The sequence below is a fragment of the Gemmobacter aquaticus genome (assembly GCF_007859075.1).
GTDB lineage: Bacteria > Pseudomonadota > Alphaproteobacteria > Rhodobacterales > Rhodobacteraceae > Gemmobacter > Gemmobacter aquaticus.
Map to the genome: position 1 here is coordinate 939,284 of NZ_VOAK01000011.1, position 54,915 is coordinate 994,198.

The following is a 54,915-nucleotide window of genomic DNA, read 5'->3' on the forward strand; positions in this document are numbered from 1 at the left end:
ATGCGCGCGGTGAAAGTTGCCAAGCCCGATATGGACGATGCCGGGTTTCAGGTTGGCGCGGTCGTAGCGAGGGGATTGAACGCTCATGTCATGCCATCCAGTTGCCGCCGTCGACCCCAAAGGTCTGGGCGCAGATGTAATCGGCCTCAGGCGTGGCGAGGAAAATCGCCATGCCGGTCAGGTCTTGTGCGGTGCCCATTCGGCCATAGGGGACTGCGCTACCCACGATCTTTTTCTTCTCACCCGGCGCGCGGCCTTCGTACTTGGCGAAGAGGCTGTCGACATGGTCCCAGTGTTCGCCGTCGACCACACCTGGGGCGATGGCGTTTACGTTGATGCGGTGCGGGATCAGGTTCAGCCCGGCGCTTTGTGTCAGGCTGATGACGGCGGCCTTCGAGGCGCAATAGATCGCAACGAGGCTTTCGCCTCGACGTCCGGCCTGGCTTGCCATGTTGATGATCTTGCCGCCCTCGCCGCGCGCGATCATGTGCCGCGCCGCCGCCTGCATGCAGAAGAGCGTTCCCGCCACGTTGACCGAGAAGATGCGGTCATAATCGGCGCGGCTGATCTCGGCGATCGGCTGCGCCGTGAACAGGGCCGCGTTGTTGATCAGGATGTCGAGCTTGCCCATCTTGGCCACGGCATCGGCAAATCCTGCCTCGATACTGGCCTGATCGGTCACATCCATCTGCACGGCCACGGCCTGGGGGCCGAGGCTGGTGGCAGCTGCCTGAACGGCTGCTGCGTTGATGTCGGCCAGCGCGACGGTCGCGCCTTCGGCGATATATGCGCGGGCGAACTCCAGCCCGATGCCGCGCGCGGCCCCCGTGATCAGGGCTGTCTTGCCTTGCAACCGCATCAGAGCGCCATCCCGTTAGCGTCAAAGCGGTAGAGTTTGCCCGACTGCGGACCAAGCGTGACCTGATCCCCGTGGTGCAGGTTCATCTCGCCTGAAACGCGCACCGTCAGATCGCCCACGCCCGGCACATTCACCTTGAGGAAGGTGTCCGAGCCCAGATGCTCGGCCAGACCAACCACGCCGGTCCATGGACCGTCGGCCTGAACCTCGACATGTTCGGGGCGCACGCCCAACGTATCGCAGTTGTGCTTCTTGGCCTCGGCCCCGGTGATGAAGTTCATCTTGGGGCTGCCGATAAAGCCCGCGACAAACAGGTTGCGGGGGCTGCGATACAGCTCTAGCGGACTGCCGACCTGCTCGATGCGGCCCGCGTTCAGCACGACGATCTTGTCGGCCATCGTCATCGCCTCGACCTGGTCATGGGTCACATAGACCATCGTCGTCTTCAGCGTCTGGTGCAGTTCGCTGATTTCCTGACGCATCGTCACCCGCAGCGCGGCGTCAAGGTTCGAAAGCGGCTCGTCAAACAGGAAGGCTGCAGGCTCTCGGACGATCGCGCGGCCAATCGCCACCCGCTGCCGCTGGCCCCCCGAAAGCTGGCCGGGGCGCCGGTCGAGGTAGTTCGACAGGTTCAGGATGCGCGCGGCATTTTCAACCTTGCGATCCTGCTCGGCCTGGCTGAGCTTGGCCATCTTCAGCGGGAAAGCGATGTTCTTGCGAACGCTCATATGGGGGTAGAGCGCGTAGCTTTGAAACACCATCGCAAGGCCACGCTCGGCGGGGGCTGCGTCGGTTGCGTCCTTGCCGTCGATCAGGATCTTGCCCGAGGAGATATCCTCAAGCCCGGCGATCAGGCGCAGCAGGGTGGATTTGCCGCAGCCCGAGGGGCCGACGAAGACCACGAACTCTCCGTCATTGATCTGCAGATCAAGCGGCGGGATCACGTTCACGTCGCCGAAGGATTTGGTGACGGCGGAAAGGGAAATCTGTCCCATGGGTTACCTCACTTCACCGCGCCGAATGTCAGGCCGCGGACGAGTTGCTTCTGGCTGAACCAGCCAAGGATCAGGATCGGCGCAATGGCCATGGTCGAGGCCGCCGAGAGTTTCGCGTAGAACAACCCTTCCGGGCTGGAGTAGCTGGCGATGAACTGCGTGAGCGGTGCCGCATTGGAGGTCGTCAGCTGCAGCGTCCAGAACGCCTCGTTCCAGGCGAGGATGATGTTCAGAAGCAGCGTCGATGCGATGCCCGGAACTGCCATCGGGGTCAGGATGTAGAGGATTTCCGAGCGCAGGTTGGCGCCGTCCATCCGCGCGGCCTCAAGGATCTCGCCAGGGATTTCCTTGAAGTAGGTGTAGAGCATCCAGATCACGATCGGCAGGTTGATCAGGGTCAGCACCACGACCAGCCCGATGCGGGTATCCAAGAGCCCGAAATCGCGGAACAGCAGATACATCGGCACCAGAACGCCTACGGCGGGCATCATCTTGGTCGACAGCATCCACATCAGCAGGTCCTTGGTGCGCTTGCCCGGCACAAAGGCCATGGCCCAGGCGGCGGGGATCGCGATGACCAGTGCAAGGATGGTCGAGCCAACCGACAGCACCACCGAGTTCCAGAAGTGCAGCAGGTAATTCGACCGTTCCTGCACCTCGTGATAGCTCTCAAACGTCCAGCCCGAGGTCAGCACACCCAAGGGCGTGCGGATCGCGTCGCCCTCGGTCTTGAAGCTAAGGATGAAGATCCACAGGATCGGGAAGAAGATCAGGAAGCCGACGGTCCATGCGGCAACTGTGACGACGGCTTGCCGTGCGGGGGTTGATTTGCGGGACATGTCAGCTCTCCAGGTTCTTGCCGATCATGCGCATCAGAAAGACCGCGACGATGTTGGCGAGGATGACGGCGATGATGCCGCCCGCCGATCCACCACCCACGTCAAAGTTCAGAAGTGACTGGGCATAGACGAGGAAGGGCAGGTTGGTCGACGCCGTGCCGGGGCCGCCATTGGTGGTCACGAGGATTTCGGCAAAGACCGACAGAAGGAAAATGGTCTGGATTAGGATGACCACGGTGATCGACCGCGTCAGGTGCGGCAGCGTCAGGTAGATGAACCTGTTCAGCCAGTTGGCGCCGTCCATTTCGGCCGCCTCCATCTGCTCGCGGTCAAGGCTTTGCAGCGCGGTCAGCAGGATCAGGGTGGCAAAGGGCAGCCAGCTCCATGCGACGATCAGGATGATCGAGGCAAGCGGCGCGTGGGACAGAAAGTCGAACGGCTGAAAACCGAGGGACTTGGAGATATGCGCGAAAATTCCGTTCACGGGGTTCATGAACATGTTCTTCCACACCAGTGCCGATACAGTCGGCATGACGAAGAAGGGGGCGATCACCATGACCCGCACGATGCCCTGGCCGCGGAACGGCTGATCCAGCAAAAGCGCCAGCGCGATACCGCCGAAGACGGTGATCAGAAGCACACCGGCCACCAGAAGCAGCGTATTGACCAGCGCGGATTTGAAGGCGGGTTGGGTGATGAAGTAGTAATAGTTGTCGAACCCGGCCCAGCTCTCCATTCCCGGCATCAGCAGGTTGTAGCGGAGAAAGCTGAAGTAGATGGTCATTCCAAGCGGCACGATCATCCACAAGAACAGGAGGATCACCGCCGGAGAGACCATGAGGCGCGCAGCCGTCCGTGAGTGTTCGGTTGCCATGGCGTTTCCTGAATGTCGGGGAGTGGAAAGGGGGTGGCGGGGCCAGAGAGAGGCCGGCCCCGCCGGGGAGGAGCAGTTACTTGATGTATCCTGCCCGGGTCATTTCCTGGGTCACAGCGGCCTGCGCCTGTGCCAGGGCCTCGTCAGCGGTGCTGGAACCGGCAAGCGCTGCCGAGAAGAGCTGGCCCACCATCGTGCCAATGCCCTGGAATTCCGGGATCGCCACGAACTGCACGCCAACGTAGGGCACCGGATCAACGGTCGGCTTCGTCGGGTCAGCCGAGTTGATGCTGTCGATCGTCATCTTGGCGAACGGGATCTTGGCGTATTCCGGGTTCTCGTAGAGCGAGGTACGGGTGCCCGGAGGCACGTTGGCCCAGCCTTCTTTCTCGGCTACCAGCGCCAGGTACTCTTTCGAAGTGGCCCAGGCGACAAAAGCCTTGGCGGCCTCTTCCTTCTGGGTGCCTGCGGGGATCGCGAGGTTCCAGGCCCAGAGCCAGTTGCCGCGCTTGCCGAGGCCCTTGTCGGGTGCGAGCGCGAAGCCCACCTTGTCAGCCACGGTCGAGTCCTTGCCGGTCACGAAGGATGCAGCAACGGTTGCATCGATCCACATGCCGCATTTGCCCTGCTGGAACAGCGCGAGGTTCTCGTTGAACCCGTTGCTCGAGGCGCCGGGCGGGCCGTAGTTGTTCATCAGGTCGAGGTAGAAGTTCAGCGTGTCCTTCCAGGGCTGCTGATCGAACTGGGGTTTCCAGTCCATGTCGAACCACTTGGCGCCGAACGAGTTGGACATGGCCGACAGGAATGCCATGTTCTCGCCCCAGCCAGCCTTGCCACGCAGGCAGATGCCGTAGACCTCGTTCGACTTGTCGGTCATTGCGGCGGCAGCTTCCTTGATGAAGTCCCAGGTGGGCGCTTCGGGCATGGTCAGGCCCGCTTTCTCCATCAGGTCGGTGCGATACATCACCATCGAGCTTTCGCCGTAGAAGGGCGCCGCCACCAGGTTGCCGTCGACGGTCAGGCCGCCGCGGATCGCGGGCAGCAGGTCGTCCACGTCATATTCGGCGGGCAGGTCGTTCAGGCTGACAAGCCAGCCCTGCTTGCCCCAGATCGGCGCCTCGTAGGTGCCGATCGTCATCACGTCAAACTGGCCGCCCTTGGTGGCGATATCGGTCGTCACCTTCTGGCGCAGCACGTTTTCTTCCAGCGTCACCCACTCGACCTTGATGTCGGGGTGCTTGGCGTTGAACGCGTCCATCAGACCCTGCATGCGGATCATGTCGCCGTTGTTCACGGTCGCCACGGTGATGGTGGTTTCGGCCAGCGCAGCGCCCGCCAGGGTGAGCGCAACGGTCGCGCCAAGAATGGCGCGGTAAGTCATGGTCATCAGTGATCCTCCCTCAATGCGTGAGCAAATCATCGCATAGCGGGTAAATGCTCACATAAGGGGGTGAGTCGTCAAGTCCTTGGATTCGCCGCACCTGCAAAGGTCAACGGGCGGAAAGAAGGGCCTCGGCGGTGGGCATGTCGGTCACCAAGCCATTGAGGATGCGCGATTTCATGGCGCCACAAATCGCCGGAACCTTGGTCGCACCAGCAGCGATTCCGATAGAGGGGCGATCGAGCCCCGGCTCGACCCGCACCCCGCCGGTCCGGGTGTTGATGCCGAAATCGAGGTACTGGCCGTCCGAATCAAAGACCCAGCCGGCCACCTCGCCGGCAGCACCGGCCGCCCGCATCTGGTGCAACTCGCCCGCCGTGACGAACCCGTCCTTCAAAAGCGGGGCGTCTTCGGACATCTGACCCACACCCACAAAGATCACATCGCAGGCCCGTGCCAGTTCCAGCACGCGCTGCACGGGGGCGAGGGCATGGAAGGCCGCGCGCTCTTCGGTAGTGGTGGAAACCACTGGCACCAGCATCGGGTAGTGCGGCGCGCGGATCTTGTCCGAAATCCGCATGACCACATCGAAGAACGAGGCCGAACCATCCGGTGCGATATTGCCGATCAGCGAGACAAGCCGGTGCTGTGGCGCCTCCAGCGGATCGATTGCCTCGACCAGACCGCGCAGGGCACGGCCAGTCCCGAGGCCGATGACCAGCGGGTCGGGCATCCGGAGAAAGCGCTCAAGCTCTCCTGCCGCCGCAGCGGCAATGCCCAGCACAGGGTCCACACCCTCACCAAGCCCCGGCACCACACGGCAGCGTGTCAGGCCATAGCGGTCGCGCAGCGCGCGCTCCATGTCCATGCAGGCGCCAATCCGGTGATTGAGGCGCACCTGAATCAGCCCATCCGCCATCGCCCGGCTGACCAGACGCTGGGCACGCTGGCGACTGACGCCCATCTCGGCGGCGATCTGGTCCTGCGTCATGCCACCGACGTAGTAGAGCCACCCCGCACGGGCGGCCTCATCCTGGACGGTGGGTTCGGGGTCGGGCTTGGAGGCGGGGGGGCGGCTCATTTCGGGCCTCGGAAATCGGGGTGAAGATCAAGAAAACAGGTAAAGTCGTCGAACACCAGATGTGGCGTAGCATCCGGCGGTTGGGTCAGTTGCCGTCCGGCCATGTGGCTGCCGCCAGTAAAGCGCCAGACCGTCATTCCCGCCGCAAGGCCTGCGCGAATTCCGGTCAGGCTGTCCTCGATCACCAGACAGCGCGCGGGGTCCGCCCCACATTCGCGCGCGGCGTGCAGGAACAGGTCGGGCGCGGGCTTTCCATTCGCGACCATTGAGGCGGTAAACAACCTTGGGCCCACCAGATCGCCCAGACCTGTCAGGCGCAGCGACATTTCAGCCCGCGGCGGGCTTGACGAGGTGGCGACGCAATGCGGCAGGGCGAGCCCGTCGATGACCCCCCGGATGCCCGGCATTACCTTCAGATCGGTCTCAAAGGCCGAGAGCAGGCGGGCGCGGTAGTGGTCTTCGAATTCGGGCGGCAGATCCAGCCCGAATTGGTCGCGGATCGTTTGCATCACGGTCGGATAGCTGCGCCCGAGAAAGTTGCGCGAGACATAGTCCAGATCCACATCCACGCCGCGCTCGGCCAGTTCGGCAATAAGCATCGAGAGCGAAATGATCTCGCTGTCGATCAGAACACCGTCGCAATCAAAGATCACGAGGTCGAAGGCAAGGGGGGCCTGAGTATCCATCGCCTTGGTGTAGCGGCAAGAGCGGGCGGAAAACAACAGTGTTGCGGGGCACGACCTGCGGGATTAGGGGGAGGTGACAGGTGCCACCGGTTGTCGGCGCGCGACCTTTGATGCGAGGTATGGCAGATGGCCGATCAGGATGACGACTACGTCTATGACGAGGCAACGGGCGAATGGCGCCCTGCGTCCGAAGTTGCGGCCGCCAACCGGCGCGTCGTTCGCGACAGTGCCGGGAACGAGCTTGCCGACGGCGACGCGGTGACGCTTGTCAAAGACCTGAAGGTCAAGGGCACCAGTCAGACGCTGAAACAGGGCACGGTGATCCGTTCGATCCGCCTGACCGACAATGAAGAAGAGATCGATTGCCGCCATGACACGATCAAGGGGCTGGTCCTGCGGACGGAATTCGTGCGCAAACGCTGAGGGGTTCGTCAGAACCCCTCGTTTCCGCCGCCGTCCTGCCAGGGGCGGACAAGGTTGCCAAAGCGGGTGAATCGGCCCTCGAACGACAGTTCCACATGGCCGATCGGCCCGTGACGCTGCTTGCCGATGATGACCTCGGCCTTGCCATGGACCTGTTCCATGATCGCCTGCCAGGCGGCCATCTTCTCAAGCTCATGGTCACCGGGCTTTTCGCGTTCCTTGTAGTATTCGTCGCGATAGACGAACAGCACCACGTCGGCGTCCTGTTCGATCGAGCCGGATTCGCGCAGGTCTGACAGCTGCGGGCGCTTGTCCTCGCGGCTCTCCACGGTCCGTGAAAGCTGCGACAGTGCGATCACCGGGATGTTCAGCTCCTTGGCGATGGCCTTCAAGCCCTGGGTGATCTCGGACACTTCCTGTACCCGGTTCGTCTCACCCCGGCCGGTGCCCTTCAGAAGCTGCAGGTAGTCAACCATCAGAACATCAAGCCCGTGGGTACGCTTGAGGCGACGCGCACGCGCGGCCACCTGGCTGATCGGCAGGGCGGGCGTATCGTCAATGTAGAGCGGGCAGCTTTCCAGCGACTTCGCCGCCTCGACAAAGCGGCGGAACTCGGTCTCGGTCATGTCACCACGGCGGATCTGTTCCGAGGGCACTTCCGACGCTTCAGAGAGGATCCGCGCGGCCAGCTGTTCAGCGCTCATCTCGAGGCTGAAGAAGCCCACACAGCCCCCTTCGACCGCGCCCTCATGCCCGTCGGGCAGGCGCCCACGGCGATAGGCCTTGGCGATGTTGAAGGCAATGTTGGTCGCAAGCGAGGTCTTGCCCATCGAGGGGCGCCCCGCAAGGATGATCAGGTCAGATGGGTGCAGACCCCCCATCTTCTTGTCGAGGTCGATCAGCCCGGTCGAGATGCCGGCAAGACCGCCGCCGCGCTGATAGGCGGCATTGGCGCTGTTCACGGCCTCGGTCACCGCCTTCAGGAACGACTGGAAGCCGCGCTCGGCCACGCCCTGTTCGCCCAGCTTGTACAGGCGCTGCTCGGCCTCGGTGATCTGCTCGCGCGGCTCGGAGGCCACGTCGATCTTGGCAGCCTTGGCCGAGATGTCGCGCCCGAGCCCGATCAACTCGCGCCGCACTGCAAGATCATAGATCATCTGCGCATAGTCGCGTGCGGCAAAGGCGCTGATGGCCGCGCCTGCAAGACGCACCAGATAGGCGGCGCCGCCCAGTTCTTTCAGGCCCGCATCATCCTCGAGAAACGCCTTGAGCGTGACAGGCGAGGCCAGCGCATTTTTCTGGATACGCGCGGCCGCAATTTCGAAAATGCGGGCATGGACCGGATCGAAGAAGTGCTCGGCCTTCACCAGTGCCGCGATGCGGTCATAGGTGTCGTTGTTGGTCAGGATCGCGCCCAGAAGCTGCTGCTCGGCCTCGATATTGTGCGGCAGCGCATCCGTCTCGGGCGCCGCCGGCAGATCGGTGCGGATCTTTGCGACTTCGTTCATGGCCTGTCTTGTCCCCCGCCGGTTCTCGCCGCCCCTGCGGCCCCCGGTTCTGGTCGTTGTCTTTATCCTGATGATGCCCGTGTGGGCAATCGTGGCAAGTCTGTGATCAACCCTGTGGACAACTCTTTGGCCGGTCCCGACTGTGGGGCGGTTTCGGAAGATACCACAAGATATGGCGGTTCCGGCCGATATTGATACCACGATCCGCGATTCGGCGCAGGTGTTATCCACGGCCCATCCACAGGGCAATCCACATTGCCGCAGGGGCACGCGCGGAAATCCGCGCGCGCGGTTCAGGCCTTGGTGCGGGCAGCTTGCCAGGCACGCGGATCGTTCAGGAACTCTTCAACTCCGGCCAGCGTTTCGGCATCGAAAGAGCCTTGCGCGCGGGCCTCGGCCAGCATGTCCCACCAGGTGCACAGATGGAGGAGCTTGACCCCATGCTCGGCAAGCCGCGCCTCGGTTTCCTTGAAGATGCCGTAGTAGAAGATCACAGCCGTATGACCGCAGGTCGCGCCGGTTTCGCGGATCGCATCGACGAAGCTGAGCTTCGATCCGCCATCGGTGGTGAGATCCTCGACCAGCAAGACGCGCTGTCCCTCGGTCATGGCACCTTCAATCCGGGCATTGCGGCCATAGCCTTTGGGCTTCTTGCGCACATAGGTCATCGGCAGGCCCAGCCGTTCTGCCACCAGCGCGGCAAAGGGGATGCCCGCCGTCTCACCGCCTGCGATGTTGTCGAAAGCTTCGAACCCGGCCTCGCGCATGATCGTCACCGCAAGAAAATCCATCAGCGTCGAGCGGATGCGCGGGTAAGAGATCAGCTTGCGGCAGTCGATATAGGTGGGCGAGGGCAGGCCTGATGCCAGCGTGAAGGGTTCGCGCGCGTTGAAATGCACAGCACCGATCTCCAGAAAGGCGCGGGCTGTCAGGCGGGCGATTTCCTCTTTGGTCGGGAACGAGGTCGGGATCATCGGGTCTGTCCTTCCGTGTTGCGGCTTCCTCTTGGTCCAAATACCCCCGCCGGAGGCAGCAACGGCCGATGCTGGCCGCTCCGCGGGGGTATTTTTGCCAAGAGGAATTCAGCTTTCCACTGCCCAGTGCAGCGGGAAGCCGGGGTTGAAGACGGTGACCGGGCCGGCCCCGGTCAGGATTTTCTCGGGGTAGGCGACCGGCGCGGCCTGTTTGACCAGACGGATCGTGCCTTCATTCGGCGGCAGGCGATAGAAGGCAGGTCCGTTCAGCGAGGTGAACCCCTCAAGCCGGTCGAGCGCGCCTTCCTCTTCGAACACATGGGCAAGGCAGGACATGGTATTGGTGGCGGTGAAGCACCCGGCACAGCCGCAGGCGTGTTCCTTCAGCGCATCGACATGCGGCGCGCTATCGGTGCCAAGGAAGTAGCAGGCCGCGCCGCTGGTTGCCGCCGCGCGCAGGGCGAGGCGGTGCTTTTCGCGCTTCGCAACCGGCAGGCAGTAGTAGTGCGGCTTGATCCCGCCAACCAGAATGTGGTTGCGGTTGATGATCAGGTGATGGGTGGTGATCGTCGCCGCCAGATCTGGCCCACCGTCACTGGCGTAGGCCACACCCTCTTCGGTGGTGATGTGTTCCATGACGACGCGCAGGCCCGGCGTTGCGCGGCGCAGCGGATCGAGGACGGTGTCGATGAAGACGGCCTCACGGTCAAAGATGTCAACCTCATGGGTTGTCACTTCGCCATGCACGCAGAGTGGCAGGCCGATCTCGGCCATCGTCTCCAGCACGCCCCGCACGCGGTCAAAATCGCGCACACCGGAATGGCTGTTGGTCGTGGCGCCTGCGGGATAAAGCTTCACGGCCCGCACCAGCCCGCTTTCCGCCGCCGCGCGCACATCGGCGGGGTCGGTTGTCTCAGTCAGGTAGAGCGTCATCAGCGGCTGAAACGCCATGCCTTCGGGCAGCGCCGCCAGAATACGGTCGCGATAGGCGGCCGCCTGATCGCCCGTTACAACCGGGGGAACCAGGTTCGGCATGATGATCGCGCGCCCGAAATGGCGTGCGGTCTCGGGCAATACACCTTGCAGCATCGCGCCGTCGCGCAGATGCAGGTGCCAGTCGTCGGGGCGGCGAAGCGTAAGGCTTTGGGTCATGGCCCCGCGCTAGCGCAACGGGCAGGAATTTTCCAGAGGATTCGCGGCAGAATCAGGCCACACCTGACGAGGATTGTGCCTCGCGTTCAAGGCGCGCCAGCGCCGCACGCAGGCCGGGTGTCAGCGCAGATGGATCCACCGTGCCGAACAGCTCGCGTGCCGCGCGCAGGCGGCCCGTCACCTCAAGGTCGGCCACCAGCCCGTCCACATAGGTCGGGCTGTGGCGTCGTGCCCGCCAGCCACGATGAAACACCTCGGGCGTGAGCCGCCCGTCGCCAGCGGCAAGCAGAAGATCAGGCATCAGTCCAATCTGGATCAGCGCGGGTTCGACCGCATCGCCCAGATAACGGGTGCGCAAAGCCGAAACGTGCGGGCCGCGAAACAGCGCCGCGTGCATGGCATCTTCCGGCAGATAGGGGTCGTGAAGGACGAAGACACGCTCGGCCGCCTCGATCATATCGGGGGCATAGCCATAGCGATCGTTGAAGTTCAGGCGCCGCGCCACAAGGTCGCGCCGGTCCCATCCGGCAACCGAAGGGTCAAGCGTCGCACGCGGTGAGACCGCGACCACCGTCGATCCGGGTGCCGCCACGGAGAAGGCGCAGGCCGCGTAGCCGCCCATGCCCGCCCCGTAAAAGACCACGCGGTCGAAATCGTCAAAGAACGCCTCGTCCACCAGCCGGTCGAAATAGCGATAGAGCGACTGTTCGCGAAACCAGGTCTCGCCCTCGGCAATGATGGCCAGATGCGACCATCCGCGCAGTTCGGCCACCGTCAGGGCAAAGGGCATCTGCCGTGGCCTGGCCCGCGTGGCCTGCAGCGTGTCGAACGAGACAATCAGCGTGGGGGATTCATCTGCAAAGAACGCATGATGCCGGCCCCCGATGGGCTCATAGTACCCTTCTTCGGCGCAAATCTCGTCCAGCCGGTCAAACCAGTCCGCATCGTCAGCGGCCTGTGACGCGTCATAGCGTGACGAGGGGGGCGTCGGGTTGGGGGGCATCTTACTTTCGGGGCCGCGCGGGCTGCTGCGTAAAGGGCAATGTGGCGCGCGTGGCGCAGGCAGACAAGGGGACTCTCAGGCGCCGGCGGAAACAATTCCGCGGCATTATTTCTGTGAAGTTACGGCATGTTGCCAGACGAGGCGGGCATCCTCGGGGGTGAGCACACGCGTCGGTTGACAAAGCAGCAGCCTGCTGAACAAGGCGCGCCAGCGCTCTTCGCGCATGAGCTGTGTGAACCTTTCATGACGCCACCTGACGGCTTTCTGATGCAACTCTGACAGGATCGGATCGGCCAGAAGCTCGTGTCTAATTGCGCTGCTGTCGAGGGCCGAGATCGAGCGATCCTCGACCGCGCAGAAGTTGCGCTCGATCCAGTAGCCCGCGTCAAAATCACCCTCGGCCCGGTTGGCGCGGCCCCGGTCGCATTTGACGATGAACCCCTCCATCGAGCCGAGCGCGTAGTGGTTCAGCTGCACAAGCGCGCCATTGTCGCGCCCGTAGTCCGAGAATACGCGCGATGTGCGGAAGGCATCCCCCAAGGGCCGGCCCGATCCGTCGAACCATTGCGCGCCATCCAGCCGGGCGCGGTCAGGCGAGCGTGGGCGGTGGACACCTAGCTTGCGATAGGTGCCATCATTGCGGAACAGTGTCTTGAACATGACCGCGCGCCACGGCCACCAGAGGACCGCAGGTGCCGCCTGCACGAATGTCTCGGTCACCGGGTGATCCGACATCTGCACGACGCCTGCGTTGCCGAACATGCGCCAGGTCAGCGTGATGGCGGTCGCATCCGGCAGGGCGTGCAGCAAGGCGCCGACAGTATGATCGCCCGCGTGGATGTTGACGAATTCATCAACGTCCAGAAACAGCAGCCAGTCGGCCCCACGTACCAGCGGGTGGCGGTCTGCGGTCTTGAGCGCTGCCCATTGCGGCCCCTCGCGCCATGGCCCCGGATTGCGCAGATGGGTAACCCAGCCAAGGTCCTGCAAGCGGTCCAGCATCAGATCGGTGCCGTCCTCGCAATCGTTGGAGAAGACCAGAAAATCGGTGAACCCGGCCTTTCGGTGATGGGCGAGCCATTCCAGCAGGACGGCGCCCTCATTCTTCACCGATGTGATCGCCAGCACCTTCATGGCGTCCCGTCCCTTTGCCAGATCCTTGCGTCGGGGTAGCATGCTGCAACAGGCGCGCATAGTCGCGCCGCGACCTGTGCTAAAGTCGCAAATCCCGACGCGCCGCTTGACCCGTGCCGTATTGCCCGGCCAGATGAGGGGAAACCGGTCAGGGGGGCCAGATGGACCTGCCGCATTCCATAGACGATGTCGAACGCCTGCTGGCGGGACAGGGCTATGTCACATCCCGTGCGCTGGCGACGGTTGTGTTCCTGTCGCTTCGCCTTGGCCGCCCCCTGTTTCTGGAAGGCGAGGCCGGGGTGGGCAAGACCGAGATCGCCAAGGTCATTGCCGCCGCACTTGGTCGCCGCCTGATCCGGCTGCAATGCTACGAGGGGCTGGATGCAGCCTCGGCTGTTGCCGAATGGAACTTTGCGGCGCAGATGGTTGCGATCCGCACGGCCGAGGCCTCGGGTGGTGCTGACCGTGACGCCCTGAAATCCGAGCTTTTCACCGAGGACTATCTGATCGAGCGTCCCCTGCTGGCGGCCATGCGCCCGCAGCCCGGCGGGGCACCCGTCCTGCTGATTGACGAGCTTGATCGCACGGATGAACCCTTTGAGGCCTACCTGCTTGAGGCGCTTTCGGATTTTCAGGTGACAATCCCCGAACTCGGCACCATCCGCGCGCCAGAGCCTCCCATCGTCATCCTGACCTCGAACCGCACGCGCGAGGTGCATGACGCGCTGAAGCGGCGATGCCTCTATCACTGGGTTGACTACCCCGATGCCGCGCGCGAGCAGGCGATCCTCGCCGCCCGCTGTCCCGAGGCGCAAGAGACCCTTTCGCGCGAGGTCGTGGCCTTTGTACAGCGCCTTCGCACCGAGGATCTGTTCAAGAAGCCCGGCGTGGCCGAAACCATCGACTGGGCGAAATGCCTGCTGGCGCTGGATGTGATCAGCCTGACGCCCGAGGTCATCGCCGACACGCTGGGCGCCATCCTGAAGTATCAGGACGACATCCAGAAGATCCAGGGCGCCGAGGCGCGTCGTCTGCTCGATGATGTCCGCAAGGAACTCGCCCCGGCATGACCCTTCATTCTGGCCCAATCACCGCAGAGGAGGCGCGGGGGGCGTAAGGTCCACCGCTGCGCAGCAATGGCGACATATGCCGACCTCTCACTTCCTGATGACGGCAAGCTCTCTCGCAACATCCTGTGGTTCGCGCGGGCGCTACGTAAAGCCGGCCTGCCCATCGGCCCCGGCCGGGTGATCGAGGCGATCCGCGCAGTTGAGGCCGTTGGGTTCACCGAAAGGCGCGATTTTTACTGGACCTTGCACGCCTGCTTTGTCAGCCGCCCCGAGCATCGCACCGTGTTCCAGCAGGTGTTCCGCCTCTACTGGCGCGACCCGCGCTATATGGAACACATGATGAGCCTGATGCTGCCCGCCATCCGTGGTGTGCAGGAAGAGCGCCCCGCCGAGGCCGCGGAAAAGCGTGCGGCCGAAGCTCTGCTCGATGGCGCGAACCGTGATGTGCCCGATAGCGAAGGCCCGGGGTCCGAGGAGATGGTCGAGATTGACGCCTCGGCCACCATGGCGCGCGAAGAACGCCTGCGTTCACTCGATTTCGAGCAGATGTCGCTCGCCGAGGTGGCCGAGGCCAAGCGGATGCTGGCGCGCCTGAGCTTGCCGGTGGCCCCCTTGCCGTCGCGGCGCATGGTGGGCGCATCGCTTGGCCGGTCGATCGATGCCCGCCGAACGTTGCGGGCGGCGATGCGGCAGGGGGGCGAGATCACCCGGCTCGCCTGGCGAGAGCCCGCGACGCGCTGGCCGAACCTTGTGGTGCTCTGCGATATTTCGGGGTCGATGTCGCAGTACAGCCGCATGGTGCTGCACTTTCTGCACGCGGTGGCGAACCGCAAGGGACAGGGCTGGGCGCGGGTGCATGGCTTTACCTTCGGCACACGGCTGACCAACATCACCCGGCACCTGCGACACCGCGACGTGGATGCGGCGCTGAAATCGGCGGGGGCCGAGGCGCAGGACTGGTCAGGCGGCACACGGATCGGAGCCTGCCTGCACAGCTTCAATCGCGACTGGTCACGCCGGGTGCTGGGGCAGGGCGCTGTGGTCCTGCTGATCACCGACGGGCTTGACCGGGACGACAGCGGCCAGCTGGCGCGCGAGATGGAGCGACTGCACCTGTCGGCCCGACGGCTCATCTGGCTCAATCCTCTGCTGCGCTGGCAGGGGTTCGCGCCCAAAGCCACGGGGATCCGCGCCATGCTGCCCCATGTCGATGCGTTTCGCGCAGGCCATTCCGTCGCCTCGCTCGAGGCGCTTGCGCGCGCGATTTCGGATTCGTCCGATGACGGAGAGCGCGCGCGGATGTTGCGAGAGATGTCGCGCATGTGATGTGCGTCAATGCACTGAGGCTGTTCATTAAAACGGATTGTGTGCGGTTGGGGCGTGACGCAGATTTCGCATGTGCAGCACAAGCTGCGATGATCTGACAAAAATCTGGAGATTGCTCGTGATCCGCCTTTCAACCCTGTCCCTGCTTGGCGCCCTTGCCGCCGTTCCCGCCTTTGCCGCGCCCGAGGCCTATGTGCTGGATTCGTCGCACAGCCAGATCGTGTTTGACTACAACCACCTTGGCTTCTCGACCGGCTTTGGCATGTTCTCGGGTTTCGAGGGCAAGATCCAGTTCGATCAAGCCGAACCCGCAAATTCCTCGGTTGAAGTGTCGTTCCCGGTGAAGACAATGCTGACCGGCTGGCAGGAGCGCTTCGATCACTTCATGTCGAAGGACTTCTTCGATGCGACGGACGATGAGATGGTGACCTTCAAGTCGACCGCGATCGAGGTGACGGGCGAAAAGACCGCCAAGATCACCGGCGATCTGACGCTGAACGATGTAACCAAGCCTGTGGTGCTGGATGCCGTACTCAATCAGGCCGGCGAGCACCCGATGGTGAAAAAGCCCTGGGCCGGGTTTTCGGCGACCACGGTTCTGAAGCGTTCGGACTTCAACCTTGGCCAGTTCGCGCCCTTCATCTCGGACGAGGTGAACGTCAATATCTCCATCGAGGCGATGAAGGCCGAATAACGCCGGCGCATTTGCCTGAATGACAGAAGGCCGGGGACAATCCCCGGCCTTCTTGTTTGCAGGGGCCGGGGTCTGATGGCCCCGGCCTTGCTTGTGTCACTGGGCACGCTTTGCGGTTAGTTCAACCGTGACGCCGACGTTGAAGCCGACAGTTGCCTCGTCGCCATAGCTTGCCCCGATGCCAAAGGCGCGACGATCAAGGGTGGTGCTGCCGGTCATTGTCGCGATATCGCCGTCAATCGCCAGCGTGAAGGGCAGGCTTACGGGCTGGGTCTGGCCGCGCAGGGCAAGTGTTCCCCTTGCCTCATACCCCGAGGCGGCGGGCAGGATATCGGCCTCGAAGATCGCGGTGGCGTGGTTGGCCGTATCGAAGAAATCGGCGCCCTTCGCCTGTTCGGTCACGGATCCCAGCGACAGGCTGGTGGTGTCGATGGTGACCTTTACTTTGCCGTGGCTGCCGTTGGTGGGCTGTTCGTCGAACTGGATATCCGCCTGCCAGTTGGCAAAGCTGCCACCGACATCCGCCCCCATCTGGAGCACGCTAAAGCCAAGCGTGCCAGTCTGAACCTGCCAGTTTCCGGCGGAAGACGCAGAAGGTGCGGCGGTTCGCGCGGGCACGGTGGCGTTCTCGGGCGAAACGGGCGCAAGGGTCAGCGCAACAGACGCACCGGCCGCATAGATGGCCACGGCGATCAGCGCGGGGGCTACCGGGTGAGGGCCTGGGCGTCCTACCGACCGGCCCGACACCATCCGGGCCAACGTGCCGTCGCGGTCAATGATTGCGTGCTTCAGCGCGCCCAGCACATGCAGCAGGATAGAGCCGATCAGCAGCTTCGACGACAGCAGATGAATAAGGCTCGCTGCCTGGGCTACCGTTTCTGATTTGGGAACAAATGGCAGATCCTGCCCAAAGGGCCACAGGATCGGGGCAAAGCCCTCGACTGCGGCGTGATGAACCCAACCAGACAGCGGCATCACCAGCATGGCGATATAGAGCGACCAGTGGATCAGCTCGGCCAGCAGTGTTTCGGCCTTGCGTTCGGGGTGGATGGGGGCAGGCTTGGGTTGGGTCAGCGCCCAGACGATGCGGACAAGCGCCACAAGGAATGCGGCCATCCCGATGGTCTTGTGGATGGAAAACACCTCGGCCTTTGCAGCGAGTGCTTCAGAACTGTCATGCGGCAAGCCCTCGGCATAGAGGCCGAGGCCGATGGCCGAAAGGATCAGCAGCGCGGTCAGCCAGTGCAGGCTGCGCGCCACCTGGCCAAAGCTGGTTGCCGTATTGGTCGCGGACATAAGGTGGACTCCATTCTCGAACTGGGCACAGCCTATCAACCCTGTGCGAGTTTGGGCAGGCAAGCCCCTGCACAGCCGCTGTGCGGTAGCGCTGGTTCTACGAAAAAACCGGCCCGCCAAAGCGAGCCGGTTCATATGCTTCGCGGTTCTATATCAGATCAGATAGAGGTTCCAGGCGAAGGTCCCGCCTTCAAACGTCGCGATGGCGACGCCTGCGCCGCTGCCATTGCCATCCGCGTCGAAATAGAGGGTGCGCGAGGCCTGATCATAGACCCAGTGATCGCTGGCATCCTTGGCCGTGTTCATCGCACAATCCGCCATGGAAATCTTGCCCGTAGCCGAGCCGTAGCCAAAGGCCGAGCCTTCGAACTCTAACCGGTCTACCGTGGCGCTGAAGCCGCTGATCGTATCACCGCCATGCGCGCGTGCGACGAAGCGGAAGGTGTCGGCGCCACCACCACCTGCGAGGAAGTCTGCCCCGCCGCCGCCGATCAGGGTATCGGCGCCAGTGCCACCGATGAGGGTGTCCGCCGCAGCGGCACCGTCCAGCAGATCGTTTCCTGACGCGCCTTCCAGCCGGTCTATACCATTTCCGCCACGCAGGGTGTCGTGGTTGTATCCGCCCAGAAGGGTGTCGTTACCTGCGCCACCAACAAGCTGATCATCGCCATTTCCGCCGAGCACACGGTCGTTGCCGGCATCCCCTCGCAAAATGTCATTGTCGGCGAGGCCCGAAAGGGTGTCGTCGCCGGTGCCACCGAGGACGCTGTCCGCGCCGGCATCGCCATTCAGCACGTCGTTTCCGTCGCCACCGAGGATGCTATCGTTGCCCGCGCCACCCGAAAGCGTGTCGTCGCCAGCGTCGCCAGAGAGCGTATCATCCCCGAGATTGCCGGAAAGCCGGTTAGCTTCGGCATCGCCGGTCAGGCTGTCATTGCCACTGCCGCCGATCAGAGCCTCGATCCCATCCATCGTGATGGAACCGGTTCCGATCGTCTGCGCGCCGGATTCGGCCAGTGACAGAATGAGATCAATGTCCCCTGAAAAGATAAAGGTATCAACGCCGCTGCCACCAAAGATGACATCGTTGCCGCCGCTCGCAACCAAGGTGTCGTTGCCCGCGCCACCCGAAAGCTCATCGTCGCCAAGGCCACCATCTAGCATGTTGTCGTTGGCATCGCCGGTCAGGGTGTCATTTCCGGCAGCGCCCACCAGAGCTTCGATATCCGTCAGGGTGACATAGCCGTCGCTGACAGCCTGTGCGCCGCTAACGGCCAGCGACAAAACCAGCGCGTCATTGCCGCTGAATACCGCCTTGTCGAAGCCCGTACCGCCGTTCAGCACGTCATTTCCGCCGCCGCCCATCAGGGTGTCATTCCCGCGGCCGGCGAGAATGGTGTCATCGCCCAGTCCGCCGTTGACGGAATCATGGTTGGTCACGGTCTCTGAGGTGTCAGAGAACAGGTCGTTCCCTTCGCCCAGATCAACGCTGCCGTTCAGCGTACCGGAGTTGATGAAGGAGTCGTCATTGTAGCCAAGGTTCACCGCACCATTGATGGTGCCACTGTTGGTGACCACATCCTTGCTGCCCCCGCCGCCGATGCCGGTTTCGCCGGTAATCGTGCCGGAATTCTCAATCTCGACCGTGCCGAAGCCGTAGGCGACCTCAAGCCCATATACGAGGCCGGTAATGCTGCCGCTGTTGGTGATAGAGGTGGTCCCGGTCTCGAAATTGACCATGGGGGCGCTGATATAGATCCCGGCGTTGGAGCCCCAAAGGGTGCCGGCATTGTCCACCGTGGAGTTCAGGCCGTCGATGATGACGGCGTTGCTCAGCGGGTTCACTGGATTTGCCGTACTTGGCCCCGCGGTTACGACCCCCGTCGCGCTGATGATGACATGGGAAGTGCCTTGCACCCCAAGCAGTTTGACGCCGTCATCGTCTGCGATGACGGTACCGTGGACCGTGATCGTATGCGCGCCCTCAGGCTCATAAGAGTCAATCGCGTTCGATGTTTGAGAGCGAACGGTGACACCTTCTGGAACGATCAGATCGTAGTTGATGCCTTCGTACTGGGAGGGGTTGAGGTTATATGCCTCACCAACGACATCTCTATTTTCGGCAACAATAGTGGGCATTACTCAACTTCTCCGCAGATTGTTTACAGATAATAAACAATTGAATTATATCGAAAAAGGATTCCGGGCGTCACCCCCCACGTTCTGCAATTCTGGCAGGATTTGGGCGCAAAGGTGGCAATTTCTTCATGTGCAGAGAGGCTTACCAGCACATGAACTTTTTGCGCGCGATTGATGCTTTCACGTCAGGGTTGCGCGCAGGCTTGGCGCGGCGCGCCTGGCGTGAGAATCACCCCGACGATTGCGCGACCGGGCACTTCCGGCTAATCGGATGGAAACGACGTTGGAGGAAGCATGACCCGCGCATTCGTATTTCCCGGCCAGGGCGCCCAGACCATCGGCATGGGCAAGGCGCTCGCCGAGGCCTATCCGGCAGCCCGGGCGGTGTTCGAGGAAGTGGATGAGGCGCTTGGCGAAAAGCTTTCGGCGCTGATCTGGGACGGCGATATCGCCGAGTTGACGCTGACACAGAACGCGCAGCCCGCGCTGATGGCAACCTCGATCGCCGCGCTGCGGGCACTCGAGACCGAGGGGCTGGGAATTGAGAACGCCTCTTTTGTTGCAGGCCACAGCCTTGGCGAATATTCTGCGCTCTGTGCGGCAGGCGCGCTGAAGCTGGACGATACGGCGCGGCTGCTGCGCATTCGCGGGCAGGCCATGCAAGAGGCTGTGCCGGTTGGGGTCGGTGCGATGGCAGCCCTGCTTGGGCTCGATTTCCAGGCGGCGACCGAGGTTGCCGCCGAGGCGGCGCAGGGCGAGGTCTGCCAGGCGGCCAACGACAATGACCCGGCGCAAGTCGTCGTCTCTGGCCACAAGGCGGCGGTGGAGCGCGCGCTGGAGATCGCCAAGGCGCGCGGCGCCAAGCGTGCACTCTTGCTGCCGGTGAGCGCGCCTTTCCATTGCGCGCTGATGCAGCCCGCGGCACATGTGATGGCCGAGGCGCTGGCTGCGGTGAATATCGAAAACCCCGTGGTGCCCGTTGTCGTGAACGTGCGCGCCGAGGCGGTGATGGAGGCCGACCGGATTCGTGATCTTCTGGTGGCGCAGGTGACGGGGTCCGTGCGCTGGCGCGAATCCGTCTTGTGGATGGAACAGGCTGGCGTGACCGAGTTCTGGGAGATCGGGGCGGGCAAGGCGCTGTCGGGCATGATCAAGCGCATTGCGAAAGAGGCCTCGACCCGCGCCATCGGCACGCCAGAGGACATACTGGCTGCGAAGGGTTGAAGCGTTGAGGGGGGCTGTCTGCCCCCCACGGCCTGCGGCCGTCCCCCCGAGGATATTTTTGAAAAGAAGAAGGCCCTTTGGGCTGTCGAAAGAAGGAAGTGCCATGTTTGATCTTACGGGCAAGAACGCGCTGGTGACTGGCGCCTCTGGCGGGATCGGGGGCGAGATCGCCCGTGCGCTGCACAAGGCGGGGGCGGTGGTCACTCTGTCGGGAACGCGGATTGCTCCGCTTGAGGCGCTGGCGGCCGAACTGGGCGAGCGTGCGCATGTGGCGACCTGCGATCTGTCGGATGCGGCAAGCGTCGAGGCGCTGCCGAAACTGGCCGCCGAGAAGATGGGATCGGTGGATGTGCTGGTGAATAACGCGGGCATCACGCGCGACAACCTGTTCATGCGCATGTCGGATGATGAATGGCAGTCGGTCATCGATGTGAACCTGACCTCTACCTTCCGTCTGTGCCGGGGTGTCTTGCGTGGCATGATGAAGGCCCGCTGGGGCCGGATCGTGAACATCAGCTCGGTGGTCGGAGCCACGGGCAATCCGGGACAGGGCAACTATGCCGCTTCCAAGGCGGGCATGGTGGGTATGTCGAAATCGCTGGCCGCTGAAGTGGCGAGCCGGGGAATCACCGTGAACTGCGTGGCTCCCGGTTTCATCACCACCGCGATGACCGACAAGCTGAACGATGAGCAGAAAGCGCGCATCCTGACGCAGGTGCCGGCGGGCCGGATGGGCGATGCGGGCGAGATCGCTGCAGCCGTTCTGTACCTTGCGAGCCCCGAGGCAGGCTATGTCACCGGCACCACGCTGCATGTGAATGGCGGCATGGCGATGATCTGAGCCGGCCGCGGCTTTGGAAAGCGTTTGCCAAGGCAAAGTCCGCTTGCTATAGCCGCGAACGGAACCACCGAAGTCGAAAGGCTTTGGGCCCTGCCATTGGCGGGTCATAACAGCCGAGGGGCCAACCCGAGGCAGGGACACCAGACCGGGGGCCACCCCGCAACGATGAGGAAGTGACATGAGCGACATCGCAGATCGCGTGAAGAAGATCGTCGTCGAGCATCTCGGCGTCGAAGAGGACAAGGTGACCGAGAGCGCCTCGTTCATCGACGATCTGGGCGCTGACAGCCTTGATACCGTCGAGCTGGTGATGGCTTTCGAAGAAGAGTTCGGTATCGAGATCCCGGACGACGCTGCCGAAACCATCCAGACCTTCGGTGACGCGGTCAAGTTCATCTCGGGCGCTGTGTGATCCTGTTGTGATCGCACCCTCCCTTGAGGGAATCGTGAAGGGCCTCCGGTTTTCGGGGGCCTTTTGCTTTTCAGGCGGTTGGATGCCGGCAAGGTGGCCGGGATTGTTGCCTAAGCGGCACCCACCGTATATCTAGCTTCGGGATTATCTGGCCCTTGGGGGCGGTTGCAGGAAGGAAGAACGGATGCGTCGCGTAGTTGTCACGGGTCTGGGCATGGTCACTCCGCTGGCATGTGGGGTGGAGGAAACCTGGAGCCGCCTGATCGCCGGCCAGTCGGGGGCAGGGCCGATCACACGCTTTGACACCACCAATGTCGTGACGAAGTACGCCTGCGAGATCCCGTTTGGCGACGGCAGCGACGGTACCTTCAACCCGGATGACTGGATGGAGGCAAAAGAGCGCCGCAAGGTCGACGACTTCATCCTCTACGGGATGGCCGCAGCGGTGCAGGCCGTGAAGGACGCGGGCTGGGAGCCCGAGGACGAGGAAAGCCGCCTGCGCACCGGTGTCATGATCGGTTCGGGCATCGGCGGGTTGTCCACGATTGCCGAGACGGCGGTTCTGATCAAGGAAAAGGGCCCCAAGCGGGTTTCGCCCTTCTTCATTCCCGGCTCACTCATCAACCTGGTCTCGGGTCAGGTCAGCATCCGCTTTGGCTTCAAGGGGCCGAACCATGCGGTTGTGACGGCCTGTTCGACTGGTGCGCATGCGATTGGCGATGCGGCGCGGTTGATCATGCTGGGCGATGCGGATGTGATGGTTGCAGGTGGCGCAGAGGCCCCGATCAGCGAGATCGGCATTGCGGGCTTCAATGCCTGCAAGGCGCTGTCCACCAAGCGCGCGGACGAGCCGCAGAAGGCCAGCCGCCCCTATGACAATGACCGCGATGGTTTCGTGATGGGCGAGGGCGCCGGGATTGTCGTGCTGGAGGAATACGAACACGCCAAGGCGCGCGGTGCGAAGATCTATGCCGAGGTACTGGGGTATGGCCTGTCGGGCGACGCCTATCACATTACTGCTCCATCCGAGGATGGCGACGGGGGCTATCGCAGCATGCAGGCCGCTTTGAAGCGCGCAGGTATCACGCCCGATCAGGTGGATTACATCAACGCGCATGGCACCTCGACGATGGCGGACACGATCGAGCTTGGCGCGGTCGAGCGTCTGATGGGGGATGCGGCAGCCAAGGCGACCATGTCCTCCACCAAGTCGAGCATCGGCCACCTGCTGGGTGCGGCTGGCGCGGTTGAGGCGATCTTCTGCGTTCTGGCAATTCGCGATCAGGTGGCGCCGCCCACGATCAACCTTGATAATCCGGCAATCGAGCCGAAGCTCGATCTGGCCCCGAACAAGGCCGTGAAGCGCAAGATCGACGTGGCGCTGTCGAATTCGTTTGGCTTCGGGGGCACCAACGCAAGCCTTGTTCTTGGCAAGGTGCGCGGCTGATGTGGCGCTCGGTCGCCTCGAACGCGTTGACGCTGTTCATCGTGCTGCTGATTGCTGCCGCCGGGCTGCTGGCATGGGGGCGTCATCAGTACTCGGGCCCCGGACCTTTGTCGGCGGCCGTTTGCGTCAAGGTGGATCGGGGCGCTACGCTCAGTCAGGTTAGCCAGAACCTTGCCGCGAAGGGCGCGATCTCGGACGCCCGCATATTCCGCATCGGTGCGGATTATTCAGGCAAGGCCAAGGGGCTGAAATATGGGTCTTACCTTGTGCCTGCAGGCGCATCGATGGCCGAGATCGTCGATCTGCTGACGGCAGGCGGCGCCTCGACCTGCGGACGTGAGGTGAACTATCGCATTGGTGTTGCCAAGGCAGAGATCGTTTTGCGCGAGACCGATCCGGCGACCAACTCGCTGGTCGAAGTGGTGAAGTTCGATCCGGCCGGAGAGGTGCCTGCTGTCTATACCGAGGCGAAAGAGGCTGGCGATCTGCGCTGGCAGATTACCTTGGCCGAGGGCGTGACAAGCTGGCAGGTGGTCAATGCGCTGAAGCAGGCGGACTTCCTGTCAGGCGAGGTTGCCGAGGTGCCCGCAGAGGGCAGTCTTGCGCCTGACGCCTACGATGTGGATGCCAACGAGGATCGCGGCTCGCTGCTGGCCAAGATGCAAGCCAAGCAGAAGGCGATCATCGAAGAGTTGTGGCCGCTGCGCGCTGAAGGTCTGCCCTATGACACGCCGGAAGAGGCGATGGTCATGGCATCCATTGTCGAGAAGGAAACCGGCATTGCGGCGGAGCGCCCGATGGTGGCGAGCGTCTTCGTCAACCGGTTGCGCGAGGGGATGAAGCTGCAAACCGACCCGACGGTGATCTATGGCATCACCAAGGGCGAGGGTGTGCTGGGACGCGGTCTGCGCGCCAGTGAACTGCGTCGCGCGACGCCCTACAACACCTATCTGATCGAGGGCCTGCCACCCGGGCCGATTGCGAACCCGGGCCGGCTGTCGATCGAGGCGACATTGCATCCTGCGTCGAGCGATTACCTCTACTTCGTTGCGGATGGCACGGGCGGGCACGTCTTTGCCAAGACGCTTGCCGAGCACAACCAGAATGTTGCGAAGTGGCGAGAGATAGAGGCGCAGCAGCGCGAACAGCAAAACGCCCCTGAAGGCGGCGGGAACTGAGATACGGGGGGCCACTGGCCCCCCGATCCGTTTCTGGGTGTTGCGCGGACTGTCTTTGTGCGTTCGTTCTGTTAGTATATTGAAAATAATAAACTATTTGACTTTTGGCATCGCTGCGTGTAGTGGTGGGCCATGCTAGAAGAAAATGATGAGCGACGGACCCAGGGGGCACCTGGGACCGTCGCTTTTTTCGTTTCACTCGTGCGGAGGCATGAGAGGCAGCAACGGGATGGGAATGAAACCGCAAGGTGGGGACGACGGGCCTGAGGCTTTGCTGAAGGCGTCTGAGGAACTTTACAGGGATGTGGCTCTGGAACTGGCCGCGGCAACGGAACGGCTGCGGCAAGGAGACTTGGGAGAGGTCAAGGCCGCTGTGCAGGCGGCAAAGGACCTTCGTGTCGCATTCCAGTTGGTGATGGATGAAAGGACCAGAGTTGACAAACTCCGCAAACAGGTTGCCGGGGCTGGCGGCGGCGCCGGAGAGTTGGACTTCGCCGCAGCCCGGGCTGAGATCGGGCGCCGCCTGGCTTGCCTGCGCGCCGCAGGACCAGGTGGATGAGTTTCTGGCCTCGCTGAGCAATGAGGCGCTGCTGGCGCTGCCGTGGCTGTTCGAGTTTTGGGCGCTGCCGCATCAGTTGCCGCCCGATGGCGCTTGGCGGAGCTGGGTCATCATGGGTGGTCGGGGTGCTGGCAAGACGCGTGCCGGTGCAGAATGGGTGCGGACACAAGTTGAGGGCGCGCGGCCGGGGAATCCCGGTCGCGCCGGGCGGGTGGCGCTGGTCGGGGAAACCATCGATCAGGTGCGTGAGGTGATGATCTTCGGCGAAAGCGGGATCCTCGCCTGTTCACCCCCTGACCGCCGCCCGGTGTGGGAGGCGACCCGGAAGCGTCTGGTCTGGCCCAATGGTGCCGTGGCGCAGGTGTTTTCCGCGCACGAACCCGAAAGCCTGCGTGGTCCGCAGTTCGATGCGGCCTGGGTCGATGAGTTGGCGAAATGGAAGAAGGCCGAGGAAACCTGGGACCAGTTGCAGTTCGCGCTGCGTCTGGGACCAAACCCGCAGCAGGTTGTGACGACAACGCCGCGGAATGTCGCGGTGCTGAAGGCTATTCTGAACAACCCCTCGACCGTGGTGACCCATGCCCCGACCGATGCCAACCGGGCGCATCTGGCGGCCTCGTTCCTTGAAGAGGTGAAGGCGCGCTATGGCGGCACGCGGCTTGGGCTGCAGGAACTGGATGGAGCGCTGCTGGAGGATGCTGAAGGCGCGCTTTGGACCAGCGCTATGCTTGAGCGCGGGCGGGTCGACGAAGTGCCAACGCTCAGTCGCATCGTGGTGGCGGTTGATCCTCCGGTCACGGGGCATGCCGGGTCGGATGAATGCGGAATCGTTGTCGTTGGCGCGGTGACGGATGGACCGGTGCAGGATTGGCGGGCCTATGTGCTTGAAGATGCGAGCGTGCAGGGCACCTCGCCTGATGGCTGGGCCCGCGCCGCAATAGAGGCGATGCAGCGCCATGGCGCCGACCGGCTGGTGGCCGAAGTCAATCAGGGCGGCGATCTGGTGCAGGCGGTGATCCGTCAGGTCGATCCGCTGGTGAGCTTCAAGGCGGTGCGTGCCAGTCGCGGCAAGTCCGCGCGGGCAGAGCCGGTGGCGGCGCTGTACGAGCAGGGCCGGGTGCATCATCTGCGCGGGATGGGACGGCTTGAGGACCAGATGTGCCGGATGACGGCGCTTGGCTATGAAGGGCGTGGCTCGCCCGACCGGGTGGATGCGCTGGTCTGGGCGCTGACTGCGCTGATGGTGGACCCGGCACAAGCCGTGCAGCGTCCGCAGGTACGGCGGCTGTAGGGTCGGGCCTGCCGGCCCGATGCCTTCGGCGAGGGTATTTGGGCCAAGAGGAATACAGGAGTTTCCCGGATTTGGGCGGCGCTTCGGGCGCGGCACGGGACAGGTTTGCCTGAGGCAAGGAGAACAGGATGATCTTCGAATTTCTGCGGCGCGCCGAAAAGGCGGTGCCTGAACAGAAGGCCTCGGCCACGGGGCGGGTGGTGGCATTTGGCACCTCGGGCCGTGTCGCCTGGAGCCCGCGCGACGGGGTGAGCCTTGTGAAGAACGGGTTTCAGGGGAATCCGGTTGGCTTTCGGGTGGTCAAACTGATCGCTGAGGCCGCGGCGGCGCTGCCTCTGGTCCTGCAGGATGCCGGACGGCGCTATGAGGCGCATCCGGTGCTTGATCTGATCCGCAGGCCCAATCCCGCGCAGGGTCGGGCCGATCTGTTCGAGGCGCTTTATGCGCAGCTTCTGCTGAGCGGGAACGGATATCTGGAGGCTGTGCCCGGGGGAGGTCGTTTGCCTGCGGAGTTGCACGTACTTCGCAGTGACCGGATGAGCCTTGTGCCCGGCGCGGATGGCTGGCCGGTGGCCTATGACTATACGGTTGGCGGGCGCAAGCACAGGTTTGACATGACCGGGCCGATGCCGCCGATCTGCCATATCCGCAGTTTCCACCCGCAGGACGACCATTACGGCTTGTCGCCCATGCAGGCGGCGGCTGTGGCGGTGGATGTCCATACCAGCGCCTCGGCCTGGTCGAAGGCGCTGCTGGACAATGCAGCACGCCCGTCCGGGGCCATCGTCTATCGTGGTGCCGATGGGGCAGGATCGCTGACGCCCGATCAATACGACCGCCTGGTGGGTGAGCTGGAGGCCAACCATCAGGGCGCCCGCAATGCCGGGCGGCCGATGCTGCTGGAAGGGGGGCTCGACTGGAAGCCGATGGGTTTTTCCCCCAGCGATATGGAGTTCCACGAGACGAAACTTTCCGCCGCGCGCGAGATTGCGATCGCCTTTGGGGTGCCGCCGATGCTGATCGGTATTCCGGGCGATGCGACTTATGCCAACTATCAGGAGGCGAACCGTGCGTTCTACCGGCTGACGGTGCTTCCGCTGGTTTCGAAGGTGACGGCAGCTGTGTCGCACTGGCTGGAGCATTTCACGGATGAGGCGGTCGAGCTGCGTCCGGATCTGGATCAGGTGCCCGCACTGGCGGTTGAGCGCGATCAACAATGGGCGCGCGTCGGGGCTGCCGATTTTCTGACCCAGGCCGAGAAGCGCGCGCTGCTTGGTCTGCCCCCGCTGGCGGAGGGCGAATGACCAAGCCGGGCGAAGGTGGATCACGCTTTCTCTACGACAGCTTTGATGCCGCGCACGCGCGCATCGATGCCAATGAACGCGTGGCCGAAGAGCGCTGGCACGCGCTGGAATACCGGCTGGGCCGGATCGATGACGCGCTGGAGCGCTTGGAAAAACGCATCTGGCTGGGGGTTTACGGCGTCGCGGCCTTTCTGCTGGCGCAGGGGGCTGAGGCGCTGCTGAAAGCGGCGATGAGGTAGACAATGGGCTATATCAGCGGGTTTGGCGCGCCAGAGCGCAAGTTCATGGCCATGACGCCAGAAGCAGAGAACACTTTGACCGTGCATGACGGTCGGGTGATCGAGGGCTACGCGAGCCTGTTCGGAAAGCCCGATCAAGGGGGCGATGTGGTGGTGCGCGGCGCCTATGCCGGATCACTTGAGCGGCTCAGGGCCGCGGGCCGCAGGGTCAAGATGCTGTGGCAGCACGATCCGACGCAGCCCATCGGCATCTGGGACGAGGTGCGCGAGGATGCGACGGGCCTTTGGGTCAAGGGACGCATCCTGGCCGAGGTCGAAAAGGGGCGCGAGGCGGCGGCGCTTTTGCAGGCTGGTGCCATTGACGGTCTGTCGATCGGCTACCGCACCGTGAAATCAGAACGCGATGGGCGGGGGCGCAGGCTTCTGACCGAGCTGGAGTTGTGGGAGGTGTCGCTGGTGACCTTTCCCATGCTTCCCGAGGCGCGGGTGGCGGCGAAGGGGGATGCCCTCGATGACACCTGGCGATCACTGGCGCAGATCTTCGACGACGCGCGCCGCACCTTGGCCGAACGCTGAGGCGGCCTTTCACTGAAACCGTTTGGGGGAATGACGATGACCGAGACAACGGCTCGGGGCGGTGGCGATATGCCTGATGCCCAGGACCAGAGGCAGAATCCGTGGGCGGAAGTCAAATCCGCTGTGGCCGGATTCCTGAATGAGTTCAAGCTTTTTCAGGGCGAAGTGAAGTCTGCGTTGCAACAACAGGAAGAGCGACTGACCATGCTGAATGCCAAGACGATGACCCATGGCCGCCCGGCGCTGTCGACCCGCGCCGAGGTCGAAGTGCCCCATGTGAAGGCGTTCGACGCCTATATCCGCACCGGCGATGACGATGCGCTGCGCGGGCTGTCGCTGGAAGGCAAAGCCATGTCGACGGCCGTGGCGGCAGACGGCGGCTATCTGGTCGACCCCCGCACCTCGGATACGATCCGTTCGATGCTGGTCTCGACTGCCAGCCTGCGGGCGCTGGCAAACGTGGTGCAGGTCGACGGGCCGTCGTTTGATGTGCTGATCGACCGCACCGAGGTTGGCTCGGGTTGGTCGACCGAGACCGCCAGTCAGACCGAGACCTCGACCCCTGCGGTCGAGCGGATCTCGATCAAGTTGCATGAGCTGTCGGCGATGCCAAAGGCCAGCCAGCGTCTGCTTGATGACAGTGCCTTTGACGTCGAGGGCTGGCTGGCTGGCAAGATCGCAACCCGGTTCATCCGTGCGGAATCGGCGGCTTTCATCTCAGGCGACGGAATCGATAAACCCAAGGGTATCCTGTTGCCGGCAAAGGTTGCGAATGACGCCTGGACCTGGGGCAGCCTTGGCTATGTGCCGACGGGCGCCACGGCAGATTTCGCCACGACCAATTCGGCTGACTGCATCATCTCGCTGGTCTATGCGCTTGGCGCCGAGTACCGGGCGAATGGCGCCTTCATCATGAACTCTAAGACCGCGGGCGCGGTGCGCAAGATGAAGGATGCTGACGGCCGCTTCATGTGGTCCGACGGCCTGGCGGCGGGTGAGCCCGCACGGCTTCTGGGCTATCCGGTGCTGATCTGCGAGGACATGCCCGATATCGCGGCCAATGCCTATCCGATCGCGTTTGGCGACTTTGGCGCTGGCTATACCATCGCCGAGCGTCCGGACCTGCGCGTGCTGCGCGATCCCTTCTCGGCCAAACCGCATGTGCTGTTCTACGCCAGCAAGCGTGTGGGCGGCGACATCACCGACTATGCAGCGATCAAGCTTCTGAAGATCGCAGTGTCCTGACGGGCTGAGCGGATGGTCCGGGCGCCACCTGCCCGGACCTGACGGACGCGCGCATGATCTGCGCCTTCTAGCCTCCCCCTCCGTCCGAGTGGCGCGGGTCGCGCGCGCGTCCGGCCTTGACTGGGGGATACGATCCTTTCGGGAGCCGATAATGATGTTGATCGAGCAGACAACAGTGCCAACGACCGCCCTGCCGCTGCAGGCCTTTAAGGATCACCTGCGATTGGGCACTGGCTTTGGGTCAGAGACCCTGCAGGATGGCTTGCTGGAGAGTCACCTGCGCGCCGCGATCGCGACGATCGAGGGGCGGATCGGCAAGGCACTTCTTACCCGCCGCTATAAACTGGTACTGGGTGACTGGCGCGATCCCGCAGGGCAGGCGCTGCCGGTCGCGCCGGTATCGGCGATTGTCGGTGTTGCGCTGGTCGACGCGCAGGGCACTGCAACAGCCGTGTCGTCCGCGCGCTATCGGCTGCGGGTCGACCGTCACCGGCCGCGCCTGGTGCCAGTGGGCAGCCTTCTGCCCTCGGTCCCATCCGAGGGGCAAGTCGAAGTGGAGTTTGAGGCTGGTTTCGGCGCGGGCTGGTCGGCCGTTCCGGCGGATCTTGCACAGGCCGTTCTGCTTCTCGCCGCCCAAGCCTATGAGCACCGCCACGACGGGCCGTCGCAGGCGCTCCCGCCTTCGGTGCAAACACTGATTGAGGGGTGGCGCAATGTGCGGGTTCTGGGTGGGGGTGCGGCATGATCGCGCCAAACCTGTCCCGTGCGCTGGTGCTTGAGGTCTGCGAGCAGGCACCCGATGGCGCCGGTGGTTTCACGACCCTCTGGCGTTCACTGGGCACACTCTGGGCCGAGGTACGGCCGGGATCCGGGCGCGAGGTCGCAGGGGTCGAGGTGACGCTTTCGACCGTTGCGATGCGGATCACGGTACGTGCTGCGCCTCAGGGCACTTCGGCGCGGCCCTGCGCCGGACAGCGGTTCCGCGAGGGAGATCGGCTGTTTGCCATTCTCGCGGTGGTAGAGGCCGATGCTGCGTGTCGCTACCTGACCTGCCACGTCCGAGAGGAGATCCCGGCATGAGCTACGGTTCCGCAGCCGCATTGCAGCAGGCCGTCTATCAGCGACTGGTTGACCATTTGCGCGATGTGCCGGTGCATGACGCCCTGCCACCGGGCGCGGGTGGCGGCAGTTTCGTCCTGCTGGGGCCCGAGGAAGCGACGAACGCGGGCGATGCGACAGGCGCAGGTGCGACGCACCGCTTTGTCGTCAGCGTGATTTCCGACGCCTCAGGCTTTCTGCAGGCAAAAGAGATTGCCGTCGCCGTTTCAGACGCGCTGGTCGATGCCCCGTTGATCTTGAGCCGCGGCCGACTTGTGGCCCTGCGCTTCATCAAGGCGCAGGCCCGGCGCGTCGATCAGGGCGGGGCGCGGCGGATCGATCTGCGCTTTGCCGCGCGGATCGAGGGCTAAGCAACAACCCATCGAGAACACTGGCGTCGAAGCCTGACCCTCGGCGCCCCGCATGGAAAAGATCGGAGAAATTCATGGCTGTGCAAAGCGGCAAGGACCTGCTGGTCAAGATCGACATCAACGGAAGCCGACAGTTCGAGACGGTGGCGGGGCTGCGCGCCTCACGCATCAGCTTCAACGCGGAAACGGTCGATGTGACCAGCCTTGAAAGCGCGGGCGGATGGCGCGAGTTGCTGGCGGGCGCGGGAATGCGCTCGGCCTCAATCTCGGGCTCGGGCGTGTTTCGCGACGCGGACACCGATGAGCGGGCGCGGCAGATCTTCTTTGACGGCGAAATGCCCGAGTTTCAGGTGGTGATACCCGACTTCGGGATCGTCGAGGGGCCGTTCCAGATCACCTCGATCGAATACGCCGGAAGCTACAATGGCGAGGCGACCTATGAGCTGACGCTCGCCTCGGCCGGGGCGCTGACCTTCACGGCGCTGTGATGGTGAACCCCTGGGCCGGAGAGGTGGCCGTTGTCATTGACGGTCAGCGCCATGTGGCAAAGCTCACACTGGGCGCGCTGGCAGAACTTGAGGCCGCGTTGGATGCAGGTGGTTTGATCGACCTGATCGAGCGGTTCGAGGGCGGCAGGTTCGGTGCGCGCGATGTGCTGGCGGTACTGGTTGCGGGGCTGCGCGGCGGCGGATGGCAAGGCGGCGCGGCTGAACTGCGTGCGGCCGAGGTCTCCGGTGGTGCAGTCGGGGCGGCGCGAGTTGCGGCCGAGCTTTTAGCCCGCGCCTTTGCCCCGCCAGATGCATCATGAACGCGCCCCGCAGGTTCGACTGGGCGGGCCTGATGCGGGCAGGGCTTCATGGCCTGCACCTCGGCCCAGAGGCCTTTTGGCGCCTGACGCCCATGGAGTTGCGGATCATGCTGGGCGTTGATGCCGCCCAGCCACCGCTGACGCGCGCGCGCCTGAATGAACTGGCGCGCGCCTATCCAGATATGAATACCGAGGATGGACATGGCGGAGACGGACACGTTTGAAGACCAGATCGCAGCGCTTGAGGCGACCTTTACTGGCGCGACGGATGTGGCCGCGACCTTTGAGGGAGAGTTGTCGCGGCTGCGCGAGAGCATGGTCTATACCGGGCGCGAGGTTGATCAACTCGCCTCGGGCCTCGGGCGCGGGCTGAGGGGTGCCTTTGACGATGTGGTGTTCGATGGCGCGCGCCTGTCTGATGCGCTGCGATCTGTCATGCAGTCGGTCATCGGTTCGGTCTATGCGATGGCGATGAGGCCTGCGCAGGATGCGGTGGGCGGTGTGCTGGCCAAGGGTCTGAACACGGCGATGAGCGCCTTCATGCCCTTTGCACAGGGGGGCCCTTTCTCGGCCGGTCGTGTCGTCCCGTTCGCGCAGGGTGGGGTTGTCTCTAGCCCGGTCAGCTTTCCGATGCGGGGTGCCACGGGCCTGATGGGTGAGGCGGGCCCCGAAGCGATCATGCCACTTGCGCGCGGTGCCGACGGCAGGTTGGGGGTGCAGGCCGCAGGTGCCGCCCGTCCGGTCACTGTCGTCATGAATATCTCGACGCCCGATGTGCAGGGGTTCCAACGCAGCCAGTCGCAGATCGCGGCGCAGGCCGGCCGCGTCATCGCGCGCGGCCAGCGCAACCGGTAAGGAGCGAAAGATGGGTTTTCACGAAGTGCGGTTCCCGGCTGCCCTGAGTTTCGGCTCGGTTGGCGGACCAGAGCGCAAGACCGAGATCGTCGCCCTCGTCAACGGCTATGAAGAGCGCAACACCCCGTGGGAGCATTCTCGCAGGCACTATGATGCGGGCCTTGGCCTGCGTTCGCTGGAGGATGTCGAGGCGCTGGTCGCGTTTTTCGAGGCGCGGCGTGGCCAATTGCACGGCTTTCGCTGGAAAGACTGGTCCGACTGGAAGTCAGCCGGGGCACTGGCCGAAATTACCGCATTTGACCAGACCCTCGGGGCCGGTGATGGCAAGACAACCCGGTTTCAGTTGACAAAAACCTATCGGTCAGGCGCGCAAAGCTATGTCCGGCCGATCCGCAAACCGGTCGAGGGTACTGTCCGGCTCGCCGTCGACCGCGATGTGAAGGTGCCGGGGCAAGAGTTTCAGGTGAACCACAGCACGGGCGAGATCACGTTCGAGAGCGCTCCGCCAAAGGGTGCCGTCATTCATGCCGGGTTCGAGTTCGACGTGCCGGTGCGCTTCGATACCGACCGCATCCTTGTCTCCATCGCTTCGTTCCAGGCGGGTGAGGTGCCGGACGTGCCCGTCGTCGAGGTGCGCATCTGATGTCGAAATCTGCCTTTCTTAGCCATCTCGCGACAGGGTCAACCACCGTCTGCCATGCCTGGGCGGTCATCCGGCGCGATGGAGTGCGGCTTGGTTTCACTGACCATGATCGAAGTTTTTCTTTCGATGACATCGAGTTCCGGGCCGACACTGGCATGACGGCGCGTGTCTTGCAGCAATCCACCGGGCTGTCGGTCGACAACACCGAGGCGATGGGCATGCTGAACGACGCCGCGATTGCCGACGATGACATTCTTGCCGGTCGCTTTGATCGGGCCGCAGTCAAGGTGTGGCTGGTGAACTGGGCCAACGTGAACCAGCGTATGCTGCGCTTTGCGGGAACGATTGGCGAAATCACCCGCTCGGCGGGAATGTTCAATGCCGAACTGCGTGGTTTGGCCGAGCCGCTGAACCAGCCGCAGGGGCGGATTTACCAGCGCGCCTGTTCGGCCGTTCTGGGCGATGCTCTGTGTCGGTTCCGGTTGAACGCAGAAGGGTATTCGGCGGTCCGCGTGATCAGGTCAATTGCCGAGGCGCGCGTTATCCGCTTGGCCGATCTGGGAGATTTTGACGATCGATGGTTTGAACGTGGCCGACTGATCGTGCAGGACGGCGTTGCGCATGGTCTGACCGGCGTCATCAAGGCCGACCGCAGGCTTGGCGGTGGCGCGCGCGAGATCGAGTTGTGGCAGGCGTTGTCCGTCGGCCCGAAGGAAGGGGATACCATCCGCATTGAGGCAGGTTGCGACAAGCGCGCCTCAACGTGCCGAGACAAGTTCAACAATTTCATGAACTTCAGCGGCTTTCCTCACATCCCCGGCGAAGACTGGATGACATCCTACCCGACCACGGGTACCGGTAATGACGGGGGAAGTTTGCTGAAATGACCCCCGAAGAACGCATCGTGGCCGAGGCACGATCCTGGGTAGGTACCCCCTATCAGCACCAATGTTCAACCAGAGGCGCCGGGACCGACTGCCTTGGCCTTGTGCGCGGGGTCTGGCGCGCGGTGATTGGTGCTGAACCTGAAGTCGTGCCGCCCTATACCCCGGACTGGGCCGAGCCTGCGGCGCAAGAGGTGTTGCTGGCAGCGGCGCTACGGTGTCTCTGCCCAAAGCCTGTGGGTGCATCGGCGCCGGGGGATGTGCTGCTCTTTCGGATGAATGACCGGGCCATTGCCAAGCACCTTGGCATCCAGAGCAGCCTGAACCCTGCGCGCTTCATCCATGCCTACACTGGGCATGGCGTCATCGAGAGCTCGCTTTCGCTGCCGTGGGAACGGCGCATCGCGGCGCGTTTTGCATTTCCGAAGGGAGCCTTTTGAATGGCAACGCTAGTGCTGTCAGCCGCAGGGGCGGCGATCGGGGCCGGGTTTGGTGGCACGGTGCTTGGCCTCTCGGGCGCCGTGATCGGGCGGGCGATCGGGGCCACTCTGGGGCGCGCCATCGACCAGCGGATTCTGGGCGGTGGGTCCGAGGCGGTCGAGATCGGGCGCGTGGAACGCTTTCGCCTGATGGGCGCGTCCGAGGGGGGCGCCGTGGCCGAAGTCTTCGGCCGGATGCGCGTTGCGGGCCAGGTCATCTGGGCCACCCGATTTCTTGAGAATAGCGCGACCAGCAGCAGCGGTGGCAAGGGTGCACCGGGGCGGCGGGCGACGACCTATTCCTATTCGGTCAGCCTCGCCATTGCGCTTTGCATTGGCGAGATCAACGGCATCGGGCGTATCTGGGCCGATGGAGCCGAGATTGCACCGGGTGATCTGAACCTGCGCCTTTATACCGGGACTGACAGCCAGCTGCCGGACCCCAAGATCGAGGCTGTCGAGGGGGTCGATCAGGCGCCCGCCTATCGCGGCATCGCCTATGTGGTGATCGAGGATCTGGATCTGGGGCGCTTTGGCAACCGCGTCCCGCAGTTCTCATTCGAGGTGGTACGCGAGGCCCAAGGCGCACTTGCAGACAAGGTCACCAATCTTCAGCAAACGATCCGCGGTGTCGCCCTGATCCCCGGAACGAGTGAATATGCGCTGGCTACAACCAAGGTGCATTATGGCGGCCAATGGACGGAACAGCGCGTCGCGAACACCAGTTCCGCCCGTGGTGTTACGGACTTTGCCGCCTCGCTTGATCAGTTGAGGGTCGAACTGCCGAATTGCCGCTCGGTCTCGGTGGTGGTTTCGTGGTTCGGGAACGAATTGCGCGCGGGGCGTTGCCAGATCCGCCCCAAGGTTGAGCAGAGCTATGAGGAAGGTGAAGGGCTCTCTTGGCGCGCGGGCGGTATTTCACGGCCCTATGCCCAGACCGTTCCGCAGGTCGACGGTGCGCCGGTTTATGGTGGAACGCCTGCCGATGACGCGGTGATCGAGGGCATCCGGGCGCTGCGTGATGCAGGTCGGGACGTCATGTTCTATCCCTTCATTCTGATGGAGCAACTGGCCGACAACGGGCTAGCCGATCCGTGGACCGGTGCAGCCGATCAGCCTGTTCTGCCTTGGCGTGGGCGGATCACGCTGGATCAGGCGCCGGGCCGTGAGGGCAGCAGCGACGGCACCCACGCGGCCGTGGCTGAGGTCGAGGCATTTTTCGGGACTGCCCAGCCTAGCGATTTCTCTGTTGAGGGGGACGCGATCCGCTACTCGGGGTCTGACGAGTGGGGATATCGACGCTTCATCCTGCACTACGCCCATCTCTGCGCGCTGGCAGGGGGGGTCGAGGCGTTTTGCATCGGGTCAGAACTGGTCTCGCTGACACAGATCCGGGGCCCCGAGCACAGCTTTCCGGCGGTCAACGCGCTGCGGGCACTTGCGACCGATGTGCGCGCCATCCTCGGCCCGCAAACGCGGATTTCCTATGCTGCGGACTGGTCAGAATACTTTGGCTACCACAAGGATGGGAATGTCTACTTCCATCTCGATCCGCTGTGGGCTGATCCAAACATCGACTTCATCGGCATCGACAATTACATGCCCCTGTCCGATTGGCGCGACGGCGAGCGCCATCAGGATGCCGCGTGGGGATCGATCTACAACCTCGAATATCTGAAGGCCAATGTGGCGGGTGGCGAAGGGTACGACTGGTACTACGACAGCGACGAAGGTGCGGCCGCACAATACCGCAAGCCCATCACGGACGGCGCCCATGGCGAGCCTTGGGTGTTTCGTTACAAGGACATTCGCGGCTGGTGGTCGAACCTGCACCACAATCGTATCAATGGAACCCGGCAAGCCGAGCCAACTGACTGGGTGACACGTTCAAAGCCCATCTGGTTTACCGAGTACGGCTGCGCGGCCATCGACAAGGGGGCGAACCAGCCTAACAAGTTCCTCGATCCTAAGTCCTCGGAATCAACCTTGCCGCGTTTTTCGGATGGCCGCCGAGACGACCTCATGCAAATGCAATATCTGATCGCGATGCATGACTACTGGACTGACGCGGCGAACAATCCGGTCTCGCCGGTCTACGAGAAGCCCATGGTCGATTGGGCGCATGCCCACGCCTGGGCATGGGACGCGCGTCCGTTTCCTGTATTCCCCGGCCGGGCCGACCTCTGGAGCGATGGTGGCAACTATGCGCGCGGCCACTGGCTGACCGGGCGTGCAAGCAGCCAGCCTCTTGCCGCCGTGGTGTCCGAACTTTGCGAGCGGGCGGGTGTCACCACGATAGATGTGAGCGGTCTGCATGGCGTGGTGCGCGGCTATATCGCCGAGCAGATCGGCACCCCGCGCGCTGCCCTGCAAAGCCTGATGCTATCGCATGGGTTCGATGCAATCGACCGCGACGGGGTTTTGCGGTTTCGCATGCGCAGCGGAACGCGCGATCAGGTGATCGATGGCGAGGCCCTTGCCCGAACGGCGGAACTTGATGCGCCCGTACAGTTTACCCGGCAGTCAGAAGCTGAGCTGGTCGGGCAGGTGGTTGTCGGCCATTTCGACGCCGAGGCCGATTTCGAGATGCGCCAGTCCGAGGCGCGCTTCCCCGACGACGCCGTGATGGGCATTTCGCAGACAGACCTGCCGCTGACCTTGACCCCGTCGGAAGGCGCAGCCATCGCCGAGCGTTGGCTGGCAGAGTCGCGGATCAGTCGTGATACCGCGCGCTTTGCCCTGCCGCGATCGATGGCGCATCTGGGCGCGGGCGATGTGGTGGAGCTTTCCGGGCAACGCTGGCGCATCGACCGGGTTGAACAGGCCGAGGCACTGCTTGTCGATGCCGTCAGGACCGAGGCCGCAGTCTATGTGCCTGCAGTCTACACCGAGGACCCGCCCGAGGTGCGCAGTGTGCCGCCGCAGTTTCCGGTGATGCCGGTGTTCATGGACTTGCCGCTCCTTGCCGAGGACGATGCGCCGCATGCCCCTTATCTTGCGGTGTCCGCCCGACCGTGGCGTGGTCCGGTTGTGGTCTGGTCGGCGGATTTTGATTTCGGCTATGCGCCGAACGTGACGGCCTATGCCCCCGCGACAGTTGGCATTACCGAGACTGCGCTGGCGGCGGCGGCTGCGGGTCGCTGGGACAGATCGAGCCGGCTGCGTTTGCGCTTGCGCTCGGGCGTGTTGAGCTCACGTTCGGAGCCGACGGTTCTGAATGGCGCCAATGCCGTGGCAATCGGCAATCCGGAAACCGGGCAGTGGGAAGTGTTGCAATTCGCAAAGGCCGAGCTTGTGGCGCACCGGACCTATGAGGTTTCGATGTTGCTGCGCGGCCAATTGGGAACCGATGGGGCAATGCCCGCAATCTGGCCCGAAGGCAGCGTCGTCGTTCTGCTGGACCGATCGCTCTTGCAGGTGCAGATACCAAGTTCGGCACGCGGGTTGACGCGCAACTATCGGTTGGCGCCTGCCAATGTCAGTATCACCGACGCCGAGTCGCAGCATTTTGAACTGGCCTTCGATGGCAATGGCCTGCGCCCCTATGCACCTGTGCATCTGCGTGCAGCACCTTCAGGTGGCGGAGTTCAGATAACCTGGATTCGCCGCACGCGGATCGACGGCGACAGTTGGGCCTCGACCGAAGTTCCGCTCGGCGAAGAGGTGGAGAACTATCTCGTAAAGGTCCGGCAGGGTCAAAAGGTTCTTCAAAGCGTGACCGTCAGCGACCCGCAATGGCACTACAGTGCCGCCGAAATGGAGGACGATGGCGCAAGTGGCGATGTGGTGATCGAGGTTTCGCAGGTTTCCGCCCGCTTTGGTCCCGGCCCGGCAGCCCGGCTGGAACTGGCCTTGTAAGCGGGGTGGCTGTTCCAGACATTCGCGCTATAATACGAGGTAACGACGCAACGGAGCGAGCCATGGCCGAGATCAAACAGAAAGTCGCCGCGATTGACCCTGTCTGGTCGCGCGTCTGCGAAGAGGCAATCGCGGCCATTGCCGCCGAGCCATTGCTTGGCGGCTTGGTACACTCCAGCCTGCTGCATCACCCGACAATGGAGCGTGCGCTGGCCTACCGCTTTTCGCTGAAGCTTGCGAGCGGCGAGATGAGTGAACAAATCCTGCGCGAGATCGCCGATGAGGCCTATTCCTCTGACCCTTCACTGGGTCAGGCCGCGCGGGCCGATGTCATGGCGGTGTTCGATCGTGACCCTGCATGCCACCGGTTCCTGCAGCCGATCCTGTTCTTCAAGGGCTATCAGGCGGTGCAGGCCTATCGCGTCGGCCACTGGCTGTGGCGGCAAGGTCGGCAGGACATGGCGTATTTCGTGCAAATGCGCGTGTCCGAGGTGTTTGGCGTCGATATCCACCCGGCGGCCCGTGTGGGTAAGGGCATCATGATCGACCACGCCCATTCCATCGTGATCGGTGAAACAGCTGTCGTGGGTGACAACGTCTCGATGCTGCATTCGGTCACGCTTGGCGGCACCGGCAAGGAAGATGGCGACCGCCATCCCAAGATCGGCGACGGCGTGTTGATCGGGGCAGGGGCCAAGGTTCTGGGTAACATCCGCATCGGACACTGCTCACGCATCGCGGCAGGATCGGTCGTGCTGCACGACGTGCCGCCCAAGACCACTGTCGCCGGTGTTCCGGCCAAGGTGGTCGGAGAGGCAGGGTGTTCGCAGCCCTCGATGAGCATGGACCAGATACTGAAGAACTGCGACTGCTGAACGGGCGCGCCAGTTTTAGATATCTCGTCTCCAAACTTAGCGCTGATTAGTGGACCATAGTCGATGTAACAGGGGGCGGGACCGACACTGAAAGCCTTAATACTGCTCCTGAGGATGATCTTGTATGTCCTCGCAGGGTTCGGACTATGGTACCTGTACATTCAAACACAATGGGACCGTTGCCTCGATCAGGGTGGGCGTTGGATCCACTCGGCTCATGAGTGTGACCGAAGCGACGAATAGCCTAACAGACAAACAAAAAAGCCCCGGAGTTTCCTCCGGGGCTTTCTGTTGTTGCGCCGTTCAGGCGAGCATGGTCATCGGGTTTTCAAGGTTCTCGATGATCGCCTTCAGGAACTCGGCCCCAAGTGCGCCATCGATCACCCGGTGATCCACCGACAGGGTCATCGACATCACGGTGGCCACGACAATCTCGCCTGCCTTGTTGACGACGGGCTTCTTCACACCCGCACCAACGGCGAGGATCGATGCCTGCGGCGGGTTGATCACCGCGTCGAAGTTGTCGATCCCCATCATCCCGAGGTTCGAAATCGCAAAGCTGCCGCCCTGATATTCATGCGGGGCAAGTTTCTTCGACTTTGCACGACCGGCGAGGTCCTTCATCTCGGCCGACAGTGCCGAGAGCGACTTCTTGTCGGCATCGCGCAGCACTGGCGTGAACAGCCCGCCCTCAATGGCCACAGCCACAGCCACGTCCGACGGCTTCATCTTCAGCACCCGGTCACCCGCCCAGACGGCATTGCAGTCGGGAACCTTTTGCAGGGCCAGCGCACAGGCCTTGATGATGAAATCGTTGACCGAGAGCTTCACGCCGCGACCTTCGAGCGATTTGTTCAGCTGCTCGCGGAAGGCCATCAGCGTATCCAGTTGCACCTCGCGCCGGAGGTAGAAGTGCGGGATGGTCTGCTTGGCCTCGGTCAGACGTGCGGCGATCGTGCGGCGCATGCCATCGAGGGTGATCTCCTGGTACTCGCGGTCGGCATAAAGCTTCTTGACCGCATCCGCGGACGGCGCCGACGGGGCAGCAGCCGCAGCGGGGGCAGCAGCCGGAGCGGCAGCCGCCGCCGCGGGCGCAGCCTTGGGCGCGGCAACCGCGCCCTCGACATCCGCCTTCACGATCCGGCCATGGGGGCCAGATCCCTTGACCGCCGTCAGATCGAGGCCCTTTTCGGCGGCGATCCGGCGGGCGAGCGGCGAGGCGAAGACCCGTGCGCCACCAGCGGCAACCGGGGCCGCCGGGGCTGGGGCTGCCGACGCCGCAGCGGGTGCCGCCACCGCAGCCGGGGCTGCCGGGGCAGCGGGCGCGGCAGCAGGGGTCGCCGCCGCCGCCGAGGCATCCTCGCCATCTTCCAGAAGGACCGCGATCGGGGTGTTCACTTTCACCCCGGCGGTGCCCTCAGCCACAAGGATCTTGCCGATCACGCCTTCATCGACGGCCTCGAACTCCATCGTGGCCTTGTCGGTTTCGATCTCGGCGAGGACCTGACCGGATTTCACCTCGTCGCCTTCCTTCACCAGCCATTTGGCCAGCGTGCCTTCCTCCATCGTGGGCGAAAGAGCGGGCATCAGTACTTGAATTGCCATGTCCTGGACCCTCAGCGATAGCAGACGGATTTCACGGCATCGACCACTTCGGCGGTCGTCACCAGCGCAAGTTTCTCAAGGTTGGCCGCATAGGGCATCGGCACGTCCTTGCCGCACAGGTTGATCACGGGGGCGTCCAGATAGTCGAAGGCGCGTTCCATGATCACTGCCGACAGATGGTTGCCGATGGACCCCACCGGGAAGCCCTCTTCCACCGTCACGCAGCGGTTGGTCTTCATCACGCTGGCCAGCACGGTGTCATAGTCGATGGGCCGCAGCGTGCGCAGGTCGATGACCTCGGCGCTGATTCCATCGGCAGCCAGTTTGTCGGCAGCCTCCAGTGCATAGGTCATGCCGATGCCGAAGCTGATGATGGTCACATCCGTGCCCTCGCGCCAGACACGGGCCTTGCCGAAGGGGATGGTGAAATCGGCCAGGTCCGGCACCTCGAACGAGCGTCCATAAAGGATCTCGTTTTCAAGGAAGATCACGGGGTTCGGGTCGCGGATTGCCTGTTTCAGCAGGCCTTTGGCGTCGGCTGCCGAATAGGGCATCACCACCTTCAGGCCCGGCAGCGCGGCGTACCATGCGGCATAGTCCTGGCTGTGCTGTGCGCCCACGCGGGCGGCGGCGCCATTGGGGCCACGGAACACGATCGGGCAACCCAGCTGGCCGCCGGACATGTAATTGGTCTTGGCGGCCGAGTTCACGATGTGGTCAATCGCCTGCATCGCGAAGTTGAAGGTCATGAACTCCACAATCGGGTTCAGACCACCCCAGGCCGCACCAACCGCGATACCGGCAAAGCCGTGCTCGGTGATCGGCGTGTCGATGACGCGCTTGGGGCCGAACTCGTCTAGCAGACCTTGGCTGATCTTGTAGGCGCCTTGATATTCGCCAACTTCCTCACCCATGAGGAAGACATTGCCATTGCCGCGCATTTCCTCGGCCATGGCCTCGCGCAGGGCTTCCCGCACGGTCATCGTCTTCATCGGCGTGCCTTCGGCCCAATCGGGCGAGGCCTTGGAGACAACAGCGACCGGCGCCGCAGGGGCGGCAGCCGCCGCAACCGGTGCAGGCGCGGCAGCCGCCGCAGGGGCAGGGGCCGCGGCAGCGGGGGCCGCATCGGCGCTTTCGCCTTCCTCGACCAGAACGGCGATGGGGGTGTTCACCTTCACGCCCGCCGAGCCTTCGGCGACGAGGATCTTGCCGACGATGCCTTCATCGACGGCCTCGAACTCCATCGTGGCCTTGTCCGTTTCGATCTCGGCGATGATCTGGCCGGATTTGACGGTGTCGCCTTCCTTCACCAGCCATTTGGCCAGCGTGCCTTCCTCCATGGTCGGCGAAAGCGCGGGCATAAGTACCTGAGTTGCCATGTCTTTCCCCTCCCTTAGGCGTAAATGTCGGTCCAAAGCTCGCTCAGCGCGGGCTCGGGGCTTTCTTTCGAGAACTCGGCGGCCTCATTCACGATGGCCTTGATCTCGCGGTCGATGGCCTTCAGATCCTCGTCCGAGGCGAGGCCACCTTGCGTCAGCAGGTCGCGGATATGCTCGATGCAGTCCTTCTCGGTCTTGATCTTCTCGACCTCTTCGCGCGTCCGGTATTTGGCCGGGTCGGACATCGAGTGACCGCGATAGCGGTAGGTCATCATCTCAAGGATATACGGACCCTTGCCTGCGCGGCAGTGCGCGATGGCCTTTTCGGCGGCGGCCTTCACGGCCAGAACATCCATGCCGTCAACCTGCTCGCCCGGAATGCCATAGGCGAGGCCACGGCCATAGAGCGTAGCCGACTTGGTGGCGCGCTTCATGCTGGTGCCCATGGCATACTGGTTGTTCTCGATGACAAAGATCACCGGAAGGCCCCAGAGTTCCGCCATGTTGTAGGTCTCATAGACCTGACCCTGGTTGGCCGCACCGTCGCCGAAATAGGTGAAGGTGACGTTGTCGTTGCCCTTGTACCAGTCAGAGAAGGCAAGGCCCGCGCCAAGCGGAACCTGCGCGCCGACGATACCGTGGCCGCCGTAGAAATGCTTCTCGCGGCTGAACATGTGCATCGAGCCGCCTTTGCCCTTGGAATAGCCGCCGATGCGCCCGGTCAGTTCCGCCATCACCCCCTTGGGGTCCATGCCGCAGGCCAGCATATGGCCGTGGTCACGGTACGAGGTCAGGCGCTTGTCGCCGTCCTTCGTCGCGGCCTCAAGCCCCACGACGACCGCTTCCTGCCCGATGTAAAGGTGGCAGAAACCGCCGATCAGACCCATGCCGTAAAGCTGGCCTGCCTTCTCCTCGAACCGTCGGATCAGCAGCATCTCGCGGTAATACTTGAGAAGTTCCTCTTTCGAGACATTGGGTCTCTCCGGCGCCTTCCTGGTGGCCATGCGGCTCCCTCCCGTGGTGCAGATAGTTCAGCGTTAAACTATCGGCACTTTATCGGAGAAATAAGGGCTGACGCAAGGAAAACTCTCGCCGCAGCGCGGCAAGGTCTATGGGGTCGAGTTACAGGAGTTGCCGCCGTGATCCGAGGGCAGGCGTCTCGTGAAGTATCAGCGGATCACAATCTCATCGGCGCGGATATAGCCCAGCACTTCGCGCACCTGTTCATCCAGCAGATCGAGGTCGAGATAGGCGTCTGACAGCCGATAGGTGCGATTGTTCAGTTCTTCGAGTTCAGCCTTCAGCCGGTCGCGTTCAGCAACAAGTTGCGCTGCCTCTGCCTTGATTTGCACGCGGCGAAAGACGCCAAAGTCGCCCTGAACGGCAGCAAATGCGAAGTAGAACCCAAGCACAAGGGCAAGGGCAAAGATCATCAGACTGGCAATCGAAAAGCGTTGGGTCTTCATGCTCGGCTCAAACCTCACCCCTCATCCGCGGGGGCGTTGGAACGGACTATGCCATGCAGGAAGATGCTTGGGAATTCGCAATATTTCTAGGCGCCACGATTTTTCGCGCCCTGTTGCGAAAGGTAAAGGGGCAGCGCCATGCGCCGCCCCTTCGATCTGGATCAGGCCTTGCCCTTGTAGATGTCGACCAGCTTGCCAAGCATCGCCAGGGCATCCTCGCGCGAGCGCTGGAAGCTGTTGCGCCCGATGATGGAGCCGTTGCCGCCGCCGGCGAGAATCGCCCGCGCATCGTCGTAAACCGCATCTGCGCCTTTGGCTGCGCCGCCCGAGAAGACGATGATCCGGCGGCCATTGAAGCTGGCCTGGACGCAGTGCTTCACCCGCGCAGCAAGGGTCGAGATGTCGATCTCTTGCTTTTCGTAGACCTTCTTGGCCTCGGGCTGCATCAGATGGTCGGTCGACAGTTTGATCTTGATGATATGCGCACCCAGCAGGGCCGCGATATGGGCGGCATAGGCTGCCACGTCGACGGCCGTCTCTCCATCCTTGGTCACCGCCTCACCGCGCGGATAGGACCAGATCACCGTGGCGATCCCCTTGGAGGCCGCTTCCTTGCGCATCTCCACGATCTCTTCGAACATGTCGAGCGCGCAGTCCGAGCCCGGATAGATCGTAAAGCCGATGGCCGCGCAGCCAAGGCGCAGCGCGTCATCGACGCTGGCGGTGATGGCCTGATTCTTGCCGGCGGTCTCGCTCATCAGGCTGTTGGCGCTGTTGACCTTCAGGATCGTGGGGATCTGGCCGGCATAGGTATCGGCGCCAGCCTCCAGCGGGCCAAGCGGTGCAGCATAGGCGGAAAGACCTGCGTCAATCGCGAGTTGATAGTGATAGTGCGGGTCATAGCCGGCCGGATTCGGCGCAAAGCTGCGCGCGGGGCCATGTTCGAAACCCTGATCGACCGGCAGGATGATCATCTTGCCAGTGCCGCCCAGCTTGCCCTCCATGAGCATACGGCAGAGGTTGCCCTTCACCCCCGCATTCTCACCTTCGTAATAGCTCAGGATTTTCTGCACCTGCTTGGTGGCGCGCATGAGGAATGCTCCTTTGTCAAACTGTCGGTTCGGGTCCGGCCTGTTCGGAGGCCGCGCCATACTGGCGTGAACCAGTGATGCCCTAGCCAAAGTGCCGGGATCACGCAACTTTGATAGCGCTAACGTGCAGGGTTGGAAACAATCTGTCCCTTACCGTACGGCAGGCGGCATGGACATTGGATGTTCACTGTCACCGCGCTGCTTCTGCTTGCCGTTTTCCATCGTGTTGAAACGTAATGCGGATTGCGCCGTTACAAGCGGGCAGCCATTGTCCTGTCGAATTGTGCGGGGCTGGCGCTGGCCTGCTGTATGTGACCGGGGATTTAAGGATGACCATTTCTGCGACGACCAAGTTCATTCGTCAGGGGCTTGAACTTGATCGGTATGACGGCGCTCTGGCTGGTGACATCGTCAAGCAGGGCGACAAGGGTTTGCTGATCGACTTTGGGGGCAACAAACTGCGTCTTCTGGGCGACTTTGACTATCGCAACGGCGAAGCGACCGGCACGATCGACACGATCCGGCTGGAGGTGATGAACACGATCGACGGTGTGGCCGTCCGCCGCCCGGTCTTCACGATCCGTGAGCTTGGCTATGACGCGCAGGATCTGCTCGACCTGCTTCAGGAGAGCACCGGTGCCGAACTCTTCGCGACGATCTTTTCCGGGGACGACTGGATCGCAGGGTCCAGATGGCGTGACCGGATCGATGGCTTCGACGGAGATGACCGGCTCTTCGGCGGCGCCTTTGCCGACAGTCTCTTCGGTGGTCGGGGAAATGACCGTCTGTTCGGCGCGGATGATGGGGATGTCCTGCGGGGCGACGCGGGCCGTGACCTGCTGGAGGGCGACGGCGACAACGACGGGTTGCTGGGCGGTACAGGCGCCGATCAGCTGCGCGGCGAGACCGGCGATGACACCCTGCGCGGCGATGCGGGCCACGATCTTCTGGTCGGGGGCAAGGGTAACGACACCCTGATCGGCGGTGCGGGCAACGACTCGTTGCGCGGGATGGAGGGCGAAGACGTCTTCGTCTTCCGCCCGGGGTTTGGTCAGGACCGAATCCACCTCTTCACGACCGAGGATTCGCTTGTTCTGGACGACAGCTTTTTCGCAGGCGGTCGGACGGCGGAAGATATTGTCGCCGACTTTGGACAAGTGCTTGAGGGCGGCATCCTGATCGACTTTGGCGCCAACGATATTTTCGTGGGCGATATTGCCGATCCAGCCCAGCTTGCGAACCGCATCCGGTCCTACAGCGAATTCTTTGGCGCCTGATCAGGCGGCCTGCACAGGCAGACAATCGGAAACCCGCGCAAGATTGCGCGGGTTTCGTTTTCTCCTGTCACCCCATCAGGGCTGCAACGCCCGGAAGTTCCTTGCCTTCCATCCACTCGAGGAAAGCGCCGCCGGCGGTAGAGATGAAGCTGAAGCTGTCTGCGGCATTGGCCTTGTTCAGTGCTGCAACCGTATCACCGCCTCCGGCAACGGAGACCAGCCCGCCAGCCTTGGTCAGCTCTGCCGCACGGCGTGCGGCGGCGTTGGTCGCGGCATCGAAGGGTTCGATCTCGAACGCGCCCAGCGGGCCGTTCCAGATCAGGGTCTTGGCCTCACCAAAGACCTTTGCGATCTCGGCCACCGTGGCCGGACCCGCATCGAGGATCATGGCATCGGCCGGACAGGCATCCGCCGCGACCGTCTCATTGGCGGCCCCTGCCTTGAATTCACGTGCGACCACAACATCGATGGGCAAGTGAATGCGGCAGCCTGCAGCCTCGGCCTTGGCAAGGATTTCACGCGCGGTATCGGCCATGTCGCGTTCGGCAAGGCTCTTGCCCACCTCGATGCCCTTGGCGACGAGGAAGGTGTTGGCCATACCCCCGCCGATCACCAGATGATCGACCTTGCCGACCAGATTGCCCAGAAGGTCGAGCTTCGTGGATACCTTGGCGCCGCCGACGACCGCCACCACCGGGCGCAGCGGGGTGCCGAGTGCTGCCTCCAGCGCCTTCAGCTCTGCTTCCATCAGCCGGCCTGCCGCTGCGGGCAGCAGATGCGCGATACCGGCGGTCGAGGCATGGGCGCGGTGCGCGGCCGAGAAGGCGTCATTCACATAGACATCGCCCAGATCTGCCATCTGTTGCGCCAGACCGGCGTCGTTCTTTTCCTCGCCCGGATGGAAGCGGGTGTTCTCAAGCAATACAACTTCGCCGACGCCGGCCGAGGCGATCGCCGCCCTTGCGACCTCACCCACGCAATCCGCACCAAACACCACCTTGCGGCCAAGCGCCGTCTCCAGTGCCGGGGCGACGCGTGAAAGGCTCATCTCTGGCACGACCTTGCCCTTTGGCCGGTCGAAATGCGCCAGAAGCACAGGTTTGCCGCCCTTGGACAGAATGTCATTGACGGTCGGCACGATCTTCTCGATCCGTGTCGCATCGGTAACAACGCCGTTTTCCATCGGTACGTTGATGTCCACCCGGGTCAGAACGACCTTCCCGTTCAGATCCATGTCGTCAAGCGTCTTCCAGGCCATCCGGTCCTCCTCGCATCTGTTGCCCCTGTTTCGGCCGAAGTTCCTCTGACGTCAACCATATCGAGGCAACGGAAAGTTGGCGCCCAGGCGTCAGCCTTCTTCTTTTCCCAAATATCCTCGGGGGGTGAGGCGCGGCACGCGCCGAGGGGGGCAGACAGCACCCCTTTCGGAGCCACAGGTTTCCGGGCTATTCATCGGGGATGGCGCGGCTGATCCTTCTGAACAAACCTTATGATATGCTTTGTCAGTTCACCGACAAGGGCACGGTCGGGACCGCGCGCCGGACGCTCTCGGACGTGTTGCCGGTCAAGGGTGTCTATCCGGCAGGCAGGCTTGACCGTGACAGCGAAGGGCTGGTGCTGCTGACGGACGACGGGCGCCTGCAGGCCCGCATCGCGGACCCTGCGCACAAGATGGCCAAGACCTACCTGGTGCAGGTCGAAGGCGTGCCTGACGCCGCCGCTTTGGCGCGGCTGCGGGCGGGGGTCACCTTGAACGACGGACCGACTCGCCCGGCCGAGGTGCGCGCGGTGCCCGCGCCGGATTGGCTCTGGCCGCGCGACCCGCCGATCCGCGTGCGCCAGTCCGTGCCCGACAGCTGGGTCGAACTTACGATCCGCGAGGGGCGCAACCGTCAGGTCCGCCGCATGACAGCCGCCGTGGGGTATCCCACCTTGCGCCTGATCCGCCTGCGGGTGGGAGAGTGGTCGCTGGATGGCCTGTCGCCCGGCGCGTGGCGGGATGCGCCCTTGCCTGATGACCCCCTGCCTCGTCGGCCGAAATTGTGACCGGGACAAGATAGCCGTGGTCTCGGCCGTGGTGAAAGCTTAGGCAATTGCGCATGAGCCAGATCGCCGCCCCGACAGAGAATACGGACTCGCCCCGCGGACTTGCCTTCGCGCTGACTGCCTATGTGCTGTGGGGGTTCCTGCCGCTTTACATGAAGGCGCTCTCTGATGTGCCGGTGCTTGAGGTTCTGGCGCATCGCGTGATCTGGTCGGTGCCGGTGGCCGGGCTGATCCTGATCTGGCTTGGGCGCACCAACGATTTGCGTGTGGCGATGGGCAATCCGCGCATGCTTGCCATGGGCGCGCTGACGGCCGCGCTGATCGTGTGCAACTGGGGCATCTATGTCTGGGCTGTGCAACACGGCTTCGCGCTGGATGCAGCCCTTGGGTATTACATCAATCCGCTCGTCTCGATTGGTGTCGGCGCAATCGTCCTGCGTGAGCCGCTGAACCGTCTGCAGTTGCTGGCCATTGCGCTTGCTGCGCTCGCCGTCGCCGTCCTGACGTGGGAGGCAGGAACCTTGCCGGTTCTCGCGCTTGGCATGACACTGTCATGGGCCGCATATGCCTTTGCCAAGAAGCAGCTTCCGATCGGCCCCAATCAGGGCTTCATGCTGGAAGTGCTGATCCTGTTGCCCGTGGCAATCGGCTATGTGATCTGGGCGCAGTTGACGGGCAATGCCCGTTTCATGGCCGGTCATCCGGTCGACACGGTGCTTCTGGCCTGCGCGGGCGTAGTGACGGCAATCCCGCTGATCCTTTATGCCAACGGGGCCAAGCTCCTGCGGCTTTCGACGATTGCGATCCTGCAATACGTCTCACCCACACTGATCTTTCTCGTCGCGGTCTTTGTCTTTGGCGAACCCTTCGGCACCGCCAAGATGATCGCTTTCCCGCTGATCTGGGCAGCGCTCATCGTCTATAGCGCCGGCATGTTTCGTCAGAGACGGGTCTGAGCGCAGTCAAGTGCCGGGGGTAGAGATCCTGCCGCCACCAACCAGCGCCGGAACGCCTGTCGTTGACGGGCCCGAGGTGGGAAGCCCACGGGCCACACGCACGGCGAGATAGGCAAATGCCTGCGCCTCGATCATGTCACCGTTCAGCCCGGCCGCTTCCACGGCCTCGACCGGGCAGGGCAGGAGCGCTGCCAGATCGCGCATCAGCGTGGCGTTGTGTCGCCCACCACCGCAGACCAGCACGCGCGAGACCGGGGCAGGGAAATGCTCGAACGCGCGCGCGACAGATTCGGCTGCGGCGCGGGTAAGGGTCGCTGCCGCATCGGCATCGGAAAGTTCTGCGACCGCCTCCAGAAGTCCTGCAAAGTCGTCACGATCAAGCGACTTGGGCGGCATGCGGAAGAAATAGGGATGCTTCAGGAACTCGGCCACAATAGCAGCATCAGCGGTACCTGTTGCGGCCAGCGCGCCGGCGTCGTCGCGCATTTCACCGCGGCGCGCGCGCATCAGGTCGTTGATCGGGGCGTTCGCGGGGCCCGTGTCGAAGGCAAGGCATGCGCCGTCATCCTCGGCCCGCGCGCAGCGGGGATCGACCCACGTGACATTGCCGACACCCCCAAGGTTGAGGAACGCAAGCGGTGCCTCGGCCCCGAGGCGGCGAGCGAGGGCGAAGTGAAAGAACGGCACGAGTGGCGCCCCCTGTCCGCCAAGGGCCACGTCGCTGCTGCGAAAGTCCCAGACCACGGGCACGCCCAGAACCTCGGCCAGAACTGCGCCGGATCCTGCCTGATGGGTGCGGCCATGGGCGGGGTCATGCGCCAGTGTCTGCCCGTGAAAGCCGACGAGTGCTGCCGACCCGAACTGTGACATCAGTTCGGCATGGGCCGCCTCGACCACCTCGGCCGCCGCCTCTACCTCTGGTGCGCCCGGCCAATGGCCCAGCGCTGCGCGCAGAATCGCCTGCTCTTCCTCGTCATAGGGTCGATAGGCGGATTCGCCGAGGTCGAGGATGCGTTCGCCATCGGTCAGCACCATGGCCGCATCAACCCCGTCAAGCGAGGTGCCTGACATGGCTCCCAGTGCCCAGATCGGCTCTGCCTTCTGCATGGTTGCCCCCAAAGCACTTTCCCTTGGCCGACCGCATCGTTATACGGCTTTCTGCGTCATAAAACACGAGAGAGAGATGACCTACCACCCGAAATCCGACTTCATGCGCGTGATGATCGAGCGCGGCTACCTTGCCGACTGCACCGATTATCAAGGGCTGGACGAAGCTTTGGTCAAAGGGGTGGTGCCAGCTTATATCGGCTATGACGCCACTGCCGCCTCGCTGCATGTGGGTCACCTGCTGAACATCATGATGCTCCGCTGGCTGCAAAAGACCGGGCACAAGCCGATCACTCTGATGGGCGGCGGCACGACGAAGGTTGGCGATCCCAGCTTCCGCAGCGAGGAACGCCCGCTGCTCACGCCGGAAAAGATCGATGAGAACATCGCGGGCATGAAGCAGGTCTTCGCGCGTTACCTGTCTTACGGTGACGGGGCCTCGGATGCCGTCATGCTGAACAATGCCGAATGGCTGGATAGCCTGAACTACCTCGATTTCCTGCGCGATATCGGGCGGCATTTCAGCGTGAACCGCATGCTGTCGTTCGAGTCCGTGAAATCGCGGCTCGATCGCGAGCAGAGCCTATCGTTCCTGGAATTCAACTACATGATCCTGCAGGCCTATGATTTCCTGGAACTGCACCGCCGCTATGGCTGTCAGTTGCAGATGGGCGGGTCGGATCAGTGGGGCAACATCATCAACGGGATCGACCTGACCCGCCGGGTGCTCGACAAGGAAATCTACGGTCTGACCTCGCCACTGCTTACCACCAGCGACGGGCGCAAGATGGGCAAGTCGGCCAGCGGTGCGGTGTGGCTGCGCGGCGACATGCTGTCGTCCTATGAATTCTGGCAGTTCTGGCGCAACACGACCGATGCCGATGTCGGGCGGTTCCTCAAGCTCTATACTGATATTCCGGTGGACGAGTGCAACCGTCTGGGCGCGCTTGCAGGGGCCGAGATCAACGGGGCGAAGATCATCCTGGCCAATGCGGTCACCACGCTGCTGCATGGTGCCGAGGCCGCCGCTGCCGCTGAAGCGACCGCGCGCGAGGTATTCGAAAAAGGTGGCGTGGGGGCTGATCTGCCGACGGTCGCGCTTGGTGTCGCCGACGTGGTCGAAGGCATCACTGTCGCGCAGCTCTTCGTGCGGGCGGGCCTTGCACCCTCGGGGAAAGAGGCCAAGCGCCTGATCGCCGAGGGTGGGGCGCGGGTGAACGACGATCCCGTGCTGGACGCTGGTCACAAGTTCCACGCAGCGGACTTCGTTGAGCCGATGAAGCTGACGGCAGGCAAGAAGCGGCACGCGCTGGTGACGCTCCACTGACGAACGAAAAAGGGGGCGCTCGCGCCCCCTCTTGGCCTCTGGGCCAATTCACCCCCTGAGGATATTTGGGAAAAGAAGAACGCGTGGGCGTCTTCTCTTTTTAACAAATATCTTGCGGGGGGTCGGGGGCGCAAAGCCCCCGAGGTCGGCGTCATTCCTGAACGGTGACCTTGACCATGCGGTCGGGTGTCTCCACCTCGCCGTTGCCGCCGGCGCCCTTCTTGATCGTGTCGACGATATCCATGCCCGAGATCACGCGGCCGACCACGGTGTACTGGTTGTCCAGATGCGGGGCGGGCGCGAACATGATGAAGAACTGGCTGTTGGCCGAGTTGGGGTCCATCGAGCGTGCCATGCCGACCACGCCACGATCAAAGCTGACCGAAGAGAACTCGGCGGCGAGGTCGGGAAGCTCCGATCCGCCCATGCCGGCCATCTCGTTTCCGCCAGCCTTGCCGTATTGTACATCGCCGGTCTGGGCCATGAATCCATCGATCACGCGGTGGAATACCACGTCGTCATAGGCGCCGCTTTTGGCGAGCGTGACGATCTGTTCGACATGCTTGGGGGCGACATCAGACAGAAGGTCGATGACAATCTCGCCCTTGGCCTCGCCATCCACCTGAATGATCAGGTTCGGGCCGGGGCCGTCTTCTTGCGCGAAGACAGGGCTTGCGACAAGTGCGAGGGCGGCGAGCAGCAGTTTACGCGACATCGGCGGCCACCTTGACGCTGATCATGCGGTCGGGGTTAGCCGGCGGCTCGCCGCGTGCGATCTTGTCCACAGCCTCCATGCCCGAGATCACCCGGCCGTAGACCGTGTATTGCCCGTTCAGGAAGTGGTTGTCCTTGAAGTTGATGAAGAACTGGCTGTTGGCCGAGTTCGGGTTCATCGAGCGTGCGGCGCCAAGCGTGCCACGGTCATGCGGCAGTTTGGAGAATTCCGCAGGCAGGTCTGGCAGGTCTGAACCACCCGTGCCCGAACGGCGCGGATTGTAGTTCGGGCTTTCCATGTTGGCGTGCTCCACATCGCCGGTCTGGGCCATGAAGCCCTCGATCACGCGGTGGAATGCCACGTTGTCGTACTTGCCGGCGCGGGCCAGTGTCTTCATGCGCTCGGTGTGCTTGGGGGCCACATCGGCCAGCAGTTCGATCACGACAACGCCGTCCTTCAGCGTCATGATGATCGTGTTTTCGGGGTCCTTGATCTCGGCCATCGCCTCGGTCTCCTCGGTTGGGTTGGGCGCAACGTAATGGGGCTGCGCGGGAAGGAAAAGGGCAAAGCCGCGTGAACGGCGGCAGCTTGCCGGTGCTTGGGGAAAGGCTGCGCGGCAGATAGATCTTTTCTGATGATGAATCCTGCGCTTAACTTTCGCTCTGCTATGGAGGATGGCATGTCGGCAAGCGAGGCAGGGGCGCCTGCGGTTCCTGAAATTAATGACGTTACCTTCGGCGATCTGCGGCATGCACTGCGGGCGGGCTGGGCTGATTTCCTGCGCGCCCCGATCATCGATTTCGCATTCGCGCTGGTCTATGTGCTGGGCGGCTGGCTGGTCACCTGGGCGCTGACCGCCAAAGGGCAGTTATGGTGGACCTTGCCTGCCTCGGCGGGGTTTCCGATCCTTGGTCCTTTCATCGCCTGCGGGTATTACGAAATCTCGCGCAGGCTTGAGGCCGGGGAGAGCTTCACCTTTGGACAGATCGCCGGCGTCATCTTCCGCCAAAAGGATCGTCAGATCCCGTCGATGGCTGCGGTCGTGGTGATCTTCTTTCTATTCTGGAACTTTCTTGCCCACATGATCTTTGCGCTGTTTCTGGGAACAGCGTCGCTGACGAACATCACCAGCTCTCTGGCGGTTTTTGGGACGGCCCAGGGGGCGACCATGCTGGTCGTCGGCACGGCGATCGGTGCGGTCTTCGCCGCGCTGCTCTTTTCGCTGACGGTGGTCAGTCTGCCGCTGCTGCTGGATCGCGAGGTGGATTTCGTGACCGCGATGCTGACAAGCTTTGCGCTGGTGCGGGACAATCCGGTCGTGATGCTGTCATGGGGCGCATTGATCGGGGCTGCGCTGTTTCTTGCGATGATCCCGGCATTTCTGGGATTGTTCGTGGTGCTGCCGCTGTTCGGTCATGCGACATGGCACCTGTATCGGCGGGCCCTGTCCTGAAATCTGGCCTGTCCTGAAACGCAAAAGGCGCCCCAAGGGGCGCCTTGTTGACCAACGCTGAGAGTGTCAGTCTGCCTTGGGGCCAGCGATTGCCTTCACGCCGTTCAGCGGGTCGTCCTGACGCTGGACCGAGCCCTCGAAATGGGCGCCCGATTCAATGGCGATGGTCTTGTGAATGATGTCGCCTTCGACGCGCGCGGTCGATGTCAGGCGAACTTTCAGGCCGCGCACACGACCGATCACACGGCCATTCACGACGATATCGTCGGCCACGATCTCACCGCGGATGGTGGCGGTTTCGCCGACGGTCAGCAGATGGGCGCGGATGTCGCCTTCGACCGTGCCTTCGACCTGAATGTCGCCGGTCGTCTTCAGATTGCCGACCACCGTCAGATCAGAGGAGAGAACCGAAGCATTGGGCTTGGCCTTCACGGGCGCGCCGCCAAAATCCATGGCGGGCTTGGTTGCGGGAAGCTCGGGCGCTTTTGCCTTGTCCCCTTCAACCTGCTTGGGACCGGGTTCATTGATTCGGCTTTTAGAAAACATTGCTGGCTGCCTTGATGAAGGTCATCGGATTGACGGGGCGTCCGCCGACGTGAACCTCATAGTGAAGATGGGTGCCGGTGGACCGACCTGAATTGCCCATATCACCGATGAGGTCGCCGCGCGATACCTTTTGGCCGACTGAGACGTGGATTTCCGACAAATGACCATAAAGTGTTTCGAGGCCAAAGTCATGGCGGATCTGCACCATCCGGCCATATCCGCTGGACCATCCGGCCTTGACCACCGTGCCATCGGCCGTTGCCTTGATCGGGGTGCCGTAGCTTCCGGCAAAGTCGATGCCCTCATGCATCCGCCCGCCGCCGTGG

The 54,915-nt window shown here is 63.2% G+C and carries 58 protein-coding genes (2 of these 58 only partly in view); 32 read left to right on the plus strand and 26 right to left on the minus strand.

Translation table 11 applies throughout. The annotated features are described in order from the left end of the window. The 8 genes from FQU74_RS06750 to FQU74_RS06785 form a co-directional block, all read right to left on the minus strand. Positions 1 to 87: the 5' portion of a mannitol dehydrogenase family protein gene (locus FQU74_RS06750; protein ID WP_146285638.1), read on the minus strand. 1,347 nt of this gene lie to the left of the window's left edge; the window shows 87 of its 1,434 coding nt (coding positions 1-87); it begins with the start codon at positions 85 to 87; its stop codon lies beyond the left edge, outside the window. A 1-nt stretch (position 88) separates the two neighbouring features. Beyond that, positions 89 to 862, minus strand: coding sequence for an L-iditol 2-dehydrogenase (locus tag FQU74_RS06755; protein WP_277752290.1), 774 nt, complete (start codon positions 860 to 862; stop codon positions 89 to 91). Next, positions 859 to 1,854 (minus strand): ABC transporter ATP-binding protein, encoded by a 996-nt coding sequence (locus FQU74_RS06760; RefSeq protein ID WP_146285640.1) that lies wholly within the window; start codon positions 1,852 to 1,854, stop codon positions 859 to 861. Before FQU74_RS06760 ends, FQU74_RS06755 begins: the two co-directional genes overlap by 4 nt. 8 nt (positions 1,855 to 1,862) lie before the next feature. Then, positions 1,863 to 2,693: a carbohydrate ABC transporter permease gene (locus FQU74_RS06765; RefSeq protein WP_146285641.1), complete on the minus strand. Its 831-nt coding sequence runs from the start codon at positions 2,691 to 2,693 to the stop codon at positions 1,863 to 1,865. Position 2,694: 1 nt separating this feature from the next. Then, positions 2,695 to 3,567 (minus strand): carbohydrate ABC transporter permease, encoded by an 873-nt coding sequence (locus FQU74_RS06770; protein WP_146285642.1) that lies wholly within the window; start codon positions 3,565 to 3,567, stop codon positions 2,695 to 2,697. Between the two features lie 76 nt (positions 3,568 to 3,643). Further along, complete coding sequence (locus FQU74_RS06775) at positions 3,644 to 4,954, minus strand: ABC transporter substrate-binding protein (protein WP_146285643.1); 1,311 nt, start codon at positions 4,952 to 4,954, stop codon at positions 3,644 to 3,646. A 103-nt stretch (positions 4,955 to 5,057) separates the two neighbouring features. After that, on the minus strand, positions 5,058 to 6,029 hold the full coding sequence (locus FQU74_RS06780) for a sugar-binding transcriptional regulator (RefSeq protein ID WP_146285644.1): 972 nt from the start codon (positions 6,027 to 6,029) through the stop codon (positions 5,058 to 5,060). Continuing rightward, complete coding sequence (locus tag FQU74_RS06785) at positions 6,026 to 6,715, minus strand: HAD family hydrolase (RefSeq protein WP_146285645.1); 690 nt, start codon at positions 6,713 to 6,715, stop codon at positions 6,026 to 6,028. Before FQU74_RS06785 ends, FQU74_RS06780 begins: the two co-directional genes overlap by 4 nt. A 126-nt stretch (positions 6,716 to 6,841) precedes the next feature. On the opposite strand from FQU74_RS06785, the gene FQU74_RS06790 reads away from it, so the two are divergent. Beyond that, positions 6,842 to 7,138: an alkylphosphonate utilization protein gene (locus FQU74_RS06790; RefSeq protein ID WP_146285646.1), complete on the plus strand. Its 297-nt coding sequence runs from the start codon at positions 6,842 to 6,844 to the stop codon at positions 7,136 to 7,138. A gap of 8 nt (positions 7,139 to 7,146) precedes the next feature. On the opposite strand, the gene FQU74_RS06795 is transcribed toward FQU74_RS06790, so the two are convergent. From FQU74_RS06795 to FQU74_RS06815, 5 genes are all read right to left on the minus strand, one after another. Then, positions 7,147 to 8,646: a replicative DNA helicase gene (locus FQU74_RS06795; RefSeq protein WP_146285647.1), complete on the minus strand. Its 1,500-nt coding sequence runs from the start codon at positions 8,644 to 8,646 to the stop codon at positions 7,147 to 7,149. Positions 8,647 to 8,939: 293 nt separating this feature from the next. Beyond that, positions 8,940 to 9,620: an orotate phosphoribosyltransferase gene (locus tag FQU74_RS06800; protein ID WP_146285648.1), complete on the minus strand. Its 681-nt coding sequence runs from the start codon at positions 9,618 to 9,620 to the stop codon at positions 8,940 to 8,942. 108 nt (positions 9,621 to 9,728) lie between these two features. Further along, on the minus strand, positions 9,729 to 10,772 hold the full coding sequence (gene pyrC, locus FQU74_RS06805) for a dihydroorotase (protein ID WP_146285649.1): 1,044 nt from the start codon (positions 10,770 to 10,772) through the stop codon (positions 9,729 to 9,731). Positions 10,773 to 10,824: 52 nt separating this feature from the next. Continuing rightward, a complete protein-coding gene (locus FQU74_RS06810; RefSeq protein ID WP_146285650.1) occupies positions 10,825 to 11,775 on the minus strand; it encodes a phosphoadenosine phosphosulfate reductase in 951 nt (316 codons plus the stop codon). 105 nt (positions 11,776 to 11,880) lie between these two features. Next, the gene (locus tag FQU74_RS06815) at positions 11,881 to 12,909 is read right to left on the minus strand and encodes a glycosyltransferase family 2 protein (protein WP_146285651.1); all 1,029 of its coding nucleotides are present in this window, start codon (positions 12,907 to 12,909) and stop codon (positions 11,881 to 11,883) included. Between the two features lie 161 nt (positions 12,910 to 13,070). Between FQU74_RS06815 and FQU74_RS06820 the strand changes: the two genes are divergently transcribed. The 3 genes from FQU74_RS06820 to FQU74_RS06830 all read left to right on the plus strand — a co-directional run bounded on the left by FQU74_RS06820 (position 13,071) and on the right by FQU74_RS06830 (position 15,999). Beyond that, on the plus strand, positions 13,071 to 13,979 hold the full coding sequence (locus FQU74_RS06820; protein ID WP_146285652.1) for an AAA family ATPase: 909 nt from the start codon (positions 13,071 to 13,073) through the stop codon (positions 13,977 to 13,979). Between the two features lie 66 nt (positions 13,980 to 14,045). Next, the gene (locus tag FQU74_RS06825) at positions 14,046 to 15,305 is read left to right on the plus strand and encodes a vWA domain-containing protein (RefSeq protein WP_146285653.1); all 1,260 of its coding nucleotides are present in this window, start codon (positions 14,046 to 14,048) and stop codon (positions 15,303 to 15,305) included. 118 nt (positions 15,306 to 15,423) lie between these two features. Beyond that, positions 15,424 to 15,999, plus strand: a complete 576-nt coding sequence (locus tag FQU74_RS06830; protein ID WP_373288981.1) for a YceI family protein — start codon at positions 15,424 to 15,426, stop codon at positions 15,997 to 15,999. A 96-nt stretch (positions 16,000 to 16,095) separates the two neighbouring features. Here FQU74_RS06830 and FQU74_RS06835 read toward each other — a convergent pair whose 3' ends face one another. Beyond that, positions 16,096 to 17,295, minus strand: a complete 1,200-nt coding sequence (locus FQU74_RS06835) for a cytochrome b/b6 domain-containing protein (RefSeq protein ID WP_146285655.1) — start codon at positions 17,293 to 17,295, stop codon at positions 16,096 to 16,098. Between the two features lie 153 nt (positions 17,296 to 17,448). Continuing rightward, positions 17,449 to 19,434, minus strand: coding sequence for a calcium-binding protein (locus FQU74_RS06840; protein WP_146285656.1), 1,986 nt, complete (start codon positions 19,432 to 19,434; stop codon positions 17,449 to 17,451). 294 nt (positions 19,435 to 19,728) lie between these two features. Between FQU74_RS06840 and fabD the strand changes: the two genes are divergently transcribed. From fabD to cysE, 23 genes are all read left to right on the plus strand, one after another. Next, on the plus strand, positions 19,729 to 20,658 hold the full coding sequence (fabD, locus tag FQU74_RS06845) for an ACP S-malonyltransferase (RefSeq protein WP_146285657.1): 930 nt from the start codon (positions 19,729 to 19,731) through the stop codon (positions 20,656 to 20,658). A 103-nt stretch (positions 20,659 to 20,761) separates the two neighbouring features. Continuing rightward, on the plus strand, positions 20,762 to 21,499 hold the full coding sequence (gene fabG, locus FQU74_RS06850) for a 3-oxoacyl-ACP reductase FabG (protein ID WP_146285658.1): 738 nt from the start codon (positions 20,762 to 20,764) through the stop codon (positions 21,497 to 21,499). Between the two features lie 178 nt (positions 21,500 to 21,677). Next, on the plus strand, positions 21,678 to 21,911 hold the full coding sequence (locus tag FQU74_RS06855; RefSeq protein WP_146285659.1) for an acyl carrier protein: 234 nt from the start codon (positions 21,678 to 21,680) through the stop codon (positions 21,909 to 21,911). A gap of 184 nt (positions 21,912 to 22,095) precedes the next feature. Beyond that, on the plus strand, positions 22,096 to 23,358 hold the full coding sequence (gene fabF / locus FQU74_RS06860; protein WP_146285660.1) for a beta-ketoacyl-ACP synthase II: 1,263 nt from the start codon (positions 22,096 to 22,098) through the stop codon (positions 23,356 to 23,358). Further along, the gene (gene mltG / locus FQU74_RS06865) at positions 23,358 to 24,536 is read left to right on the plus strand and encodes an endolytic transglycosylase MltG (protein WP_146285661.1); all 1,179 of its coding nucleotides are present in this window, start codon (positions 23,358 to 23,360) and stop codon (positions 24,534 to 24,536) included. Before fabF ends, mltG begins: the two co-directional genes overlap by 1 nt. 235 nt (positions 24,537 to 24,771) lie before the next feature. Next, positions 24,772 to 25,095: a hypothetical protein gene (locus FQU74_RS19590; protein ID WP_229704305.1), complete on the plus strand. Its 324-nt coding sequence runs from the start codon at positions 24,772 to 24,774 to the stop codon at positions 25,093 to 25,095. Then, a complete protein-coding gene (locus tag FQU74_RS06875; protein ID WP_146285663.1) occupies positions 25,088 to 26,386 on the plus strand; it encodes a DNA-packaging protein in 1,299 nt (432 codons plus the stop codon). The genes FQU74_RS19590 and FQU74_RS06875 overlap by 8 nt, the downstream gene beginning before the upstream one ends. Positions 26,387 to 26,514: 128 nt before the next feature. After that, positions 26,515 to 27,690 (plus strand): phage portal protein, encoded by a 1,176-nt coding sequence (locus FQU74_RS06880; RefSeq protein WP_146285664.1) that lies wholly within the window; start codon positions 26,515 to 26,517, stop codon positions 27,688 to 27,690. Further along, a complete protein-coding gene (locus FQU74_RS06885) occupies positions 27,687 to 27,929 on the plus strand; it encodes a GTA head formation protein, RCAP_rcc01685 family (protein ID WP_146285665.1) in 243 nt (80 codons plus the stop codon). The genes FQU74_RS06880 and FQU74_RS06885 overlap by 4 nt, the downstream gene beginning before the upstream one ends. 3 nt (positions 27,930 to 27,932) lie before the next feature. Next, entirely contained in the window at positions 27,933 to 28,505 is a 573-nt protein-coding gene (locus tag FQU74_RS06890) for an HK97 family phage prohead protease (protein ID WP_146285666.1), read from the plus strand. A gap of 36 nt (positions 28,506 to 28,541) precedes the next feature. Continuing rightward, complete coding sequence (locus FQU74_RS06895; RefSeq protein ID WP_373288980.1) at positions 28,542 to 29,750, plus strand: phage major capsid protein; 1,209 nt, start codon at positions 28,542 to 28,544, stop codon at positions 29,748 to 29,750. Between the two features lie 151 nt (positions 29,751 to 29,901). Then, positions 29,902 to 30,495, plus strand: coding sequence for a head-tail connector protein (locus FQU74_RS06900; protein ID WP_146285668.1), 594 nt, complete (start codon positions 29,902 to 29,904; stop codon positions 30,493 to 30,495). Continuing rightward, a complete protein-coding gene (locus tag FQU74_RS06905) occupies positions 30,492 to 30,830 on the plus strand; it encodes a head-tail adaptor protein (RefSeq protein WP_146285669.1) in 339 nt (112 codons plus the stop codon). The genes FQU74_RS06900 and FQU74_RS06905 overlap by 4 nt, the downstream gene beginning before the upstream one ends. Then, positions 30,827 to 31,219, plus strand: coding sequence for a DUF3168 domain-containing protein (locus FQU74_RS06910; RefSeq protein ID WP_146285670.1), 393 nt, complete (start codon positions 30,827 to 30,829; stop codon positions 31,217 to 31,219). The genes FQU74_RS06905 and FQU74_RS06910 overlap by 4 nt, the downstream gene beginning before the upstream one ends. 74 nt (positions 31,220 to 31,293) lie before the next feature. Continuing rightward, entirely contained in the window at positions 31,294 to 31,707 is a 414-nt protein-coding gene (locus FQU74_RS06915; protein WP_146285671.1) for a phage major tail protein, TP901-1 family, read from the plus strand. Next, positions 31,707 to 32,027, plus strand: coding sequence for a gene transfer agent family protein (locus FQU74_RS06920; RefSeq protein WP_146285672.1), 321 nt, complete (start codon positions 31,707 to 31,709; stop codon positions 32,025 to 32,027). Before FQU74_RS06915 ends, FQU74_RS06920 begins: the two co-directional genes overlap by 1 nt. Next, positions 32,024 to 32,251 (plus strand): rcc01693 family protein, encoded by a 228-nt coding sequence (locus FQU74_RS06925; RefSeq protein WP_146285673.1) that lies wholly within the window; start codon positions 32,024 to 32,026, stop codon positions 32,249 to 32,251. Before FQU74_RS06920 ends, FQU74_RS06925 begins: the two co-directional genes overlap by 4 nt. Beyond that, positions 32,229 to 32,882, plus strand: a complete 654-nt coding sequence (locus FQU74_RS06930) for a phage tail tape measure protein (RefSeq protein WP_146285674.1) — start codon at positions 32,229 to 32,231, stop codon at positions 32,880 to 32,882. Before FQU74_RS06925 ends, FQU74_RS06930 begins: the two co-directional genes overlap by 23 nt. Before the next feature lie 10 nt (positions 32,883 to 32,892). Further along, positions 32,893 to 33,525 carry a DUF2460 domain-containing protein gene (locus FQU74_RS06935; protein WP_146285675.1) on the plus strand — a complete coding sequence of 211 codons (633 nt, stop codon included), beginning with the start codon at positions 32,893 to 32,895 and terminating at the stop codon, positions 33,523 to 33,525. After that, complete coding sequence (locus FQU74_RS06940) at positions 33,525 to 34,412, plus strand: DUF2163 domain-containing protein (protein ID WP_146285676.1); 888 nt, start codon at positions 33,525 to 33,527, stop codon at positions 34,410 to 34,412. The genes FQU74_RS06935 and FQU74_RS06940 overlap by 1 nt, the downstream gene beginning before the upstream one ends. Further along, the gene (locus tag FQU74_RS06945) at positions 34,409 to 34,849 is read left to right on the plus strand and encodes an NlpC/P60 family protein (protein WP_146285677.1); all 441 of its coding nucleotides are present in this window, start codon (positions 34,409 to 34,411) and stop codon (positions 34,847 to 34,849) included. Before FQU74_RS06940 ends, FQU74_RS06945 begins: the two co-directional genes overlap by 4 nt. After that, positions 34,850 to 38,746 (plus strand): baseplate multidomain protein megatron, encoded by a 3,897-nt coding sequence (locus FQU74_RS06950; RefSeq protein ID WP_146285678.1) that lies wholly within the window; start codon positions 34,850 to 34,852, stop codon positions 38,744 to 38,746. It abuts the gene before it with no gap. 62 nt (positions 38,747 to 38,808) lie between these two features. Further along, on the plus strand, positions 38,809 to 39,621 hold the full coding sequence (cysE, locus tag FQU74_RS06955; protein ID WP_146285679.1) for a serine O-acetyltransferase: 813 nt from the start codon (positions 38,809 to 38,811) through the stop codon (positions 39,619 to 39,621). Positions 39,622 to 39,924: 303 nt separating this feature from the next. Here cysE and FQU74_RS06960 read toward each other — a convergent pair whose 3' ends face one another. From FQU74_RS06960 to FQU74_RS06980, 5 genes are all read right to left on the minus strand, one after another. Continuing rightward, positions 39,925 to 41,226, minus strand: a complete 1,302-nt coding sequence (locus tag FQU74_RS06960) for a pyruvate dehydrogenase complex dihydrolipoamide acetyltransferase (RefSeq protein WP_146285680.1) — start codon at positions 41,224 to 41,226, stop codon at positions 39,925 to 39,927. Positions 41,227 to 41,237: 11 nt separating this feature from the next. Beyond that, the gene (locus FQU74_RS06965; protein WP_146285681.1) at positions 41,238 to 42,605 is read right to left on the minus strand and encodes a pyruvate dehydrogenase complex E1 component subunit beta; all 1,368 of its coding nucleotides are present in this window, start codon (positions 42,603 to 42,605) and stop codon (positions 41,238 to 41,240) included. Between the two features lie 14 nt (positions 42,606 to 42,619). After that, the gene (gene pdhA / locus FQU74_RS06970; protein WP_146285682.1) at positions 42,620 to 43,609 is read right to left on the minus strand and encodes a pyruvate dehydrogenase (acetyl-transferring) E1 component subunit alpha; all 990 of its coding nucleotides are present in this window, start codon (positions 43,607 to 43,609) and stop codon (positions 42,620 to 42,622) included. Positions 43,610 to 43,774: 165 nt separating this feature from the next. Then, positions 43,775 to 44,071, minus strand: coding sequence for an FtsB family cell division protein (locus FQU74_RS06975; RefSeq protein ID WP_146285683.1), 297 nt, complete (start codon positions 44,069 to 44,071; stop codon positions 43,775 to 43,777). Positions 44,072 to 44,232: 161 nt separating this feature from the next. Beyond that, on the minus strand, positions 44,233 to 45,162 hold the full coding sequence (locus FQU74_RS06980; protein ID WP_146285684.1) for a class I fructose-bisphosphate aldolase: 930 nt from the start codon (positions 45,160 to 45,162) through the stop codon (positions 44,233 to 44,235). 329 nt (positions 45,163 to 45,491) lie between these two features. Here FQU74_RS06980 and FQU74_RS19695 point away from each other — a divergent pair, with 329 nt between their 5' ends. Further along, positions 45,492 to 46,439 (plus strand): calcium-binding protein, encoded by a 948-nt coding sequence (locus FQU74_RS19695; protein ID WP_158635550.1) that lies wholly within the window; start codon positions 45,492 to 45,494, stop codon positions 46,437 to 46,439. 67 nt (positions 46,440 to 46,506) lie between these two features. Here the strand turns inward: FQU74_RS19695 and FQU74_RS06990 are convergent, their stop codons facing one another. Continuing rightward, entirely contained in the window at positions 46,507 to 47,697 is a 1,191-nt protein-coding gene (locus FQU74_RS06990; protein ID WP_146285686.1) for a phosphoglycerate kinase, read from the minus strand. Between the two features lie 200 nt (positions 47,698 to 47,897). Between FQU74_RS06990 and FQU74_RS06995 the strand changes: the two genes are divergently transcribed. Then, the gene (locus FQU74_RS06995; protein WP_146285687.1) at positions 47,898 to 48,485 is read left to right on the plus strand and encodes a pseudouridine synthase; all 588 of its coding nucleotides are present in this window, start codon (positions 47,898 to 47,900) and stop codon (positions 48,483 to 48,485) included. Between the two features lie 53 nt (positions 48,486 to 48,538). Then, positions 48,539 to 49,441, plus strand: coding sequence for an EamA family transporter RarD (rarD, locus tag FQU74_RS07000; RefSeq protein WP_146285688.1), 903 nt, complete (start codon positions 48,539 to 48,541; stop codon positions 49,439 to 49,441). A gap of 6 nt (positions 49,442 to 49,447) precedes the next feature. On the opposite strand, the gene FQU74_RS07005 is transcribed toward rarD, so the two are convergent. Beyond that, positions 49,448 to 50,548 (minus strand): anhydro-N-acetylmuramic acid kinase, encoded by a 1,101-nt coding sequence (locus FQU74_RS07005; protein ID WP_146285689.1) that lies wholly within the window; start codon positions 50,546 to 50,548, stop codon positions 49,448 to 49,450. A gap of 76 nt (positions 50,549 to 50,624) precedes the next feature. Here FQU74_RS07005 and tyrS point away from each other — a divergent pair, with 76 nt between their 5' ends. Continuing rightward, positions 50,625 to 51,875: a tyrosine--tRNA ligase gene (tyrS, locus tag FQU74_RS07010; protein WP_146285690.1), complete on the plus strand. Its 1,251-nt coding sequence runs from the start codon at positions 50,625 to 50,627 to the stop codon at positions 51,873 to 51,875. A gap of 151 nt (positions 51,876 to 52,026) precedes the next feature. On the opposite strand, the gene FQU74_RS07015 is transcribed toward tyrS, so the two are convergent. Together FQU74_RS07015 and FQU74_RS07020 are read right to left on the minus strand one after the other, a co-directional pair. Beyond that, entirely contained in the window at positions 52,027 to 52,590 is a 564-nt protein-coding gene (locus tag FQU74_RS07015; protein WP_146285691.1) for a peptidylprolyl isomerase, read from the minus strand. Then, positions 52,580 to 53,092, minus strand: a complete 513-nt coding sequence (locus tag FQU74_RS07020; RefSeq protein ID WP_146285692.1) for a peptidylprolyl isomerase — start codon at positions 53,090 to 53,092, stop codon at positions 52,580 to 52,582. The genes FQU74_RS07015 and FQU74_RS07020 overlap by 11 nt, the downstream gene beginning before the upstream one ends. 177 nt (positions 53,093 to 53,269) lie before the next feature. On the opposite strand from FQU74_RS07020, the gene FQU74_RS07025 reads away from it, so the two are divergent. Beyond that, complete coding sequence (locus tag FQU74_RS07025) at positions 53,270 to 54,043, plus strand: DUF2189 domain-containing protein (RefSeq protein ID WP_146285693.1); 774 nt, start codon at positions 53,270 to 53,272, stop codon at positions 54,041 to 54,043. Between the two features lie 66 nt (positions 54,044 to 54,109). On the opposite strand, the gene FQU74_RS07030 is transcribed toward FQU74_RS07025, so the two are convergent. Next, positions 54,110 to 54,589 carry a bactofilin family protein gene (locus tag FQU74_RS07030; protein WP_146285694.1) on the minus strand — a complete coding sequence of 160 codons (480 nt, stop codon included), beginning with the start codon at positions 54,587 to 54,589 and terminating at the stop codon, positions 54,110 to 54,112. Further along, positions 54,579 to 54,915, minus strand: partial view of a M23 family metallopeptidase gene (locus FQU74_RS07035; protein WP_146285695.1) — the 3' end only. Its footprint extends 986 nt past the window's final position; the window shows 337 of its 1,323 coding nt (coding positions 987-1,323); the start codon falls outside the window, past its right edge; it ends in the stop codon at positions 54,579 to 54,581. The genes FQU74_RS07030 and FQU74_RS07035 overlap by 11 nt, the downstream gene beginning before the upstream one ends.

Excerpts from the sequence above, each read along its gene's own strand:
- FQU74_RS07020 (WP_146285692.1), bottom strand. The coding sequence starts at position 53,092 with ATGGCCGAGATCAAGGACCCCGAAAACACGATCATCATGACGCTGAAG.
- rarD (WP_146285688.1), top strand. The coding sequence starts at position 48,539 with ATGAGCCAGATCGCCGCCCCGACAGAGAATACGGACTCGCCCCGCGGA.
- fabG (WP_146285658.1), top strand. The coding sequence starts at position 20,762 with ATGTTTGATCTTACGGGCAAGAACGCGCTGGTGACTGGCGCCTCTGGC.
- FQU74_RS06855 (WP_146285659.1), top strand. The coding sequence starts at position 21,678 with ATGAGCGACATCGCAGATCGCGTGAAGAAGATCGTCGTCGAGCATCTC.
- FQU74_RS06950 (WP_146285678.1), top strand. The coding sequence starts at position 34,850 with ATGGCAACGCTAGTGCTGTCAGCCGCAGGGGCGGCGATCGGGGCCGGG.
- pyrC (WP_146285649.1), bottom strand. The coding sequence starts at position 10,772 with ATGACCCAAAGCCTTACGCTTCGCCGCCCCGACGACTGGCACCTGCAT.
- FQU74_RS07005 (WP_146285689.1), bottom strand. The coding sequence starts at position 50,548 with ATGCAGAAGGCAGAGCCGATCTGGGCACTGGGAGCCATGTCAGGCACC.
- FQU74_RS06800 (WP_146285648.1), bottom strand. The coding sequence starts at position 9,620 with ATGATCCCGACCTCGTTCCCGACCAAAGAGGAAATCGCCCGCCTGACA.
- FQU74_RS06975 (WP_146285683.1), bottom strand. The coding sequence starts at position 44,071 with ATGAAGACCCAACGCTTTTCGATTGCCAGTCTGATGATCTTTGCCCTT.
- FQU74_RS06765 (WP_146285641.1), bottom strand. The coding sequence starts at position 2,693 with ATGTCCCGCAAATCAACCCCCGCACGGCAAGCCGTCGTCACAGTTGCC.
- FQU74_RS07025 (WP_146285693.1), top strand. The coding sequence starts at position 53,270 with ATGTCGGCAAGCGAGGCAGGGGCGCCTGCGGTTCCTGAAATTAATGAC.
- FQU74_RS06795 (WP_146285647.1), bottom strand. The coding sequence starts at position 8,646 with ATGAACGAAGTCGCAAAGATCCGCACCGATCTGCCGGCGGCGCCCGAG.
- FQU74_RS06995 (WP_146285687.1), top strand. The coding sequence starts at position 47,898 with ATGGCGCGGCTGATCCTTCTGAACAAACCTTATGATATGCTTTGTCAG.
- FQU74_RS06810 (WP_146285650.1), bottom strand. The coding sequence starts at position 11,775 with ATGCCCCCCAACCCGACGCCCCCCTCGTCACGCTATGACGCGTCACAG.
- FQU74_RS06940 (WP_146285676.1), top strand. The coding sequence starts at position 33,525 with ATGTCGAAATCTGCCTTTCTTAGCCATCTCGCGACAGGGTCAACCACC.
- FQU74_RS19590 (WP_229704305.1), top strand. The coding sequence starts at position 24,772 with ATGAAACCGCAAGGTGGGGACGACGGGCCTGAGGCTTTGCTGAAGGCG.
- FQU74_RS07030 (WP_146285694.1), bottom strand. The coding sequence starts at position 54,589 with ATGTTTTCTAAAAGCCGAATCAATGAACCCGGTCCCAAGCAGGTTGAA.
- FQU74_RS06930 (WP_146285674.1), top strand. The coding sequence starts at position 32,229 with ATGGCGGAGACGGACACGTTTGAAGACCAGATCGCAGCGCTTGAGGCG.
- FQU74_RS06945 (WP_146285677.1), top strand. The coding sequence starts at position 34,409 with ATGACCCCCGAAGAACGCATCGTGGCCGAGGCACGATCCTGGGTAGGT.
- FQU74_RS06760 (WP_146285640.1), bottom strand. The coding sequence starts at position 1,854 with ATGGGACAGATTTCCCTTTCCGCCGTCACCAAATCCTTCGGCGACGTG.
- FQU74_RS19695 (WP_158635550.1), top strand. The coding sequence starts at position 45,492 with ATGACCATTTCTGCGACGACCAAGTTCATTCGTCAGGGGCTTGAACTT.
- FQU74_RS06885 (WP_146285665.1), top strand. The coding sequence starts at position 27,687 with ATGACCAAGCCGGGCGAAGGTGGATCACGCTTTCTCTACGACAGCTTT.
- pdhA (WP_146285682.1), bottom strand. The coding sequence starts at position 43,609 with ATGGCCACCAGGAAGGCGCCGGAGAGACCCAATGTCTCGAAAGAGGAA.
- FQU74_RS06920 (WP_146285672.1), top strand. The coding sequence starts at position 31,707 with ATGGTGAACCCCTGGGCCGGAGAGGTGGCCGTTGTCATTGACGGTCAG.
- FQU74_RS06965 (WP_146285681.1), bottom strand. The coding sequence starts at position 42,605 with ATGGCAACTCAGGTACTTATGCCCGCGCTTTCGCCGACCATGGAGGAA.
- FQU74_RS06915 (WP_146285671.1), top strand. The coding sequence starts at position 31,294 with ATGGCTGTGCAAAGCGGCAAGGACCTGCTGGTCAAGATCGACATCAAC.
- FQU74_RS06990 (WP_146285686.1), bottom strand. The coding sequence starts at position 47,697 with ATGGCCTGGAAGACGCTTGACGACATGGATCTGAACGGGAAGGTCGTT.
- FQU74_RS06960 (WP_146285680.1), bottom strand. The coding sequence starts at position 41,226 with ATGGCAATTCAAGTACTGATGCCCGCTCTTTCGCCCACGATGGAGGAA.
- tyrS (WP_146285690.1), top strand. The coding sequence starts at position 50,625 with ATGACCTACCACCCGAAATCCGACTTCATGCGCGTGATGATCGAGCGC.
- FQU74_RS06790 (WP_146285646.1), top strand. The coding sequence starts at position 6,842 with ATGGCCGATCAGGATGACGACTACGTCTATGACGAGGCAACGGGCGAA.
- FQU74_RS06785 (WP_146285645.1), bottom strand. The coding sequence starts at position 6,715 with ATGGATACTCAGGCCCCCCTTGCCTTCGACCTCGTGATCTTTGATTGC.
- FQU74_RS06895 (WP_373288980.1), top strand. The coding sequence starts at position 28,542 with ATGACCGAGACAACGGCTCGGGGCGGTGGCGATATGCCTGATGCCCAG.
- FQU74_RS06770 (WP_146285642.1), bottom strand. The coding sequence starts at position 3,567 with ATGGCAACCGAACACTCACGGACGGCTGCGCGCCTCATGGTCTCTCCG.
- FQU74_RS06825 (WP_146285653.1), top strand. The coding sequence starts at position 14,046 with ATGGCGACATATGCCGACCTCTCACTTCCTGATGACGGCAAGCTCTCT.
- FQU74_RS06835 (WP_146285655.1), bottom strand. The coding sequence starts at position 17,295 with ATGTCCGCGACCAATACGGCAACCAGCTTTGGCCAGGTGGCGCGCAGC.
- FQU74_RS06840 (WP_146285656.1), bottom strand. The coding sequence starts at position 19,434 with ATGCCCACTATTGTTGCCGAAAATAGAGATGTCGTTGGTGAGGCATAT.
- fabD (WP_146285657.1), top strand. The coding sequence starts at position 19,729 with ATGACCCGCGCATTCGTATTTCCCGGCCAGGGCGCCCAGACCATCGGC.
- fabF (WP_146285660.1), top strand. The coding sequence starts at position 22,096 with ATGCGTCGCGTAGTTGTCACGGGTCTGGGCATGGTCACTCCGCTGGCA.
- FQU74_RS06890 (WP_146285666.1), top strand. The coding sequence starts at position 27,933 with ATGGGCTATATCAGCGGGTTTGGCGCGCCAGAGCGCAAGTTCATGGCC.
- FQU74_RS06925 (WP_146285673.1), top strand. The coding sequence starts at position 32,024 with ATGAACGCGCCCCGCAGGTTCGACTGGGCGGGCCTGATGCGGGCAGGG.
- FQU74_RS06780 (WP_146285644.1), bottom strand. The coding sequence starts at position 6,029 with ATGAGCCGCCCCCCCGCCTCCAAGCCCGACCCCGAACCCACCGTCCAG.
- FQU74_RS06815 (WP_146285651.1), bottom strand. The coding sequence starts at position 12,909 with ATGAAGGTGCTGGCGATCACATCGGTGAAGAATGAGGGCGCCGTCCTG.
- FQU74_RS06880 (WP_146285664.1), top strand. The coding sequence starts at position 26,515 with ATGATCTTCGAATTTCTGCGGCGCGCCGAAAAGGCGGTGCCTGAACAG.
- FQU74_RS06820 (WP_146285652.1), top strand. The coding sequence starts at position 13,071 with ATGGACCTGCCGCATTCCATAGACGATGTCGAACGCCTGCTGGCGGGA.
- cysE (WP_146285679.1), top strand. The coding sequence starts at position 38,809 with ATGGCCGAGATCAAACAGAAAGTCGCCGCGATTGACCCTGTCTGGTCG.
- FQU74_RS06775 (WP_146285643.1), bottom strand. The coding sequence starts at position 4,954 with ATGACCATGACTTACCGCGCCATTCTTGGCGCGACCGTTGCGCTCACC.
- mltG (WP_146285661.1), top strand. The coding sequence starts at position 23,358 with ATGTGGCGCTCGGTCGCCTCGAACGCGTTGACGCTGTTCATCGTGCTG.
- FQU74_RS06910 (WP_146285670.1), top strand. The coding sequence starts at position 30,827 with ATGAGCTACGGTTCCGCAGCCGCATTGCAGCAGGCCGTCTATCAGCGA.
- FQU74_RS06905 (WP_146285669.1), top strand. The coding sequence starts at position 30,492 with ATGATCGCGCCAAACCTGTCCCGTGCGCTGGTGCTTGAGGTCTGCGAG.
- FQU74_RS06900 (WP_146285668.1), top strand. The coding sequence starts at position 29,902 with ATGATGTTGATCGAGCAGACAACAGTGCCAACGACCGCCCTGCCGCTG.
- FQU74_RS06980 (WP_146285684.1), bottom strand. The coding sequence starts at position 45,162 with ATGCGCGCCACCAAGCAGGTGCAGAAAATCCTGAGCTATTACGAAGGT.
- FQU74_RS07015 (WP_146285691.1), bottom strand. The coding sequence starts at position 52,590 with ATGTCGCGTAAACTGCTGCTCGCCGCCCTCGCACTTGTCGCAAGCCCT.
- FQU74_RS06935 (WP_146285675.1), top strand. The coding sequence starts at position 32,893 with ATGGGTTTTCACGAAGTGCGGTTCCCGGCTGCCCTGAGTTTCGGCTCG.